At 66.6% G+C, this 53,441-nt stretch carries 62 protein-coding genes (1 of these 62 running past the window's edge); 26 read left to right on the forward strand and 36 right to left on the reverse strand.

Translation table 11 applies throughout. From position 1 onward, the window contains the following. Positions 1-132: 132 nt before the first annotated feature. The 19 genes from HNQ66_RS19595 to HNQ66_RS19685 form a co-directional block, all read right to left on the reverse strand. A complete protein-coding gene (locus HNQ66_RS19595; RefSeq protein WP_184145871.1) occupies positions 133-684 on the reverse strand; it encodes a phage tail tape measure protein in 552 nt (183 codons plus the stop codon). A 3-nt stretch (positions 685-687) separates the two neighbouring features. Then, positions 688-909, reverse strand: a complete 222-nt coding sequence (locus tag HNQ66_RS19600; protein WP_184145872.1) for a rcc01693 family protein — start codon at positions 907-909, stop codon at positions 688-690. Continuing rightward, positions 906-1,250 (reverse strand): gene transfer agent family protein, encoded by a 345-nt coding sequence (locus HNQ66_RS19605; protein ID WP_184145873.1) that lies wholly within the window; start codon positions 1,248-1,250, stop codon positions 906-908. Before HNQ66_RS19605 ends, HNQ66_RS19600 begins: the two co-directional genes overlap by 4 nt. Next, positions 1,250-1,657 carry a phage major tail protein, TP901-1 family gene (locus HNQ66_RS19610; RefSeq protein ID WP_184145874.1) on the reverse strand — a complete coding sequence of 136 codons (408 nt, stop codon included), beginning with the start codon at positions 1,655-1,657 and terminating at the stop codon, positions 1,250-1,252. The genes HNQ66_RS19605 and HNQ66_RS19610 overlap by 1 nt, the downstream gene beginning before the upstream one ends. A 29-nt stretch (positions 1,658-1,686) precedes the next feature. Further along, positions 1,687-2,094 (reverse strand): DUF3168 domain-containing protein, encoded by a 408-nt coding sequence (locus tag HNQ66_RS19615; protein WP_184145875.1) that lies wholly within the window; start codon positions 2,092-2,094, stop codon positions 1,687-1,689. Then, positions 2,091-2,420: a phage head closure protein gene (locus HNQ66_RS19620; RefSeq protein WP_184145876.1), complete on the reverse strand. Its 330-nt coding sequence runs from the start codon at positions 2,418-2,420 to the stop codon at positions 2,091-2,093. Before HNQ66_RS19620 ends, HNQ66_RS19615 begins: the two co-directional genes overlap by 4 nt. Then, positions 2,420-2,989 carry a head-tail connector protein gene (locus tag HNQ66_RS19625; protein WP_184145877.1) on the reverse strand — a complete coding sequence of 190 codons (570 nt, stop codon included), beginning with the start codon at positions 2,987-2,989 and terminating at the stop codon, positions 2,420-2,422. Before HNQ66_RS19625 ends, HNQ66_RS19620 begins: the two co-directional genes overlap by 1 nt. A 253-nt stretch (positions 2,990-3,242) precedes the next feature. Beyond that, positions 3,243-4,487, reverse strand: a complete 1,245-nt coding sequence (locus tag HNQ66_RS19630) for a phage major capsid protein (RefSeq protein WP_184145878.1) — start codon at positions 4,485-4,487, stop codon at positions 3,243-3,245. Positions 4,488-4,499: 12 nt separating this feature from the next. Beyond that, on the reverse strand, positions 4,500-5,057 hold the full coding sequence (locus tag HNQ66_RS19635; protein WP_184145879.1) for an HK97 family phage prohead protease: 558 nt from the start codon (positions 5,055-5,057) through the stop codon (positions 4,500-4,502). Positions 5,058-5,100: 43 nt separating this feature from the next. Next, positions 5,101-5,409: a DUF6107 family protein gene (locus HNQ66_RS19640; protein ID WP_184145880.1), complete on the reverse strand. Its 309-nt coding sequence runs from the start codon at positions 5,407-5,409 to the stop codon at positions 5,101-5,103. 542 nt (positions 5,410-5,951) lie between these two features. Continuing rightward, positions 5,952-7,085 carry a phage portal protein gene (locus tag HNQ66_RS19645; RefSeq protein ID WP_184145881.1) on the reverse strand — a complete coding sequence of 378 codons (1,134 nt, stop codon included), beginning with the start codon at positions 7,083-7,085 and terminating at the stop codon, positions 5,952-5,954. Positions 7,086-7,291: 206 nt separating this feature from the next. Next, positions 7,292-7,903 (reverse strand): glycoside hydrolase family 19 protein, encoded by a 612-nt coding sequence (locus HNQ66_RS19650; protein WP_184145882.1) that lies wholly within the window; start codon positions 7,901-7,903, stop codon positions 7,292-7,294. A gap of 2 nt (positions 7,904-7,905) precedes the next feature. Then, the gene (locus tag HNQ66_RS19655; RefSeq protein ID WP_380780583.1) at positions 7,906-9,108 is read right to left on the reverse strand and encodes a DNA-packaging protein; all 1,203 of its coding nucleotides are present in this window, start codon (positions 9,106-9,108) and stop codon (positions 7,906-7,908) included. Between the two features lie 397 nt (positions 9,109-9,505). Beyond that, entirely contained in the window at positions 9,506-10,042 is a 537-nt protein-coding gene (locus HNQ66_RS19660; RefSeq protein ID WP_184145883.1) for a hypothetical protein, read from the reverse strand. Between the two features lie 315 nt (positions 10,043-10,357). Then, positions 10,358-11,119: a hypothetical protein gene (locus HNQ66_RS19665; RefSeq protein ID WP_184145884.1), complete on the reverse strand. Its 762-nt coding sequence runs from the start codon at positions 11,117-11,119 to the stop codon at positions 10,358-10,360. Between the two features lie 418 nt (positions 11,120-11,537). Then, positions 11,538-12,521 carry an IS1595 family transposase gene (locus HNQ66_RS19670; protein WP_184145885.1) on the reverse strand — a complete coding sequence of 328 codons (984 nt, stop codon included), beginning with the start codon at positions 12,519-12,521 and terminating at the stop codon, positions 11,538-11,540. Positions 12,522-12,602: 81 nt separating this feature from the next. Continuing rightward, on the reverse strand, positions 12,603-12,923 hold the full coding sequence (locus tag HNQ66_RS19675) for a BrnA antitoxin family protein (protein ID WP_184145886.1): 321 nt from the start codon (positions 12,921-12,923) through the stop codon (positions 12,603-12,605). Then, entirely contained in the window at positions 12,895-13,164 is a 270-nt protein-coding gene (locus HNQ66_RS19680) for a BrnT family toxin (protein ID WP_184145887.1), read from the reverse strand. The genes HNQ66_RS19675 and HNQ66_RS19680 overlap by 29 nt, the downstream gene beginning before the upstream one ends. 52 nt (positions 13,165-13,216) lie before the next feature. Beyond that, entirely contained in the window at positions 13,217-13,702 is a 486-nt protein-coding gene (locus HNQ66_RS19685; protein ID WP_184145888.1) for a YcgN family cysteine cluster protein, read from the reverse strand. Positions 13,703-13,887: 185 nt separating this feature from the next. Here HNQ66_RS19685 and HNQ66_RS19690 point away from each other — a divergent pair, with 185 nt between their 5' ends. The 3 genes from HNQ66_RS19690 to HNQ66_RS19700 are packed head-to-tail and all read left to right on the forward strand — an operon-like array spanning position 13,888 to position 17,235. Beyond that, positions 13,888-16,068, forward strand: a complete 2,181-nt coding sequence (locus tag HNQ66_RS19690; protein WP_184145889.1) for a PBP1A family penicillin-binding protein — start codon at positions 13,888-13,890, stop codon at positions 16,066-16,068. 29 nt (positions 16,069-16,097) lie between these two features. Then, positions 16,098-16,691, forward strand: a complete 594-nt coding sequence (locus HNQ66_RS19695; RefSeq protein WP_184145890.1) for a DUF1214 domain-containing protein — start codon at positions 16,098-16,100, stop codon at positions 16,689-16,691. Further along, positions 16,684-17,235, forward strand: a complete 552-nt coding sequence (locus tag HNQ66_RS19700; RefSeq protein ID WP_184145891.1) for a DUF1254 domain-containing protein — start codon at positions 16,684-16,686, stop codon at positions 17,233-17,235. The genes HNQ66_RS19695 and HNQ66_RS19700 overlap by 8 nt, the downstream gene beginning before the upstream one ends. Positions 17,236-17,250: 15 nt before the next feature. On the opposite strand, the gene HNQ66_RS19705 is transcribed toward HNQ66_RS19700, so the two are convergent. Continuing rightward, on the reverse strand, positions 17,251-17,439 hold the full coding sequence (locus HNQ66_RS19705; protein ID WP_184145976.1) for a hypothetical protein: 189 nt from the start codon (positions 17,437-17,439) through the stop codon (positions 17,251-17,253). Between the two features lie 476 nt (positions 17,440-17,915). Between HNQ66_RS19705 and HNQ66_RS19710 the strand changes: the two genes are divergently transcribed. From HNQ66_RS19710 to HNQ66_RS19720, 3 genes are all read left to right on the forward strand, one after another. After that, complete coding sequence (locus HNQ66_RS19710) at positions 17,916-18,155, forward strand: ribbon-helix-helix protein, CopG family (protein WP_184145892.1); 240 nt, start codon at positions 17,916-17,918, stop codon at positions 18,153-18,155. Next, positions 18,148-18,489, forward strand: coding sequence for a type II toxin-antitoxin system PemK/MazF family toxin (locus HNQ66_RS19715; protein ID WP_184145893.1), 342 nt, complete (start codon positions 18,148-18,150; stop codon positions 18,487-18,489). Before HNQ66_RS19710 ends, HNQ66_RS19715 begins: the two co-directional genes overlap by 8 nt. Before the next feature lie 225 nt (positions 18,490-18,714). Beyond that, the gene (locus HNQ66_RS19720; protein WP_343059571.1) at positions 18,715-19,659 is read left to right on the forward strand and encodes a hypothetical protein; all 945 of its coding nucleotides are present in this window, start codon (positions 18,715-18,717) and stop codon (positions 19,657-19,659) included. A gap of 195 nt (positions 19,660-19,854) precedes the next feature. Here the strand turns inward: HNQ66_RS19720 and HNQ66_RS19725 are convergent, their stop codons facing one another. The 4 genes from HNQ66_RS19725 to HNQ66_RS19740 all read right to left on the reverse strand — a co-directional run bounded on the left by HNQ66_RS19725 (position 19,855) and on the right by HNQ66_RS19740 (position 24,049). Beyond that, complete coding sequence (locus tag HNQ66_RS19725; protein ID WP_184145894.1) at positions 19,855-20,226, reverse strand: DUF1491 family protein; 372 nt, start codon at positions 20,224-20,226, stop codon at positions 19,855-19,857. Positions 20,227-20,269: 43 nt separating this feature from the next. Next, complete coding sequence (locus HNQ66_RS19730; RefSeq protein WP_184145895.1) at positions 20,270-21,712, reverse strand: methyl-accepting chemotaxis protein; 1,443 nt, start codon at positions 21,710-21,712, stop codon at positions 20,270-20,272. 116 nt (positions 21,713-21,828) lie between these two features. Continuing rightward, positions 21,829-22,548, reverse strand: a complete 720-nt coding sequence (locus tag HNQ66_RS19735) for a peptidoglycan-binding domain-containing protein (protein WP_184145896.1) — start codon at positions 22,546-22,548, stop codon at positions 21,829-21,831. After that, entirely contained in the window at positions 22,520-24,049 is a 1,530-nt protein-coding gene (locus HNQ66_RS19740; RefSeq protein ID WP_184145897.1) for a sensor histidine kinase, read from the reverse strand. Before HNQ66_RS19740 ends, HNQ66_RS19735 begins: the two co-directional genes overlap by 29 nt. Before the next feature lie 502 nt (positions 24,050-24,551). Between HNQ66_RS19740 and HNQ66_RS19745 the strand changes: the two genes are divergently transcribed. Together HNQ66_RS19745 and HNQ66_RS19750 are read left to right on the forward strand one after the other, a co-directional pair. Then, positions 24,552-24,971, forward strand: a complete 420-nt coding sequence (locus HNQ66_RS19745) for a DUF5330 domain-containing protein (RefSeq protein ID WP_184145898.1) — start codon at positions 24,552-24,554, stop codon at positions 24,969-24,971. Between the two features lie 158 nt (positions 24,972-25,129). Then, entirely contained in the window at positions 25,130-25,549 is a 420-nt protein-coding gene (locus HNQ66_RS19750) for a SufE family protein (RefSeq protein WP_184145899.1), read from the forward strand. 143 nt (positions 25,550-25,692) lie between these two features. Here HNQ66_RS19750 and HNQ66_RS19755 read toward each other — a convergent pair whose 3' ends face one another. The 5 genes from HNQ66_RS19755 to HNQ66_RS19775 form a co-directional block, all read right to left on the reverse strand. Next, positions 25,693-26,478: a DUF6456 domain-containing protein gene (locus HNQ66_RS19755; RefSeq protein WP_184145900.1), complete on the reverse strand. Its 786-nt coding sequence runs from the start codon at positions 26,476-26,478 to the stop codon at positions 25,693-25,695. Then, positions 26,471-26,938, reverse strand: coding sequence for a helix-turn-helix domain-containing protein (locus HNQ66_RS23625; protein WP_246434360.1), 468 nt, complete (start codon positions 26,936-26,938; stop codon positions 26,471-26,473). The genes HNQ66_RS19755 and HNQ66_RS23625 overlap by 8 nt, the downstream gene beginning before the upstream one ends. A gap of 228 nt (positions 26,939-27,166) precedes the next feature. Continuing rightward, positions 27,167-27,604 (reverse strand): Ros/MucR family transcriptional regulator, encoded by a 438-nt coding sequence (locus tag HNQ66_RS19765; protein WP_184145901.1) that lies wholly within the window; start codon positions 27,602-27,604, stop codon positions 27,167-27,169. A 513-nt stretch (positions 27,605-28,117) separates the two neighbouring features. Next, on the reverse strand, positions 28,118-28,513 hold the full coding sequence (locus HNQ66_RS19770) for a type II toxin-antitoxin system VapC family toxin (protein WP_210308834.1): 396 nt from the start codon (positions 28,511-28,513) through the stop codon (positions 28,118-28,120). Beyond that, a complete protein-coding gene (locus tag HNQ66_RS19775; protein ID WP_184145902.1) occupies positions 28,510-28,758 on the reverse strand; it encodes a type II toxin-antitoxin system VapB family antitoxin in 249 nt (82 codons plus the stop codon). Before HNQ66_RS19775 ends, HNQ66_RS19770 begins: the two co-directional genes overlap by 4 nt. A gap of 118 nt (positions 28,759-28,876) precedes the next feature. Here HNQ66_RS19775 and msrB point away from each other — a divergent pair, with 118 nt between their 5' ends. Then, positions 28,877-29,284 (forward strand): peptide-methionine (R)-S-oxide reductase MsrB, encoded by a 408-nt coding sequence (gene msrB / locus HNQ66_RS19780; protein ID WP_184145903.1) that lies wholly within the window; start codon positions 28,877-28,879, stop codon positions 29,282-29,284. Here the strand turns inward: msrB and HNQ66_RS19785 are convergent, their stop codons facing one another. Further along, positions 29,285-29,788, reverse strand: a complete 504-nt coding sequence (locus HNQ66_RS19785; protein WP_184145904.1) for a GNAT family N-acetyltransferase — start codon at positions 29,786-29,788, stop codon at positions 29,285-29,287. 68 nt (positions 29,789-29,856) lie between these two features. After that, a complete protein-coding gene (gene trhA / locus HNQ66_RS19790) occupies positions 29,857-30,513 on the reverse strand; it encodes a PAQR family membrane homeostasis protein TrhA (RefSeq protein WP_184145905.1) in 657 nt (218 codons plus the stop codon). Positions 30,514-30,875: 362 nt separating this feature from the next. Here trhA and HNQ66_RS19795 point away from each other — a divergent pair, with 362 nt between their 5' ends. Continuing rightward, positions 30,876-31,745 carry a VOC family protein gene (locus tag HNQ66_RS19795; protein WP_246434362.1) on the forward strand — a complete coding sequence of 290 codons (870 nt, stop codon included), beginning with the start codon at positions 30,876-30,878 and terminating at the stop codon, positions 31,743-31,745. A gap of 6 nt (positions 31,746-31,751) precedes the next feature. Here HNQ66_RS19795 and HNQ66_RS19800 read toward each other — a convergent pair whose 3' ends face one another. Next, the gene (locus HNQ66_RS19800) at positions 31,752-32,162 is read right to left on the reverse strand and encodes a DUF930 domain-containing protein (protein ID WP_380780563.1); all 411 of its coding nucleotides are present in this window, start codon (positions 32,160-32,162) and stop codon (positions 31,752-31,754) included. A gap of 174 nt (positions 32,163-32,336) precedes the next feature. Between HNQ66_RS19800 and HNQ66_RS19805 the strand changes: the two genes are divergently transcribed. Together HNQ66_RS19805 and HNQ66_RS19810 are read left to right on the forward strand one after the other, a co-directional pair. Further along, complete coding sequence (locus HNQ66_RS19805) at positions 32,337-33,464, forward strand: AI-2E family transporter (protein ID WP_184145908.1); 1,128 nt, start codon at positions 32,337-32,339, stop codon at positions 33,462-33,464. 239 nt (positions 33,465-33,703) lie between these two features. Beyond that, complete coding sequence (locus HNQ66_RS19810; protein ID WP_184145909.1) at positions 33,704-35,797, forward strand: S9 family peptidase; 2,094 nt, start codon at positions 33,704-33,706, stop codon at positions 35,795-35,797. 163 nt (positions 35,798-35,960) lie between these two features. Here HNQ66_RS19810 and HNQ66_RS19815 read toward each other — a convergent pair whose 3' ends face one another. Beyond that, positions 35,961-37,979 carry a caspase family protein gene (locus HNQ66_RS19815; protein ID WP_184145910.1) on the reverse strand — a complete coding sequence of 673 codons (2,019 nt, stop codon included), beginning with the start codon at positions 37,977-37,979 and terminating at the stop codon, positions 35,961-35,963. Positions 37,980-38,349: 370 nt separating this feature from the next. Between HNQ66_RS19815 and HNQ66_RS19820 the strand changes: the two genes are divergently transcribed. The 5 genes from HNQ66_RS19820 (at position 38,350) to HNQ66_RS19840 (ending at position 44,481) form a co-directional block, all read left to right on the forward strand. Then, entirely contained in the window at positions 38,350-39,855 is a 1,506-nt protein-coding gene (locus tag HNQ66_RS19820) for a protein adenylyltransferase SelO (RefSeq protein WP_184145911.1), read from the forward strand. 285 nt (positions 39,856-40,140) lie between these two features. Beyond that, positions 40,141-42,474, forward strand: coding sequence for a glucose/quinate/shikimate family membrane-bound PQQ-dependent dehydrogenase (locus HNQ66_RS19825; RefSeq protein ID WP_184145912.1), 2,334 nt, complete (start codon positions 40,141-40,143; stop codon positions 42,472-42,474). 73 nt (positions 42,475-42,547) lie between these two features. Continuing rightward, positions 42,548-43,009: a hypothetical protein gene (locus HNQ66_RS19830; RefSeq protein WP_184145913.1), complete on the forward strand. Its 462-nt coding sequence runs from the start codon at positions 42,548-42,550 to the stop codon at positions 43,007-43,009. Between the two features lie 364 nt (positions 43,010-43,373). Continuing rightward, entirely contained in the window at positions 43,374-43,874 is a 501-nt protein-coding gene (locus HNQ66_RS19835; protein ID WP_184145914.1) for a GNAT family N-acetyltransferase, read from the forward strand. 22 nt (positions 43,875-43,896) lie between these two features. After that, the gene (locus HNQ66_RS19840) at positions 43,897-44,481 is read left to right on the forward strand and encodes a DJ-1/PfpI family protein (RefSeq protein ID WP_184145915.1); all 585 of its coding nucleotides are present in this window, start codon (positions 43,897-43,899) and stop codon (positions 44,479-44,481) included. Positions 44,482-44,489: 8 nt separating this feature from the next. Here HNQ66_RS19840 and HNQ66_RS19845 read toward each other — a convergent pair whose 3' ends face one another. Further along, positions 44,490-44,882 carry a hypothetical protein gene (locus tag HNQ66_RS19845; RefSeq protein WP_184145916.1) on the reverse strand — a complete coding sequence of 131 codons (393 nt, stop codon included), beginning with the start codon at positions 44,880-44,882 and terminating at the stop codon, positions 44,490-44,492. Positions 44,883-45,092: 210 nt separating this feature from the next. On the opposite strand from HNQ66_RS19845, the gene HNQ66_RS19850 reads away from it, so the two are divergent. The 3 genes from HNQ66_RS19850 (at position 45,093) to HNQ66_RS19860 (ending at position 46,768) form a co-directional block, all read left to right on the forward strand. After that, on the forward strand, positions 45,093-45,695 hold the full coding sequence (locus tag HNQ66_RS19850) for a superoxide dismutase (RefSeq protein WP_184145917.1): 603 nt from the start codon (positions 45,093-45,095) through the stop codon (positions 45,693-45,695). Positions 45,696-46,117: 422 nt separating this feature from the next. Then, a complete protein-coding gene (locus HNQ66_RS19855; RefSeq protein WP_184145918.1) occupies positions 46,118-46,399 on the forward strand; it encodes a toxin-antitoxin system TumE family protein in 282 nt (93 codons plus the stop codon). Continuing rightward, positions 46,400-46,768: an HVO_A0114 family putative DNA-binding protein gene (locus HNQ66_RS19860; protein WP_184145919.1), complete on the forward strand. Its 369-nt coding sequence runs from the start codon at positions 46,400-46,402 to the stop codon at positions 46,766-46,768. It begins immediately after the preceding gene. Here HNQ66_RS19860 and HNQ66_RS19865 read toward each other — a convergent pair whose 3' ends face one another. Next, positions 46,769-47,467, reverse strand: a complete 699-nt coding sequence (locus HNQ66_RS19865; RefSeq protein ID WP_184145920.1) for a helix-turn-helix transcriptional regulator — start codon at positions 47,465-47,467, stop codon at positions 46,769-46,771. 118 nt (positions 47,468-47,585) lie between these two features. Here HNQ66_RS19865 and HNQ66_RS19870 point away from each other — a divergent pair, with 118 nt between their 5' ends. From HNQ66_RS19870 to HNQ66_RS19880, 3 genes are all read left to right on the forward strand, one after another. Then, positions 47,586-48,221: a LysE family translocator gene (locus tag HNQ66_RS19870; protein ID WP_184145921.1), complete on the forward strand. Its 636-nt coding sequence runs from the start codon at positions 47,586-47,588 to the stop codon at positions 48,219-48,221. Between the two features lie 128 nt (positions 48,222-48,349). Further along, complete coding sequence (locus HNQ66_RS19875) at positions 48,350-48,793, forward strand: c-type cytochrome (protein ID WP_184145922.1); 444 nt, start codon at positions 48,350-48,352, stop codon at positions 48,791-48,793. A 91-nt stretch (positions 48,794-48,884) separates the two neighbouring features. Then, entirely contained in the window at positions 48,885-49,793 is a 909-nt protein-coding gene (locus tag HNQ66_RS19880) for a cytochrome c (RefSeq protein WP_184145923.1), read from the forward strand. Positions 49,794-49,946: 153 nt separating this feature from the next. Here HNQ66_RS19880 and HNQ66_RS19885 read toward each other — a convergent pair whose 3' ends face one another. Next, complete coding sequence (locus HNQ66_RS19885; protein WP_184145924.1) at positions 49,947-50,828, reverse strand: branched-chain amino acid aminotransferase; 882 nt, start codon at positions 50,826-50,828, stop codon at positions 49,947-49,949. Between the two features lie 180 nt (positions 50,829-51,008). On the opposite strand from HNQ66_RS19885, the gene HNQ66_RS19890 reads away from it, so the two are divergent. The 3 genes from HNQ66_RS19890 to tam all read left to right on the forward strand — a co-directional run. Continuing rightward, on the forward strand, positions 51,009-52,049 hold the full coding sequence (locus tag HNQ66_RS19890; RefSeq protein WP_184145925.1) for a zinc-dependent alcohol dehydrogenase family protein: 1,041 nt from the start codon (positions 51,009-51,011) through the stop codon (positions 52,047-52,049). 228 nt (positions 52,050-52,277) lie between these two features. Continuing rightward, positions 52,278-52,928 (forward strand): haloacid dehalogenase type II, encoded by a 651-nt coding sequence (locus HNQ66_RS19895; RefSeq protein ID WP_184145926.1) that lies wholly within the window; start codon positions 52,278-52,280, stop codon positions 52,926-52,928. After that, a protein-coding gene (tam, locus tag HNQ66_RS19900) for a trans-aconitate 2-methyltransferase (RefSeq protein WP_184145927.1) crosses the window boundary here: on the forward strand, positions 52,929-53,441 show its 5' portion. 261 nt of this gene lie beyond the right edge of the window; 513 of the gene's 774 nt are visible here — the first part of the coding sequence; it begins with the start codon at positions 52,929-52,931; its stop codon lies beyond the right edge, outside the window. It begins immediately after the preceding gene.

Genomic DNA, 53,441 nt, shown 5'->3' on the forward strand with positions numbered 1-53,441 from the left:
ACGGGCTTGGTGTCCCAAAGGTGCTGCGGTCTCTCATCCGCCACCGCAATCGGCAATACAGCGCCAATCCCGGGCAAAGGGAAGTTACAAAGGTGCCGGCAGGCGGATGAGGGGCAATCACCACACGGCCCCTCACAAACTCCGCTGCCCACGCCCCACCGCGCGGGTCAGCATGGCGGCGATCTGGCCTTCCGACTTGCGGAAGCTCGCCGCGTCCTGCGCCGTCACGTTGAAGACGATCTGCGCCCCGCCGCCGCTGCCGCCCGCCGCGACGCCCAACGCCCCGTCCGGCCCGCGCTTCAGCGGCAGGATCGCCTCCGCCCCCGCCTCGCCCATCAGGCCGAGCCCGCCGGCGCTGCCGAAATAGGTCGGCGCGGAGACCACCCCGCCCTTGGCAAACGGCGTCACGCCGCCGAGAACGCTGGAAATGCCGGAGGAAAGCAGCCCCTCCAGCGGCTTCAGCCCGGCGGAGAGCGCGATGTCGCTCATGCGCAGCGCAAGCCCGCGCAGCACGCTTTCCAGCCCCTTGCCGTCCACCACCGCGCCCTTCAGCGCGCCGGTCAGCGCATGGCCGAAGGAGCGCGAGCTCGCCTCAAGGTCGTCGAAGACGTCCGAAAGCGCCTCCGCCTCCTCCCGCGCCCCGGCAAGGGCGCCCGGGGAGGTCTCGTCATCGGAATTCGCCATGGTTCACTCCGTCCCGTCGGGAAAGGCCAGCATCAGCGCGGCAAGCGCCGCCCGCCCCGGCACCGCCGGCGAGGGCCGCAGCAGCCCGAGCGCAAAGCCGAGCTCGCGCGGCGTCATCGCCCAGAAATCCTTCGCGGAAAGCCGCATGCGGCAGAGCCCGGCATGAAGCGCCGCCTCCCAGGGGAAGGCCGGCGCCTCATCGGGCGTGCCGGATGCGGCGCTCAAGGGCGCGGCGAAGCCGCCTCCCCGCCCGGCCCGAAGGTCGCGTGCAGCAGTTCGGCGGCGATGCGCGCGAAGCCCGCGAGCCCGTCCGCCACCGCCATGCCCGCCACGTCCTCGTCGGAGAAAAGGTTGCCCGCCCCGCGCAGCCCCGCGCCGATGATGCGGATGAGGTCGTCCGCCCTCAGCCTGCCGGAGGAAAACCTCTCCGCCAGCCCCGTCAGGCTGTCGACCGCGAAAGCCGTCTCCAGCTCGGCGAGCGCGCCGAGCGTCAGGCACAGCACTCTCATTTGTCCGTCGAGATGGGCCTCGATCTCGCCGCGATGGCGGTTCGCCCGCGCGCCCATCACAGCGCCTCGAAGGAGAGAGCCCCGGCCGATTCCAGCGCGATCTCGAAGGCCACCTCGCCGTCATGCGCGCCGGAATATTCGAGCGCGGCGATCTGGAAAGGGCCGGCGACCGTGCCGAAATCCGGGATGACGACCTGCCAGCCGGCAATGGTGCCGGCGAAGAACAGCGAGCGCACCAGCGCGTCGGACGCCTGGTCCTTGAAGATGCCGCTGCCGGAGACGCTGGCGCGCTGCACGCCGGCCCCGCCGAGCAATTCGCGCCAGCGCCCGGCCGATTCCGCATCCGTCACGTCGACGAGCTGGGCATTGAAGGCGAGGCGCTTGGAGCGCAGCCCCGCCGCGGTGACGAAGCCCGCGCCGTTGTCGATCTTGAGCAGGAGGTCCCGCCCCTTCTGTGCCGTCATTGCCAGGGTCCTTTCCTAAAAACCGTGGTTCAGCTTTCCGGTTCCGTCACCGCGCGCAAACGCATTTCCGCCCGGTGGAAGCGAGATTTTTCCGCGCGCCGCAGCCGCGTGTCGCGGTGGAGGAGCAGCACGAGAGAATGTCCGTCGAGAATGAGCGGCGCGTCGTGCAGTGCGTCCCGCACCAGGGCGGCGATCGCCTGCGCCTCGCGGTGCCCGCCCGCGCCGGACCAGACCTCCAGCGTCACGGAATGCGCCTCGCCCGCCTCGCTGGCGGTCGAATGGTCGGTGCTGTCGATGCCGGCGATCACCACCAGCGGCGAAGCCGGTGCGTCGATCCGCCGGTCCGTGATCCCGTTCGCGCCGACGAGGGCCGCCAGCGCCGCGTCGCCCGAAAGCCGGGCGAAGATCGCCTTCTGCAGGGCCGATGCCGCGCTCATGGCTTTGCCTCCTCGCAGTCGCAGACGAGGTAACGCCCCGTCTCGTCCGGGTCGCGAAAGGTAAGAACTGTGAAAATCCGCGCGCCCTTGCGAAAGCGCATGCCGCCCGCAAGGTCGGCGCGATGGCGCAGCCAGATGCGGTGCGTCACCGTCACCGGCAGCGTTCCCGCCACCTCTGCGGCACGCGCCGAAACCGGCTCGATGCGTCCCCAGACCGTCGCGAGCGCGGCAAAGCTCCGCTCCACCCCGCCCTGCCCGTCCGGCGTCTCCTCCGGCCGCTCCAGCACCAGCCGCGCGGCAAGCGCGCCGGGATCGATCACCCGCATCACAGCCTCCGCATCCGGTAGGGTGCGACCAGCCGGTCGTAGCCGGCGGGCACCGCCCCCGGCTGGTCGCCGGGCGCGACCGCGCCGCGCAGCTCGAACATGGCAGCGACATGCAGCAGCAGCGCCCGTTTCAGCATGTCCGGCACCTCCGCGCCCGTCTCGCCGAAACCGGCGGTGAAATCGATCTCGACGCCGTTCAGCGCCCGTTCGGTCGCAGGCTTTTCCGCAAGGACCAGCCGGGCCGGCCGCGCCGCCCCGTCGAGCACATGGCCGCTGGCATCCACCTCGACCGGCGCGCCCTCGGCGTCGTAAACCGTCACCAGATCAATGGTTTGCACCGGCCCTCTTACGATCTGAATCACCCGCCCCTCCGGCCAGTCGTCGAGATAGAGGCGCAGCGGCCGCGCAATGAGGCAGAGCCCCGTCGTGGCCTCCAGGTACTCGCGCGCGGCGCGGATAAGCGCTGAGACCAGCGCATCCTCCTCGTCCGTATCGAGGCGCAGATGCGCCTTCGCCTCGGCAAGCGTGATCGGCTCCGCCGCGGGCGGCAACAGTTCGGCAATGGTCATGATCGGCCTTTTCGCTGAAGAAGGGATGCGGGCGCGGCCGGGAGGCAAACCGCGCCCGCGGCACCGGCCGCAGGGAGCCGCCGGTGCGTAGGGGAATCCGAAGGAGGAAAACAGAGCCGCGCAGTCCCTTCGCCCCGCTTGCGGGGAGAAGATGCCGGCAGGCGGATGAGGGGCAACCGGCACGGCCGACGCCGCAGGATAACCCCTCACCCCGGCCCTCTCCCCGCAAGCGGGGAGAGGGAGAAGATCGGCATCAGCTCGCGGCGAACTTCACCAGCTTGATCGCCTCGAAATTCTGCACCCCGCCGCCGACGCGCTTGGTGGTGTAGAACAGCACATAGGGCTTGGCGGAATAGGGATCGCGCAGCACGCGCACGCCCGTGCGGTCGACGACGAGATAGCCGGCGCGAAAATCGCCGAAGGCGATGGAGAAGCTGTCGGCGGCGATGTCCGGCATGTCCTCCGCCTCCGCGATGGCAAAGCCCATCAGCGAGGCGGCCTGCCCGGCGGCAGCCGGCGGGCGCCAGAGATAGTTGCCGTCCGCATCCTTGAACTTGCGGATCGCTCCTTGCGTCTTGCGGTTCATCACGAAGGTGGCGTTCTGCCGGTGCCCGGCCTTCAGCGCGTAGATCGTGTCGATCAGCGCGTCGGAGGGGTTGGAGGCCTTGAAGCCGCCCGCCGCGCCGGTGGCGACATAGCCGAGATTGCCCCAGCTCCAGCTCGCATCGGCGACGGCCGTGTAGCTGAGGAAGCCCGCCGGCTTGTTGGTGCCGTCGCCGGAGACGAAGGCAGTCCCCTCCTGCTCGGCGAAGACCATGTCGACCTCCGAGGCGATCCAGCTTTCCACGTCCACCGCCGCGTCGTCGAGCAGCGCCGGCGTCGCCGCCGGCATGGCGTAGAGCTCCATGGTCGGGAAGGAGAGTTCGGCAAGCTGAGCATTGCCGGTCTGCGGGCGGGATGCCGTCTCCGCCACCCAGCCGGCAGCCATGCCGGAGGTCGCGAAGGGCTTCTTCAGCACCGCGCCGGAGACCTGGCGCACGGTCGCCAGCGCACGGATCGGCGAGGCGGCGGAAAGCCTGCGGCCGATATCGGTATCCGTCCCGGGCGGCACGAGATAGCCGCCGTCCGCCGCCGATCCGACGGACATCGCCTTCTCCTCCAGCGCCCGCAGCGCGCTGTCGTCGCCGCGGCGCATATAGGCGGAGAAGGCCGCCTTGTGCTCGGCCGTCTCGAAGCTCGTCTCGCCGCCGAGTGCCGGGCGCGCCCTCTTCAGCGCGAGCTGGTCGAGCGCGCGCTTGTGCTCGTCCATGGCGCGGTTGATGCGGTCCACCTTCTCGCGCGTCACGACGTCGGCCGTCAGCTTCTGCTCGATCTCGCCGAGCCGCCGGTCGTTCGTCTCCTTGAAGGCCTCGAAGGCCTCCATGAAATCGTCGAAGGCGGCGGTCATGGTTTCCGGCACGGCCTTGGTCTCCGGCGCGGTCTTCTGCAAATCGCTCATGCGTTCTCTCCGTTAGCGTTTCATCATCCGGGCCGCCCGGCGCATGGTGCGCACGAGCTCCGTTTCCCTGTCGCGGAACCACCGCGCATTCTTCACGTTCGACACCCGCGCCGAAGGCAGCATCGGGAAGGTGACGATCGAGATCTCCCAGAGGTCGGCCTCGAGAATCCGGCGCACGCCGCTTGCCCGCTCCGTCCGCGAACGCACCGTCTGGAAGCCGATGGAAAGCCCGTCGAGCGCGCCGGATTTCATGAGGCTCAGCACCTCGCGCGCCCGCGCCACGCCCGGCGACAGCACGCCCTCGACATAGAGCCCGCGCGCATCCTCGCGGATCGTCCGCCAGCGCCCGATGGGCTCGGCCGGATCGTGCTGGAAGAGCATGCGCACGCCGGAGGGTCCGCGCTTTTCCAGCGAGCGCACGAAGGCCCCGGGCGCAATCGCGTCCTTGCCGAGGTCCACCTCGCCGAAGAGGCTCGCATAGCCGGAAAACACCCCGTCGCCGGAAACGCCCGCAAGCGTCAGATCGGCATATTTCTTCGTCCGCCAGACCGGCAGGTCGTCGGTTGTCATTGGTCTCTCCGATGATGTGATTGAAAGCGCGCGGAAGCGGCTGCTATTCCCGCAGCCGTTCGGCAAGCCGCGCCAGCACGCCGAGCCCCCACCAGGCCGAAAGGCTCGCCGCCGCCGATCCCGCCAGCAGCATTTCCGAGGGCCCGAGATAGGCGGCGATGCCGAGCCTGACGCCGATCCACAGCCCCGCCGGCCCGCCGAAGACGAGCCCGCAGGCCAGCCCCGTGAAGAACCGGCACCCCGCCTCGCGGCGCGTCTTGGGCAGAAGATAGATGAGCGAGACCGCCGCCCCCGCGGACGCCCCGATGAACCGGGCCGTCCAAAGCCCGCCGTCATTGCCGAAGTCAGCCATTGTTAAGCCTTTCGGATTATTATGAAAAACAGCAAGAAGCGGCCGCACGGACCGCAAACCTGCCCCCTCACGCGGAGTCGGGCAGCGAAAATTCACGAGTCTTCCGAATCCCTTGCGAAGATTTCCTCGAATTTCGATTCAACGCGTTCAGGCGAAGAGTCCGCGGGACGGCAAAGTGATTCAGGTGGCAGAGCCAATCGCCTGATTTCCTACAGAAATCGCCCCTCACCCTAACCCTCTCCCCGCAAGCGGGGGGAGAGGGGACCTGCCCCACCAAAGTTCATTGTTTGAGGAAACCAGCCCGGCATACCCCTTCGCCCCGCCTGGAGAAGGTCGCGGCAGCGGGATGAGGGGCAGCGCCCCAACGACACCCCCCTCTGCCCTGCCGGGCATCTCCCCCACAAGGAGGGAGATTGGATGGAGAGCTGGCTTCCTTCCCATCAAAAGAGGAACAAAGAGCAGGCGTCTTGCCAATCTCCCCCCTTGTGGGGGAGATGCCCGGCAGGGCAGAGGGGGGTGAAAGCCACACCCGCCCCACTCCCTCAATACCCCACCGCCCGCCGCTTTTCCTCGTCCGTCAAAAACCCCGCCGCCGCCACCCGCGTCCAGAGCTCCGAGCGCTCGGCGACAAGCCCGCTCACCTGGTCGAGGTCCGGCACCAGCCGCAGCCCCGCGCCCTCCCCGTCCAGCCATGCCGCGAAAGACGCCGCCGTGCGCTGCACCAGCGGCAGCACCGTCAGCCGCCAGAACGCCCGGTTGGCCTCCTGGTAATTGGCATAGGTCGCGTCCCCCGGAATGCCGATCAGCATGGGCGGCACGCCGAAAGCGAGCGCGATGTCGCGCGCCGCGCCGTTCTTCGCTTCCACGAAATCCATCTCGCGGGGCGAAAGCCCCATCGCCTTCCAGTCGAGCCCGCCTTCCAGCAGCATCGGTCTTCCGGCACGCGCGGCGCCCGAATAGCCCTCCTCCAGCTCGCCCTTCAGCCGGTCGTACTGGTCGGGCGAAAGGTTACCGCCCTCCTTCGGCTGGTAGACCAGCGCGCCGGAAGGCCGCGCCGAATTGTCGAGCAGCGCCTTGTTCCAGACGGCCGCGGCATTGGAGAGGTCGAGCGCCATGGAGGCCGCCTCCAGCGGCGCGAAGCCCATCTGGTCGTCGAGCGGATGGAAGAGCCGCAGATGCAGGATCGCCTCCCCCTCGCCCGCCGCATGCCGGCGCACATTCGTGCCCGTGCGGTATTCATAGGCGACCGGCCACCCGTCCCGCCCCTCGACGATCTGCACCCGGTCGGGCCGCAGGAGGTGCAGCTCGCGGAGCTCCCCACCGAGCCGCACGCCCTCGACGAAGGCGTTGCCGGAAAGAAGCAGGTGCCCGTAGAGCGTCTCGAAGAAATCCGTGCCCGCCATGCGCCCGTTCGGGCGGGCAAGCAGTGCAAGGCGCGGATCCTCCGGCCGCTCCGCCTCGCCCTCATAGGCAAGCCAGGGCACCGAGGCCGCCGCCTCCGCGATCATCCGCACCGCCCGGTGCGCGACCGGGTTCTTCATGAACCCCTCGCGCGACAGCGAGGCATAGGACCGGCTCGACCAGTGCGCCCGCCCCTCGCCCGTCAGCGTGAAGAAGCCCGACGCTTTGGTCTCCGCCGCCCTGCGGCGGCGCGTGAGGAAGGAAGGTAGCTTCATGATAGTCCTCGATCGTGTGAATTGATTGAAGCGTCGTGCCGGGTGGGTGGATCCTCGGGTCAAGCCCGAGGATGACGGAGGGGAGGAAAGATCACCCGTCCATCGAGCGGCACGGCATCATGCGGAACCGTTGTGACTATCCGCCATCCTTCTCGTCTTCCGTCATCCTCGGGCTTGACCCGAGGATCCACCAACACGGCACGCCCCTACCCGCCGAGCGCCACAAAAAACGCCCGCCCGTATCCCGCGACCAGCTTCGCCCGGTCCAGCCCGTTGACGATCCGCCGCGCGCCGACCCAGTCGGCCTCGCCTACAAAAAAATGTTCCGCCAGCCGCCGCCCGGTAAAGGCCCCCGCCAGCATTCCGGCGAACAGGATCTCCACCGCCGGCCCCGTCTCCATCGCCAGCTCCGGCCGCGCGACGAGGTCGAGCCCCGTCAGCGCCGCCAGCTTTTCATAATTCCGCCGATGCGTGATCTGCACCAGCCCGCGCCCGAGCCAGCTATGGCCCGTCTCGTCGCGCCGCCAGTAGGGCGCGGAGACCTGCGGCAGGCGCCCCGCCGCAAAGGCCGCGTCGAGCCGCGCGATGGCCGCATCGTCGGTGGCGGCAAAGGTCTCGCGCACCGGCCGCATCCGCCCGCCCGTCTCGTGGTGGGCCGTCGCCAGCATATAGGCGAGGAAGCGCCGGTCGGCCGTCCTCCCGTCCCGCTCGAAGCGGTCGAGGAGCGCCGTCATGCCGGCCACCTGCCCGCGCGACAGACGCCCGCCGTAGAGCGGCCCGCGCACGGCGCCGAAGAAGGCCCTGCGGTCGATGCCCATCGTCAGATCCCCCGCACCCGCGGCTCGCCCAGCCGGTCGAGCACCAGCGCCGTCAGCGCCCAGACGAGCGCGTCGAGCCGGTCCGGCGAGCGGCCGGCGGAAAGCCCGTCCGGGCCGAAATCGCACATCTGGTCCTCCAGCTCGGCGAAGGCGCCGGCATGGGCGACGCGCCCCTGCTCGTAGAGCGCGGCCACCGGCTCGGCGCGCAGGAATTTTCCGCGCGTCGCCCGCACGGTCGAGACCGGCAGGCCCGCGTCCACGCTTTTCAGCATCGCCGTCACCATGTCGCCGCCTTGGTTCACCTCGGCCACAACCCGGTCGGCGTCGAACCGCCGGAAGGCGCGCACCACCGCGCCCGCCCAGCCGGCGGGGCTCGCCCCCGTCACCGAGCAGTCGGCCAGCACCACCGCACGCCCCGCGCCGTCCAGCCCCGCGACGACGATGCCGCAGACGGAAGCAGCGGATGCCGTCGCCGGCGGATCGACCGCCACGACGATGCGCGAGAGCGGCCCCGGCGCCTTCAGGCGGATCGCCTCCAGTCGCGGCCGGCTCCACAGCGCGTCCTCACGGTCGGCGATCAGCTCGCCGTCCAGCTCCTGCCGTCCCAGCCGCGAGCCGCCGTAGCGGTCTGCCATCGCAGCGATAAAGCCGGGCGAAAGATTGCTGGCATTGTCGGAGGTCGCGATGCGCCGCACCGCCGTCCGCGCATCGCCGGCCAGCGCCCGCAAAAGCGGCACCGGCCGCGGCGTCGTCGTCACCAGCACGCGCGGGTCCTCGCCGAGGCGCAGGCCGAATTGCAGCATGTCCCAGGTCTCCTGCGCGTGTTTCCATTTCCCGAGCTCGTCGCACCAGGCGAAGTGAAACTGCGGCCCGCGCAGGCTTTCGGGGTCTTCCGACGAGAAAATCTGTGCGATGGAGCCGTTCGGCCAGACGAGCCGGCGGCGCGAGGCCTCGAATTCCGGCCGCGCCCGCCCGGCGATGCGGCAGATGCCGGAAACGCCGTCGATCATCACCTCGCGCGCATCGCCCAGCGTCTCGGCGACGAGCGCGATGCGCAGCTCCGGTCGCGACAGCGCCAGCGCCTGCACCCATTCCGCCCCCGCCCGCGTCTTGCCCGACCCGCGCCCGCCCATCAAAAGCCACACCCGCCAGTCGCCGGGCGGCGGCATCTGCGCGAGCCGGCGGGTGAAATGCCACCGCCGCAACTGCCGCGCATCACGAAGCCGAGCCGCCGCAACGGAGCCACAAGGAGCATGGGCGGGAAACCCTCGCCCCCCGCCGATCTCCCCCCTTGAGGGGGAGATGCCCGGCAGGGCAGAGGGGGGTATCCCACCCACCTGCCCTCCCGAAAGAACCGCGCCGGCCGCGCCGTCGCCACCCCCCTCTGTCGGCTTCGCCGACATCTCCCCCTCAAGGGGGGAGATCGGGGGCGTCCGTGGCAACGTATCCGGTTCCCTGCCGCGCCGCGAAAGTCCGCCCTCCAGCGCATCCGCCCGTTCCAGCAAATCGGCCCGCCGGCCTTCGATTTTGCTCAAGCCCGCCGCCATCTTGTCCATCTGCTTGTCGAATGCCTTGCGAACCGCCTGCAAGCCCCGCCGCCCCTTACGGTCCGGCGCGCGCACCGGCGGCAGCATCGCCGCCAGCCCCGTCTTCCCGCAGCCACTCTTCCTTCGCCGCATTCAGCCGCTCCTTCACCCGCGCCTCGACGAGCCGGTCGAACTCCTCGGCCAGCGCCGCCTCGTCCTCCGGCAGGCCGGCGGCTGCTTCCGCCTCCACCCGCTCGGCGATCAGCGTGCGCTGCAGGCTGTCGATCTTCTCCAGCGTGCGCACGATCAGCGAGACGGCCTCGATGGCGGCCTTGGCGTCGGTCTGCGCCAGCTTGCGGGCGGCCTCGTCCTCGGCCGCGCCGACATCCCGCTCGGCCAGCGCCTTCTGGCTCTGGAAGCGCTGGAAGCGCTCGCGCAGTTCCTTGGTCATCTCCAGCAGCATGGCCTGCATGTCGAGGAAGGGATCGCAGGGCGCCTCGGCCTTGGTATCGAGCAGCAGCGCCGCCCCGCCCGCAAGGTCCGCCCCGCAACCGCGAAACCCGTCATAATCCGCTTGCGGCTCCACACCGAACAGCGCCAGATCCTCATCCATCGCAAAGCCCCAAACGAAAAAGCGCCCGGACCCAATGGGCCGAGCGCCTGTCAAAACCTATCTCAAAGCTGGCCGCGGGCGGAAACCGCCAACCCCTTCCAGCCTCCGGAAAGCCCGGCGATCCCTTTCGCCCGCACCTTTCCGACTATGCCATAACCCTACCAGACGACCGTGACGCCGTCAAGGACTATTTTCCTAATTATATACTTGACGTACCAAGGTGCAAAATGGATAATGAGTCGCGACAGGCCGGCACTAGCAACGCGGTTGAACTAACGAAGGAAACAGTTGCCTCCGCAGTTGCAACGGAGATCATCAGCTTTTTTGACGGGCATTCCGTAGACGGGTCAGCGCTTCAGAAAACAGACGTAGACTGGATAGTGTCTGGCGTGCTGTCGAGGCTCCGCTTTCATGATCAGGAAAAGCCTCTCTAAGTCGCTCGTCCAAATTCGCGACAGACGGATCTAAGATAAATCCGATCAGATTTATCATCTGGATCGTCTCGTCTAGATCCCTCAGTACGTTGTCGAAATCAGCTTTCCGGTAGACGTAGATTTTGTCGAAGTCATAGCTCATCGCCGCCATACGTCGTTCATGGCGCTCTGCTGCTGCAACGCTCAAATCTTCGTCCGAATTCCAAACCTGCTGATGGTTGCGCCTGTGCTTGAGCATGTATCGTGGGTCAACCAAGACGAGGGCGTCGTCTACTTGGTCGCAACTTCCCCAAAGCCAATGGGCAAATTTGTTTCTAACGTCCATTTGCGTCCTGTACGCAGACGAAATTGCCTCGAACGCCTCAAAGTCTTCCGCCGGCAGTGCAGCTCTAGCCGCTGCTAAAATCATAGACCTCTTGTTGCCGGCATCCATTACCTCGCTGAACATAGCGAACGCAGGTTCTGGGCTGGCATGCAAGAGATGAACGAGTATCATAGCCATACCGTGTTCCATGGCTGACGCTTTGGCTACGGTTTCAGCTATGAGTACGGCGAGCGCTGGCTTTTTCGGGATTTCCTCCGCGTCAATAGCCATGGCCCAAGGCTCACCGGGCTTTATGAACTTGCTAAGAGGTTGAGGCATGCCAAACTCCGAAAAGCAGATTGACGAGAAGAAGGGCGATGAGGTCTTGCGGCGTATGCTGAAAACCACGCCTGGACCGCATGTTAAGCCCCGCGAAAGCAATCGCGGTGTAGAAACGAAACCGAGCGGCACTCCTGCGAAGAAACACCGCCCGGAAGAAGACAGCTAGGCTGGCTTACTTTTTACGGGTTTCCACGATGTGGGTACGGGGATGCCTCACTGCGGTTTTCACCGTTGTGAAGCGCCCCGTAACCGCGCTTCGCCCGATTTTGGTTGCCTTGGACATTCGCTCTCACCTCCTTTCTCGGGCAGTGGCCCGGCTTAAGGCATAACCCTGAGAGGTGTGGCTGAGGCGAATCGACAACCGCAAATAAGCTAGCGCTTTTTACGTTTTCTGAGAATAGCTCGCGCTTTCTGCTTAGGCGTGAGCGGCTTCACCAATCCGCCGATAGGTGAGACGCTTGTCGCGGGCACCAGCCAGAAGCTGTTCGGCGCGTTCGGCATCGGAAATTTTCAGAGCCGCACGGCGGTTATGGCGGAAATCAAATTCTGCGAGGTAGCGGTGAAGATGGGCTTCGCCGCAATGCTGGTAGACGCCGATCATGCCGCGCTTGAATACCGAGAAAACGGCTTCAATCGTGTTTGAGTGAATGACCACGTCGCCTTCACGACGGGCATATTCCTTGGCGGAATGCTTAGTCGTCTTGTGCGTTTCGAACTCTTTGCCGACGACCGTATAGAGACGGCTTTCATCGGTGTAGAGATTGCTATCGCGAGACACGTTGCGAACGAGGACTTCGCGGACGGTATCGCGCGTGGCTTCGTTCAGATGGAACATGCGGGACTTGCCGCCGCGCTCTACGAGGCCGACGACAATGCGCTTGTCGGCGCCGCCAGACTTGCCGCCCTTTGTGGGCTTGGCGATGCGGCCACGAGCGAGTTTGCGGGGCGTCTCGCGCTTGCCGATATAGGTTTCGTCGGCTTCAACGGTCTTGCCACCACCACCGAGCGGGCCGGAGGACTTAACGTCCTCCTTCATCGCCTCGCGGATGCGGTGCGCCATGAACCATGCGGTCTTGTAGGTAACGCCAAGCATGCGGTGTAGCTGATGAGCCGAAATGCCCTTCTTCGATGCGGCCATGAGGTGAGCAGCGAGAACCCACTTGTTCAAGGCGATTTTGGAGCGCTCGAACACGGTGCCAACGGTCACGGTAAAGGGATCACGGCAGGCGTTGCACTTGTAGACGCCGGGGCGGGTAGACTTGCCAGCAAGCTTTGTAATGGCTGTCTGGTCGCAGTTGCCGCAATGAGGGCAGATAGGACCGTTCGGCCAGTGGATAGCCTCCAGATGTTCGCGGGCCTTGTTGGCGTCGTGGTAGATTTCGTGATCGAGTGCGTACATTGGCTATCTCCTTGGATTCTTGTACCAAAGAGCGATGTGGTACGTCAAGTATATAATTAGGACTATTTTCCTATATTTTTATCAGAGGCCCGCCGCCTTGCGCAGATCGTCGTTCATGCGCGCCTGCCAGCCTTTGCCGGTCGCCTTGTAGTGCCTGATGATATCGGGGTCGAGGCGAACCGAGATTTGCTGCTTCGGGTTATCCATTGCCGGGCGTCCGCGCTTGGCCTTCGCGCGATCGATCGCCGCGGCAAGCTCCGGCAATGCCTCGCGGAAGGGCCTTGCCTTGCGAAAATCGTCTTCGGTCCATTCGGGACTGTCCGGATCCTCGGCAATGCCCTTGCGGATATGATCTTCCTCCGCATCGGAAATGTCATGGGGACGTTTTGCGATAGTGCTCATAGAGCCTCCTCTCGTTCCGGCTTGCCGCCCGCATGGAGATCAGCGAAACGGCCTCATGGCCGAGCGTGGCGAAGACGACGACAAGCGTGCCGTCGCGAAAGAAGCCGATCGCCTTCCACCGTCCCGAATGGGCGGGAACGATCAGCGCATCCTCGAAGAAATCCATCTCCAGCACGGCGAAGTCGTGGCCGTGCTTTTCAATATTGCCGAGCCGCTTCACGTCGTCATAGAGGATTTCCATGGATTTCCTGTATCACATTTAATCCTCACATGGAAGATATAGGATGAAAATCCTATTTCCCCTCGCCCACTTCCAGCGGCCAGGTCACGAGGTAATCCTCGTAGTCCTCGATATCGATGCCCTCTTCGCTCACCGTGCGGCCGCGGGCGGAGATGCCGGCCTGGTGCACGGTGTCGGGATCGCCCGAGACGAGCGGGTGCCACCAGTAGAGGTCGTGGCCGTCGCGGATGAGGCGGTAGCCGCAGGTCGGCGGCAGCCAGGAGATCTCCGCGACGCTCTCCACGGTGAGGCGGATGCAGTCCGGCACCGTCGCCTGCCGGTTCTCGTAGTCCTTGCAGCGACAGCTTTCCCCGTCGAGCAGCACGCAGCGGATGGAGGTCCAGGCGATCTCGCCGGTCTCCCAGTCCTCCAGCTTGTTGAGGCAACAGAGCCCGCAGCCGTCGCACAGGCTCTCCCACTCGCCGTCGGTCATCTCGGCAAGCGTCTTGGTCTTCCAGAACGGCAGGTCGTCCGTCTTTGCGGCATCGTTCGTCGTCATGCCCGACCCCTGGACCCCTCGGGCGCAAAGGTCAAGAGCGGCGGGCGGTAACCCTTCCCCGCAAAATCCGTTCTGCTGCCGTCAAAAGCCTGATATCGTACTAGAATAAACCGATGGTGACAGGACGTTAACCGGCAGGCCGTCAGTGTCACGGCGCGAGGGACGAGAAGCAAGAGACCGCGATCGTGGAAGACGACGACCAGGAGAAGACGAAACCGCGCCGCCGCCGGCGGCACATCTTCCTGCGCATCGATTCCTGGATCGATTCGGCGGTGTGGAACGCCGGTTTCCGCGCGGGCGAGATCTGGGAGGAGATCACCATCTTCTCCCGCCGCTTCCATGCCAAGGGCTGGAAGAAGGCGGTGTTCGAGGTCGCCGGCGAGGCGATGAACCTCGGCACCGCCGGCTTCATCCTCCTGCTCGCGCTCGCTCTTCCCGCCTTCGAGGAAACCAAGGGCGACTGGCGCGCCCAGAGCGATTTCGCCGTCACCTTCCTCGATCGCTACGGCAACGAGATCGGCCACCGCGGCATCATCCACGAGGATTCCGTGCCGATCGACGAGTTGCCCGATAGCCTCATCAAGGCGGTGCTGGCGACGGAGGACCGCCGTTTCTTCAGCCATTTCGGCATCGATTTCCTCGGCCTTGCCCGCGCCATGAACGAGAACGCGCGGGCCGGCGGCGTCGTGCAGGGCGGCTCCACGCTCACCCAGCAGCTCGCCAAGAACCTGTTCCTGTCCAACGAGCGCACCATCGAGCGCAAGATCAAGGAAGCCTTCCTCGCCCTCTGGCTGGAGGCGAACCTTTCCAAGAAGGAGATCCTGCGCCTCTATCTCGACCGCGCCTATATGGGCGGCGGCACCTTCGGCGTGGCGGCGGCCGCGCAGTTCTATTTCGGCAAGAACGTGACGGACGTGAACCTTGCCGAATCCGCCATGCTCGCCGGCCTCTTCAAGGCCCCGGCGCGCTACGCCCCGCATGTCAACCTGCCGGCCGCGCGCGCCCGCGCCAACGAGGTTCTGACCAACCTCGTGCAGGGCGGGCTGATGACGGAAGGCCAGGTCATCGCCGCGCGGCGCAACCCCGCCAGCGTCGTCGACCGGGCGGAAAAGACCGCGCCCGACTTCTTCCTCGACTGGGCCTTCGACGAGGTGCAGCGCATCGCCAAGCCCTTCCACCAGCATTCGCTCATCGTGCGCACCACCATCGACATGGGCCTGCAGGCCGCCGCCGAGGAGGCCATCGAGACCGGCCTTCGCCAGTACGGCGAGAGCTACCGCGTCAAGCAGGGCGCGCTGGTGATGATGGAGAACGGCGGGGCCGTGCGCGCCATGGTCGGCGGACGCGATTACGGCGAGAGCCAGTTCAACCGCGCCACGCGCGCGCTTCGCCAGCCGGGCTCCTCCTTCAAGGCCTATACCTATGCCGCCGCGATGGAGGCCGGCATGAAGCCCGAGACCACCATCGTCGACGCGCCGATCAGTTGGGGCGGCTGGTCGCCGCAGAACTACGGCCGCAGCTATGCCGGCCGCATCACGCTGATGACGGCGATGGCGAAATCGATCAACACCGTGCCGGTGCGCCTTGCCAAGGAGAAGCTCGGCACCAAGCCCATCGCCGCGCTCGCGAAAGCCATGGGCGTCGAAACGCCGATCCGCACCGACAAGACCATGCCGCTCGGCACCTCGGAGGTGACGGTGCTCGACCAGGCGACGGCCTACGGCGTCTTCCCGGCGGACGGCTTGCAGTCGCGCCGCCACGGCATCAGCCAGATCATCGACTACGACGGCGACATCCTCTACGATTTTTCCCGCGACGAGCCGCCGGCAAAGCGGGTCCTCTCCGAGGAGGCGACCTCGTCGATGAACCACATCTTCGTCACCATCCCCGTGAACGGCACGGCGCGGCGCGGCGCGCTCGACCACGGCATCGTCTCGGGCGGCAAGACGGGCACGACGCAGGCCTACCGCGACGCCTGGTATGTCGGCTTCACCGGCAACTACACGACCGCCGTCTGGTACGGCAACGACGACTACACCTCGACCAACAACATGACCGGCGGGTCTCTCCCCGCCATGACCTTCAAGCGCCTGATGGACTATGCCCACCAGGGCATCGAGCTTCGCCCCATCCCCGGCATCGAGAACCCGCTGCCCGACGGATCGAAGGCCAAGGAGGTCGCCAGGGCGACCGACGAGAACGCCCTGCCGGCGCTCGTGCGCCCGCGCTCGCTCTCGTCCGACGTCACGAAGCTGCTGAAGGATATCGCCCGCCATTTCCAGGAGGCGGCGCCCCTCAAGGCCGATGGCCGCGTGGCCGCGCTCGACGGGGCGCTTGACCTTGCTCCGGCGAACCGGACAGAGTGACGCAACGCTGATTCCAACGGTCGACCGCCTTGTTCCGAACCCCTCTCGTCATCGCCACCGCGCTCGCCGTCGCCTTCGGCCTCGGCATCCTGAGCTCGATCTATGCGCTGAGGGCGACGGTCGGCTTCGGCGCCATCGCGCTCGGGCCGTGGACGGCCTTTCCCGCCGCCCAGACGGTGGATGCGGACCCTTACGCCAAGGCCCACCGCGCGCGTGACGGCAAGCTCCTGCTCGGCGGGGCCGAGGGCCTTGCCTTCACCGCCGCCAGCGACAGCGAGGGCCGCACGCTGGTGGAAAACTGCCGCTACAGCATTTCCGGCATCACGCCGCCCGCGCGCCTGTGGACGCTGCATGCGGCAGACCGCAGCGGCAATCCGCTCGGCGGCATCCGCAAGGGGCTTCCTTCCGGCCTCAACGCCTGGTCCGTGCTGCGCGCGGCCGACAGCAGCTTTACCATCCGCATCTCCGCCGCCGCGTCTGCGGGCAACTGGCTGGCGGTGCCGGAGGGCAAGGCGCCCTTCCTCCTCGTCATGACCCTCCTCGACACGCCGACCGCCGGCAGCTCCGGCGTTATCGACCTTGCCATGCCCGGCATCGAGCGGCTGGATTGCGCCGATGCGTAGCTTCCTCTACGCCATCGCGATCGGCCTCATCGGCGCGGCGCTCCTGCACATCGTCATCATCCTCTCGCTGCCGAGCTTCACCGGACGCGACGCCTATACGCGCGTTTCCAGCCTCGGCGAGGCGAACCGCTTCTTTGCGCTCGGTAATACCGGCGATACGCTCGCCCCCGTCAACGACGATCCGGCGATGAAGACCGCCGTATGCACCTTCTCCGTGGAAGACGGCCCCGTGCGCCTCTTTGCCGAGGGCGACGTGCCCTTCTGGTCGCTCGCCGTCTACGACAGCGCCTCCAACGAGGTCTTCAGCATGAACGACCGCACCTCCGTCACCGGCGCGCTCGATACGCTGGTGGCGACGCCCATCCAGCTCATCGCCATCCGCAAGCAGGTGCCGCAGGAGCTGGAACAGTCGATCCTCGTGGAAATGCGGGGGGATGAGGGCTATGCGGTGCTGCGCACCTTCGTGCCGACGGAAAGCCGGCTGCCGGCCGCGACAGCGTTCCTCGCCAATGCCGGCTGCGAGCCCTTCGCGCCGGATCAGTGACAAAAGCGTCGCCCGTCAGGGCCGGCGGGCGGTGTCCGGCGCGCCGTGCTTTGCCGCCTTGCCGCGCGAGGCGAGCATGGCGGGGGTCAGGCGCTCGTAGCGCACGCCCGTGAAAAGAAGGATCCGGGCCGGGCTTTCCGGCCGTGCCGTCCCGCGCCGCGGCATCCGCTCGCGCCATTCCGTCAATCGTACCACGTCTGCCATTCTCGCCTCCAAAAGAAGAATCGAGACGGATGAAGCACCTTTACAATCTCACCCTGCCCGTCTCAACGGGCCGGTGCATCCGGTTCCGTCCACCGGATGCGGCATCGGGTATCCTCGTCAACCCTGCCGCATACGGGCGGAAACGGCGATACGGGACCAGAAGTTTCCCTTTCACGGGAATGTGTCTGGTGACCGCCCGGCATCCGGAACATCGCACCTTTCCCCTGCGAGGCGACGGCGCCCGAAAGCGAACCGCCGCGTCCATGGTGGAATCATAACACGTCCGTCGCAACAGACGAGCCGATCCATGTCCCTAAAACTAGCGACCACCGGGTTAACAGGCTGTTAATCTAACCCGAGAGTGCGAAACGGGCCGTTTCCTGCGGAACAGGCGAGCGCACCGCCGGCCCCCGTCCCAGACTTGCTACGCTATCGGAAAGGCGTAATATATTTTGTATTACACAATGGAGGCGCGGATGGCATCGCTCATGAATTTCCGGGTCGATGACGACCTGAAGGATCGTTTCACCCAAGCGGCCGAAACAAGGCAGCAGACGCAAAGCGAGGCCATGCGGGAAGCGCTGCTGCTCTATGTCAAGCGGGTACGAAACGAGCAATTGCGCGATGCCGCTGAACGCATCCGGCGCCACCGCGAGGATGAAGAGGACATCATGCGCTGGATCGAGGCTCATGGCGTAGGGATCGCGGATGATTGAGCGCGGCGCGATATACAGGATGACCGAGCGGGGCGCCTACACGGGCAAGCCCCGTCCGGTGGTCATCATGCAGAACCCCAATATTCGAATGGACAGCATCATCGTGGTTCCGCTGACCTCGAACGACTCGCATGGTGCGCCGATCAGGATCGGGATCGACCCGAACGCAGAAAACGGCCTCAGGCGGCATTCATTTGCGATGTGCGACAAGGTGCAGGCGATCCGCAGGGACAGCCTCGTCGAGCCTCCGGTCGGCAAGTTGTCCGATGCCCTGCTCAGGCAGATACGGGACACGGTCTATGACCTGATCGACGAAGGTGTCGCACTGGATTGAATCCGCACATCCCCGGTGAACCCTTTACCCGCCGTTAATCATAAACGCCCTAAGATCGAAACCGGCGGCATGCAATGTGCCGACGCATCGAAATTTAGAGAAAACCCTTTGTTCCAAGGCACTTGCAAAGAGTGCGCGGCACAACGACAGACAAGCGTTTCCTCTGATTTTCATGAATGACAACAGGATCGCCAAGGGGCCGGCGGTCGGGACGACAGGTGTTTCGTGGCGGACAGGTTTCGCGAACTGGAGAGACCGCAAGCCGGGCGGCCGAAGGACATCGTGCTGATGGCCACGGTCTCCAGCTTCGAGAGCCTGCGTTTTCCAAGGAAATCCGACCTCTACCAGTTCGGCGAGCTCTTCGAGCCGCTCTATGCTGCTTCCAGCGACGAGGCGCGCCGGCAGGCCGTCGCCGCGCTCTCGCGGTGCCCGCAGGTGCCGGAGGAGACGGCCTTCTTCATCGCCTGCCAGCCGATCGATATCGCCGCCATCTTCCTCATGGGCTCGAAAGCCATCGCCGACCGGACGCTGCTGCGCGTCCTGCGCGCGGCCGGACCCGACCACGCCCGCGCCATCGGCCGGCGAGAGGATCTTTCCCCCGTCGTCGTCGAGGCGCTGGTCGGCACGCATCAGGATCAGGCGAGCCGCCGCACCGGCGAGGAGCGCGAGGCCGCCATGCGGGAAGCCGCACGGCTGGAGCGGGAAGAGGCGATCCGCGACGAATTGCGCGCCCTCGTGCGCGCCGCAACGCCCCCGGTGGAGGCACCCGTCCGCCTGGAACCGGCGACGCCGACCCATCAGGCCCTCCTCGTGCGCTTCGCGCGCACCGGCGAGGTCGGCATGATCGCCGTCACGCTCGCCGACGCCCTCGCCTCCAGCCAATGGCTGTCCGAGCGCATCCTTCTCGATGTCTCGGGGCGGCAGCTTGCCGAGACGCTGCTGGCGCTCGCCATGCCGGAGGCCGACGGCCGCTTCCTGCTGGAATGCATCTATCCGCACCTTGCCGGCGGCGGCGCGGAGGCGCTGCTTGCGGAGCTCGACGCCGAAGACGCGATCCGCCGCGTCGAAAGCTGGCAGCGCGCCGACAGCTATACCAGCGGCGCGCCGAAGGCTGCCAATGGCGAGGAAACCGCGGCGCCGGGCGAGACCCGCCGCGCCGCCGCCGGCTGATCCGTCATCAGAGAACCTTCCGCTCCGCACGAAGCGCGGCCAGCATGGTCGCGACGAACATTCCCGAAATCAGCAGTGCAAGGGCAGGCAGCACGATAAACACGGGCGTTCCTCCAGGGTGAAGCACAGGCCGTTGCCTGTGTGTTCGCCTTCTCCCATGCTGCGCAGCACGGCGCTGTTTCCAGCGGAACAGCCCTACCGCCGGAAAAACCCGTCGTCCTGCGGCTTCGCCCCGGCGAAATCGATGAGCCCGGAGAGATCGTCCGCCTCGATGGAGACCACCCAGAGATCGCCGTCGAAGCGCCGCTCGCGGGCGATGGCCTCGGCGACCGCATCCGCATCCGCGCGCTCCAGCCGCGTCTCGAAAAGCCGCCTGCCGTCGTCGTCCTCCTCGAAGAAGCTCTGCGGGGCCGGCGCATGGAGGCTTTCCGTGCCGTTGCGGAACACCTGCCGCACGAACACCGCCCCCGCCTCCTCCGCCCCTTTCGCCTCCACGGCCGCGAAATCGCCGCGGGCGAACACGCGGCGCATCAGGGCGGAAACGAAGATATCGGTACGAAGGCGCATCACGGCGGCATACACGCCGGCGCGCAAGCCGGCAATGGGCGCGCTACACCCTGATCGCCAGCCTCAGCCCGCCCCAGTGCCGGCCGTCCACGACGATGGGGGCGGAGATGTCCTTCATCAGCACGAACTGCCCGCCGCCCATGTCGCGCCGATAGGTCTGGAGGAGGAAGGGCTCGGTGTTGCGGCCGGCCGCCAGCCCCACGCGGTCGTTGAAGATACGGCGGTTGCGGCAGTTGGCGGTGTTCCAGGCCGGATCGCCCGGGCGCTGCGGCTCGGAGAATTTGCGGTTGTGCGTGGGCAGGTAGCCGTTCTCGTCCACGGCGGCGCAGAAGGCGATGCGGTCGTCGGCGGCCACCGCCGGCTCCTGGATCGCCGGCAGCACGCGGTCGGTGAAATCGACAAAGCGCGTCGTCATCTGCACCGGGTCCGTGCCGGAAACCGGCCGGTACTGCCGGTCGAACAGCGCGTCGAGGCCGATCTCGCCGCTACGCACCGCCGCCGAAAACCGGCGGGAGACTTCTGCGGAAAGCTGCTGCACGAGGCGGATATAGGGCGTGTCCGGCGTCTCGATGCCGGCGCTCGCCGTCGCCTGGATGATGCGCTCGGAGATCGCCACCACCTCGCCGACCTTGCCGGAGGCGCCCTGCAGCACCTCGCTGGAACGGATGATCTCCGCCGAGGCCGCGCCGATGGAGCGGGCGAATTCGCTGCATTCGCGGTCCACCGCGCCGGTGGTCGCGGCCAGCGTCGAGGCGCTGTCGAGGATCTTCGACATCACCGCCTCCACGCCGGAAAACGAGCCCTGCACGCCGGAGGCCGTCGCCTTCACGCCCTCGGCCGAAACGCGCGCCCCCTCGCCCGCCGCCTCCAGCCGGTCGATGCGCGCACGCAGTTCCTGCAGCGTCTTCTGGATCGAGGCGGTCGTGTTGGAGGTCTCCAGCGAGAGCGCCCGCACCTCCGCCGCCACCACGGCAAAGCCCTTGCCCGCCTCGCCCGCCCGGGCGGCCTCGATGGCGGCGTTGAGCGCCAGGAGGTTCGTCTGGCGCGCGATGGTGCCGATGGCGTCCGCCAGCCGGCCGACATCGGCAAGCGCCCCGGAAAAGGCGGAGATCTCCGTGCCGATCTCGTTGGAGGCGGTCACCATGTGGTCGATGGCGGCGATGGAACCGTCGAGACGCGCCGCCTGCTCGCCCAGCACCGTGCGGGCGCTGGCGGCAAGCTGGTCGGTCTCGCCGAGGGCGCGGGCGATGTCGCCGTTCGCCCCGGCGATCGCCGTTGCCGATTGCGTCAGCCGCGTGAAGAGGCCGGCATGCTCGCGCGACTGCGCGGCCGTGTCCTGGATGGACCCGGCGATGTCGACGAGGTGCAGGCCGAGGTCGGAGGCCTCGGCGGCGAGCGCCGCGACGACCGCGCGCAACGCCCCGGCATCGGCCGGTTCGTCCTCCTCAAGCGTATCGGCAGTCTCATGCAGGGCAGCAGCGGGCATGGCTCGACGATCCTCCGGTCATCGAAGGATCATCCGGCAGACATGGTTAACGCTTCCTTTAAAAGGCCTGACGCTACGGAAGGTCGTAGGCGTACGACTTTCGTCGTATACAGGGTTTACAGTGCGCCGATGTCCTTGAGCTTGTCGAGGACGGCGACATTGGGCTCGCCGGTCACCGGCAGCCGGTAGTGCTTTTCGAAATGGCGGATCGCCGTGCGCGTCTTCTCGCCGATCAGGCCGTCCACCACGACATCCGCATAGGCGATGTTGCTGAGGCCCTTCTGGATCTTCATCACGAGCTCGCTCGGCGCGGGCTTCTCGACGGCGGCGGTGACGCCGGGATCGGTCTCGGCCGCAAGGATCGCCGCGGCGACGGGATCGCCCTCGTCCCCGGCGGCCTGCTTGGCCGCGGGGCGCTTCTCGATGCTCTGCGTCACCTCGTCGAAGGGGCGCTCGGCGGGCGTCACATCGGCGACGGCGGGAAGGTCGCCCTCCTCGTCCTGGCGCTCGATGAGGAAGGTCGTCACGTCCTTCGGCTCGGGCTTCGTGGCCGAGAAGCCGAGGGAGTTTCCGGCAGCGCGGGTGCGCAGGAACGGCGAGGGATGGCCGCCCGGCTGATACCAGAGCGCATTGGCCGCGACGAAGGAGAAGACGACGATGAAGGCGCAGGAGCCCCCCACCACGCTCGGATAGCGCGCGGCAAGCCCGCCGAGCGCGACAAGCCCGGCGATAACGACGTTCGGCCGGCGCTGCGGCTGTCCCCGCCCGCCGGAACGGCCCTTGCGGGCCGGGCCCTTCGGCCCCCGCTCAGGCTGTCTTCTGACGTGCGCGTTCATCTTTCGTGTCCTTGCCATCGTCCGACGGCTGGTAAACGGTCTGCGGGCCGCCCGCAAGGCGCGGCGGGAAATCGACGGTGGACGGCGCGGATGCCCGAAGGTCGCCGTCGCGGGCGATGCCCGAGCCGTCGGCCGGCACGCGCACGGTGATGACCGTGCCCTCGCCCGGCCGGCTTTCCACGGCGAAGCTGCCGCCGTGCAACGCCACGAGCCCCTTGACGAGCGAGAGACCGAGCCCGGTGCCCTCGTACTTGCGGGTATATTCGTTCTGCACCTGCATGAAGGGCTGGCCGATCAGCGCCAGCTTGTCGGCGGGAATGCCGATGCCGGTATCGCTGACGGTAAGCAGGAGGTCGCGCCCCTCGCGCGCCGCATCGATGGTGACGATGCCGCCGCGGTCGGTGAACTTGATGGCGTTGCCGACGAGATTGATGAGGACCTGCTGGATCGCCCGCTGGTCGGCCACCGCCTCGCCGATGGCGCGCGGCACGCGGCTCGTGAGCTGGATGCCCTTGTCGCGCGCCTGGAGCCCCAGCATCTGCTCGCAGGCCTTCACGCTGTCGGCGACGGCGAAAGGTTCCGGCAGGAGCTCGTAGCGGCCCGCCTCGATCTTCGAGACGTCCAGCATGGTGTTGACGACGGACAGGAGATGCGAGCCCGACTGGTGGATCAGGGCGACATATTCGCGCTGGCGGTCGTTCTCCAGCTTGCCGAAATACTCGCCGGACAGGATGTCCGAGAAGCCGAGGATGGCGTTGAGCGGCGTGCGCAGCTCGTGGCTGACGGCGGCCAGGAACCGCGTCTTGGCGTCGTTGGCGGTCTCCGCCTCCGCCGCCTTGCGGACGTTCTCGTTGCGGAGCTTGGCTTCTTCGGAAATGTCGCGCGACTGGGCGACGACCGCGGCCAGCGTGCCGTCCGGCCCGGCCAGCGCCGTCATCTCCACGCGCATGTGCACGAACTGCTCGACATCGCTTGCAAGGCGCGCCCGGTCGATGCGGATCTCTACGGTCTCGCTGGTCGCGCCCTGGCGCAGCCGGTCGATGGCGGCAAGGAAGCCGATCCGGTCGGAAACGTGGATCTGGTCGAGATAGCCGCGGCCCATCGGCGCGCGCATCCAGGCGAGCATGGCGCTCCTGTCGCGGCCGTGCACGGCGGTCACGAAGCCGCGCGCATCGTGCAGCGTCACGAGGCCGGCGAAGAGATCGTAGGGAGATGCGGCAGGCGGAGCGGCCTCGGCCAGCTCCTCGGCAAAGGTCTTTACCGGCTGCGGCTTCGGCCGGCGCACGCCCGTGGCGGCGGCCGCCAGCAGCGCACCTGCGCCGGCAAGCGCAACGCCCGCCGGAAGCGCCGCGGACGCGGGCATGACGGCGGAAAGGGCGAGCGGCAGGCCGGGAACGGCGGCAAGGAGCGCGAGCGTCGTCGCCCGCAGCGGAGCGGTAGGGCGCGCATCGGCAGCGCCCGCGCCAGCAACGCCGGTGGCCGCGCCCAGACGGGCCGCCATTCTGTCAGCGATGATGGTCAATTGGCGCAACGCGAAACCCTGCCGTTTTTTGTCTTTTCTGTGCGCTCAAAATCGCATCGGCGACTTAAGGAAACAATAAACGGCGGGGGTGGAAAGCGCGGCAAAAAGGGCCAAAAGTCCCATTTCGGGGCAATCCAAGGGTCATTCGTCCGGCGTGGTTAACGGGGCGTAAGCGCCTCATTTTGCGGCATTTTTCTGTTCGTATTAACTTGTGGGGCAAGGCGGCGCCGGCCCTCCTCCCGGCATTCCGGCGCCTTGGGCACGGTGGCCGCGCCATCATCCTTAACGCGAAACGCTAAAATCCGTCTCAAATGCCTGCAAAGCTGGGAATAGAGACAATTTTACTCAAAACTGGGCAAAACCCGAGCGATTCCAGCAAAAGGGAATTTCCTTCCGGCCCCTATTCTCGCATCAACGGTTCGCCAAGGACCAATCTGCCGAAGGCCGCAAAGAGCCGAGGCGCTAACGAGGATGGCAAGCGATGTGGTTTCTGATCAAGGGAACGTTCTGGTTCTCACTGGTTCTCGTCCTGCTCCCCTTCCTGAATGCGGAATCCTCCGCGAAGCTGGAAAAGGGGCCGACGGTGGCGATCGGCGATACGTTCAGCGCGGCAAGCGAGGCGATCGAGTATGTGAGCGCCATCTGCCTGCAGAAGCCGGACGTCTGCGAGAAGGGTGCCGAGACCTTCGTCGCCCTCGGCCACCGGGCCCGTGAAGGCGCCCGCGTCGCCTACCAGTTCCTCGACACGCAGTTCGCCGACGAAGAGGCCGCCAAGGCCGGCCCGGGCAAGAAGGAAGCGCTGACCCAGCCGCTTCCGGCCGTCGCCAGCGTCGACGCCGACGACGAGGTCATCACCGGCACCATCGCCGTGCCGACCCGCCGTCCCGACCGGAAGGGCTGACCCCTCCGGCATTCAAGTTTCTGCCTGCCTCACTCGTTGCCCCTGCAACCGCCGCACGGACCCGTTCCCTGCGGCGTTTCTTTTTGTCCGGGGCGCTTTTCGGTTCAAATCCCGCGGCCCCTCGCCTATATCAGGGCCAGAAACTTGGACGGACAGACATGGCCACGCTGCAGGACATCATCGACGACTTCGCCTTCCTCGAGGACTGGGAGGATCGCTACCGTTACGTCATCGAACTCGGCAAGGCGCTGCCGGACCTGCCGGAAGACAAGCGCACGGCGCAGAACAAGGTGCAGGGCTGCGCCAGCCAGGTCTGGCTCGTCAGCCATACCGAAGGCGGCGCCGACCCGGTGATGACCTTCGAGGGCGATTCGGACGCCCATATCGTGCGCGGCCTCGTCGCCATCGTACTCGCCATCTATTCCGGCCGCCATGCCTCGGACATCGCCGCGACCGACGCCATCGACACCTTCAACGAGATCGGCCTCGTCGAACACCTCTCCTCCCAGCGCGCCAACGGCCTGCGCTCGATGGTCAAGCGCATCCGCGAAGAAGCGGCGATGACGGTGGCGGCATAAGGCCCCTCCCCAACCCCTCCCCACAAGGGGGAGGGACTTAACGCGCGGCACGCTCGGCGTTCAAAAATCGAGGGAAAAGGGTGCTGCCAGCCTTTCTCCCCCCTTGTGGGGGAGATGCCGGCAGGCAGAGAGGGTCTTACCTCTCACCCGCCCAACTCCGGCCGATACCCCTCCGCCCCCCAGGCATGCGCCCGGCGGCCCTTCGGCGCCGGCGGGGCATAGTGCCTGGCGAGCGCCATCAGGGCGGCGCGGAGCATCAGCTTGGCGGAGCGGGCCGGCCACTGGCGTTCGCGCTCCACCGTCTCCAGCCCCTTGGCAAAGCAGCAGACGTCGAGGGCGACGCCGGAAAGCTCCGGGCCGATCGCCTCGATGGCGCGGGCGACGCGCAGGCGCGCGGCAAGCGCCGTGTCGGTGATCTCGCGCGCCGCACCCGCCTCACCCTTCTGGCGGCCGGCGATGCGCGGCTCCCAGGACATGGTCGTGCGCGGCTGGAGCCCGCCGCGGGTGAAATCCGCATGCAGCCGCTCGCCAGCGGCGATCGCGCTTTCCGGCAGGTATGCGCCGCCCGTCTTCTCCTTCAGCCGGGCAAGGGCGGCGAGCGGCGATTCGAGCCGGTTCGCCATTGCCGTCTCCCGCACCCCGTCGCGCAGGACCGTCACCGGCGCCATGTCGCGATGCTGGCCGGCAAAGGGTGTCTGCGCATCGCAGAGCCGGCGCTTCAGGAAGGCGCGCGCCTCCGCCGTGGCCGCAAGCCGGCCGTCCCCATGCCGGACGAGGCCGAGGCGCAGCGCCTCGGCCAGGACGCCTTCCGGCAGCGGCATCGTGCGGCCGCCGGCGGCGTGAAGGCCGTCCTCGCGGACAACGGCCTCGCCCGAGGCAAGGAGGAAGCGCAGGAGCCGCGCCAGCCCGTCCGCCAGCGCCCTATTCATGGCTGCCGATCCCCGCCGGGCCGAACACCGAGATCACGAGGCGCTCGATGGCCGAGACGAAGGCGTCGAAGGCCGCGTCGTCGCGCCGGTCCTCCACCACGTTGCAGGCATGGCCGACCGTCGTGCGGTCGCGCCCGAAGGCCGCCCCGATCTCCGACATCGACAGGCGCAGGACGACATGGCAGACATACATGGCGACCTGGCGCCCGTGGCAGGTGGCGCGGCGCCGGTCGCGCCGCCAGAGGGGCCTGTCCCCCGCCATCGCCGTCATTTCCAGGACGAGCTGGTGGACGATGCGGCAGGCGACGCCCGTGGGCACCGCCGGCATGGCAAGGCCGCTTTCCGCGGTGCGGGCGCCGCCATCCTCCGGGCGGCCCGCGCCCTTCGTTTCGGGAGCGGGACCGCCGGCGCGGCCGGGCGCCGTGCCGGCCCGCCCTTCGGATACGATGAACTGGTGCATGACTGGTCCCTCCATTGATAGGAATTTATTCATACACCCTAGAGGACGAGCGGGGATGAATGAAGCGACAAGCCACAATCATTCGTTGAATTTCCTCAGAAAATCACAATTCCCGTCCCCGATATAGGCTTTTATTCCTCAATTCCACTCTCAAAGCGCAAGGCCGCAACGCAAAAAGGCCGGAACCTTCCGGTCCCGGCCTTTCCATTCCTGCCGTGATGACGGCGCTTACTTGCCCTTGCGGCGCTGGCCGAGGCCCATTTCCTTGGCGAGGCGCGAGCGGGCCTCTGCATAGGCCGGAGCGACCATCGGGTAATCGGCCGGCAGGTCCCACTTCTCGCGGTACTCTTCCGGGGTCATGCCGTAGTGGGTCATCAGGTGGCGCTTCAGCGACTTGAACTTCTGGCCGTCCTCCAGGCAGATGATGTAGTCGTTCTGCACGGACTTCTTCACCGGCACCGGCGGCTTCGGCTTTTCGGCGGCGACGGGCGCCTCGACGGCGGCCGACGGCTGCGTCGTGTTGTTGAGCGCGGCATGCACATCGGCGATCAGGCCCGGCAGTTCGCCGACCGGCACCACATGGTTGCCGACATAGGCGGCAACGATATCGGCCGTCAGTTCGACAAGCAGGCTGGAGCTGGCGGCGCCAAGGGTTGTTTCAGACATATTCTTCTCCTGTCGGACAATAGGAAGACCGATGGCCCCATCCATCGGCCGGCATTCAATTCCGGTAAAGCGTCTTTTCAGCCGGGCTTGTGGCGAAACATTGCTTATGCGCGCACGAATTTCTAAACCCTGAGAACTCTGGTCAATATAACTTTTTACTACAACGGCCGCCGTTCCCGCCGCATCTTGGCGGGAACATATACCTGGTAATCGTGATCGAAGTGCTTATTCAACTTAAACAGGCAACTTGCAATCGAGCTAAATCAACCGGAATGCTTTACTTCGCCTGAAATATCATTCCGCTATTCAAAGTCCAGAATTATTTTGAAGAATAGTGAATATGCCCGCCGGCATCCGAAATGCTTCCGGCTCGACACCGTGGATACTGCCAACTTCCGCACCGGATTATAAACCGAATGTCAACGCTTCTTGTCGGCACACGCCTCAGCCGCGCCAAAGACCACCGCGCCGGTGCCGGATGGGCCGCGACGGGCACTGATGGCTACGGAACGATCAGAGCGCTTTTTCCAGGTCGGTATGTTCGAAATCGCCGCCCTTGAACAGCAAGGGCGCGGCATTCTCCCGCGCCAGCGCATAGGAGAAGCAATCGCCGTAGTTGAGATGCGCGGCGTGGCCGGTGCCGCGCCCGAAGCGGCGGAATGCCTCGAAGGCGACCTCCGCCTGCGCCGCCGTGACGGGCTCGATGCGGATATCCGCCTGCCGGAGGAAGGCATCGAGCGCATTGACGCCGGCGCCGCCATAGCGGGCGAAGAGGACCATCTTCGCTTCCAGAAGCGTCGCGGCGCTCATCAGGCAGCCCGGTGCATTCTCGATCGCCTCGTTGAAGGCCCGGCGCTCCGGTTCGTCGGTCAGGATGGCAACGAGCGCGGACGTATCGAGGACGATCATCGCGGCAGGCCGCTCTCGTCGTACCCGAGGATTTCCTCCGGCGTGCGCGGATCGAGCACCGGCAGGCTCGCGCAGTCGAGCGCGATGCGGTCGAGCCGGTCAGCAAGGCGGGGCCTGAGGTGGCGCACGCGTGCAAGCCGTTCCGCGATGGAGACCTTGACGGCACGCGTGAGGCTTTCGCCCGTCGCCTCGGCAAGCTCCCGGGCCAGCGCGTGCGCCTCCGCGTCCTTGATGTTCAGCGGCATCTTTTCCTCCATAAGGTTGAAGATGGAGGATAGGAGGAAGGATTCCGTTTTTCAAGGATGCTGCCGATTGTCTTGCCACAATCGGCGCCTTATCTAAGGGCTCGACAGGAGGACGCCCATGAGTGACGTAGCGACTTTGAAGGTCAACAAGACGAAGGACGAGTGGCGGCAGGTCCTGACGCCGGAGCAGTTCCGCATCACGCGCGAACACGGCACGGAGCGCGCCTTCTCCAGCCCCGATTTCGACCTTTCCAAGAAGGGCACCTACCGCTGCATCTGCTGCAACCGGCCGCTCTACCGGTCGGAGGCGAAGTACAATTCGGGCACCGGCTGGCCGAGCTTCACGCAGCCGATCGAGCCCGGCGCGGTGACGGACCACACGGACCATTCCTACGGCATGACGCGCACGGAGATCCGCTGCGCCGACTGCGACGCCCATCTCGGCCATGTCTTCCCCGACGGCCCGCCGCCGACGGGCCTGCGCTACTGCATGAACGGCGTCGCGCTCAGCTTCGATCCGGATTGATCAGCGCTTCGGCACCTTCAGTTCCATGCAGGTGAGGTCCAGCCAGCGGCCGAACTTGATGCCGACCTCGCTGAACCGCCCGACGATGCGGAAACCCAGCTTCTCGTGCAGCTTGATCGAGGCAAGGTTCTCCGCCTCGATGCCGGCGATCATGACATGGACGCCGTTGAAGCTCGCCCGGTCGATCAGCGCCGTCATCAGGCGCTTTCCCGTGCCCGTGCCGCGCGCGTCGCCCCGCACGTAGACGGAATGCTCCACCGTGTGGCGATAGCCGTCGAAGGCGCGCCAGTCGCCGTAGGAAGCGTAGCCGAGGACCTCCTTGCCGCGCAGGGCGGCAAGGACCGGGAAGCCGCGTTCGCGGCGCGCGGCAAGCCACGCCCTGCGGTTGTCGAGATCGACGACGGTGTCGTTCCAGATCGCCGTCATGTTGGCCACGGCATCGTTGTAGATGGCCATGATCGCCGGGAGGTCCGCCTCCACGGCATCGCGTATCGTCAGGTCCATTGTGCCCCCCGGTTTTCCTGATGGCATACAGGAGGAGCGGGAAGGCTGTCCAGCGTTCCCGCGAGGGGTCAGAGGCCCGAAACGACGCTCGTGACGACCGCCGAATAATGGACGGCCGCGGCGGCGACGACGAAGCCGTGCCAGATGGCGTTCTGGAAGCGCAGCCTCTCCCAGACATGGAAGACGACGCCGACCGAATAGAGGACGCCGCCGGCGACGATGAGGGCGAGCGTGGCGGTGGAAAGATGCGTCGCCAGCGGCCCGGCGGCAAAGACGCCGCTCCAGCCCATGGCGAGGTAGACGAGGATGGCGAGCCTGTCGTAGCGGCCGGGGAAGAGGAACTTCAGCGCCACGCCCGCCGCCGCCATCAGCCAGATGAAGACCAGCATGCCGGCAAGGAACGGATTCTCGATGCCGCGCTGCAGGAAGGGGGTGTAGGTGGCGGCGATCAGCACGAAGATCGCCGAATGGTCGAAGCGGCGCAGGTGCCACTTCACCACCGAGACCGGCCAGAGATTGTAGGCGAGGGAGGTGGAAAGCGCGAGGACCAGCCCGACGCCGTAGATCCAGGCGGCGGCGAGCTGCCCGCTCGTCGCCCACACGGTGGCGTAGAAGATGAGCGCCGTCACGCCGACGAGGGCCAGCACCACGCCGACACCGTGCACGATGCCGTCGGCGATCACCTCGTAGCGGTCATAGTTCCATTTGACGCCCTTGATTTCCATGGATGGCCCTGTTCTTCCTCCCGCCCCCATGGTGGCAAGTTCGGGCCGCGCGGGCAAGACCGCCCGCGCCCCGGGCGGATCACGAAAGTTTGCCGCCCGACATGTGCGGCCGACTGTTGAACGATAGCGGACGGAACCGGCATTTACCGCCTCACCGTCAACATTCCATTGACAGTAAATCGCCGATTTGCCGCCTTCCGTGAACAGCCGCACTCGGCCATATTTCCCGGCAGCAGAACGGTTCCGTGGGAACCGACGGGAAACCAACCATGACGGACCTAGACAGACGGACATTCGTCGGCGCCGCCGCCGCGGGTATCGCCGCAGGCAAGGCCGGCCCCATCCGCGCGGAGACCGCCCCCATGACCGAAGAGAGCGCCAACACCAACCATGCCGTCGAGATGCCGGCCTTCGTCGACCATGCCCGCCTCCGCGTGGTCGACCTGCCGATGGTCTCGGCCTTCTACCAGAAGGTCATGGGCCTTTCCGTGCTGGAACGCTCGGCCTTTGGCGAGACGCTCGGCGTTGCCGGCCGCCGCCTCCTCACGCTGACGACGGAGGGCGGAACCATCCGCGCGCCGCGCAATGCGCCAGGCCTCTTCCACACCGCCTTCCTCGTGCCGAACCGCGAGGAGCTCGGCCGCTGGCTCGTCCATGCCGCCCATAACGACGTGCCGCTCACCGGCGCTTCAGACCACCTCGTCAGCGAGGCGATCTATCTCGACGACCCGGAAGGCAACGGCATCGAGATCTACCGCGACCGCGACCGTTCCGAATGGACCTACGTGCCGGACGACACGGTGAAGATGGCGACGCACCGGCTCGACCTGCAGGCGCTCTACGACGAGGCCCCGAAGGGCGGATGGGACGGTCAGGAGGCCGGCACGGCGATCGGCCACATCCACCTCCAGGTCTCCGATATCCCGCAGGCCGACGCCTTCTTCCGCGACGTGCTGGGCCTCGACATCATGGCGCGCTATCCGGGGGCGAGCTTCTTCGCCACCGGCAAGTACCACCACCACGTCGCCGCCAATGTCTGGAATTCGGCCGGCCGGCCGAAGCGCGAGGCCGGCATGAGCGGGCTTGCGGACTATGCGATCCGCTTCAGGGATCCCGCACGGCTTGCCGCCGCGGCGGACCGGATCGAGGCGCTTTCCCTGCCCGCCGCCCGCTCGGGCGATGCGATCGCGCTGGTCGATCCGTGGGGCATCGGCCTCACGCTGTCCGCCTGAGGCGCCTCAATTGTAGAGGTAGTGCTCTTCCCAGTCCTCGTGCGGCACGACCTTGCCGATGCTGTACTTGAAGGCGTTGACCTCCAGGCGGTCGGGGCTCGCCTCGCATTTGTAGGACAGCCGGTACCATTCGCCGCGGCTGCGGAACACGGCCCCCTTCGTCTTGAAGGTCGTGCCATTGAGCTTGGGATCGCCGAAGGCGTAGGCGATCACCTTGTCGGGGCGGAAGCCGCCCTTGGCCTTGCTGATCTGGTCCATCGCCTCGATGTCGCAGCGCTGCTCCAGGCGTTCTTCGGGCGTCAGCTTCTGGAGCTGGGTGCGGATGCGTGCGTCTATGGCGAGCGCGGGGGACGCGACAAGCGGCACAAGGGCAAGGCCAAATAGGGCGTTCCGCAGCCCTTTCGGGTCGAGTTTCAACGGTTTGCCTCCTCTTCGCGGCGTCATTCATCCTGACGTCTAAATTCGGGGTTGGGTCGCAATATGTCGATTTGGCGGCGGCTGGCAACCCTTCGACGCTTTCGCGGGCATTTTCCGGGAACTTCCACCACGCCCGTGCGTTCATCGGCGCGAACGGGGCAGAGGGGAAAAACCATGCACGACGTGTCGGGACAACCCGCCGAACGGCGGCTTCTGAAAGGCAGCCTCGACCTGGAGGCGGACCCGGCCGAACCACGGCAGAAACGCTACGGCCTCGACATCGCCGCCGCCTGGGCGGCCATCGGCATCTTCGCCATCATGGCGATGGGCGTCGTCTATCTCATGGCGCCGATCCTCATCCCGCTCTCGCTCGCCATCGTCACCGGGCTCATCCTCGGAGTCGCCGCGGAAAAGCTGCACGAGCTCGGCATTCCCCCGCTGCCGACCGCGCTGCTGCTCGCCGGCGCCTTCGGCTTCGGCCTCTTCCTCGCCGCCGGCCTTCTCGCCGAGCCGATCACCCAGCTTGCGGCCAACGCGCCGGAGCTCGTGCGCGGGGCCTACGACCGCATCACGCCGCTCATTTCCCGCCTCGGCTGGCTGAACATCCGCCCGGAGACCTTCGAGACGGGGCAGATGTCGATGGAGAAGGTGCTGGAGAACACCGGCAGCATCCTCTCCATCCTCTCGGCGAGCCTGACACCGGCACTGCTGCAGGCGATGATCTTCTTCGCCGCGCTCGTCCTCTTCCTCTCGGCGCGGCTGAGATTGCGGCAGATGATCATCATGGCCTTTCCCCGCCGCGGCCAGCGCCTCGCCACCATCCGTATCATGAACGCCATCGACAGCGCGCTCGGCTATTATTTCGCCACCGCCGCGCTGGTCTACGGCGCGCTCGGCATCGTCACCACGCTCATCACCTGGGGCGGCGGGCTCGCCATGCCGGCGCTCTGGGGGCTCTTCGCCTTCCTCTCCAGCTTCGTGCCCTTTCTCGGCGTCACGCTGATGACCATCGCACTGACGGCGGCGGGGCTCCTGACGCACGACACGCTGCTGATGGGCCTCCTGCCGGCGCTCGCCTTCTTCCTCGTGCACCTGACGATGGAAAACCTCATCATGCCGGCGGTGATGGGCAAGCGGCTGGAGGTCGACGCCTTCATCATCTTCACCGCCATCCTCTTCTGGACCTGGATGTGGGGCGCCGCCGGCGCCATGCTGGCCCTCCCCCTCTCCATCATCGGCATGACCATCGCCGACGAACTGCGCCCCGCCAAGCGCAAGGCGAAGCGGAGCCTGCCGGGGTAGCAGAGCGTAGGGAACACCCCCCTCTGCCCTGCCGGGCATCTCCCCCACAAGGGGGGAGATCGACCTGGGGCAAGGCGGTGCCACGATCCAATCTCCCCACCTGTGGGGGAGATGCCCGGCAGGGCAGAGGGGGGTGAACCTCACCCGCAAACGCTCCCCACCCGAAAACCCCCGCTTGATGCAAGCGCCCCGGCTCTCTATCTCTCAGGTCCCGCCTGTCGATTTGCCGGAGTGAACCCTTGTCCGTCTTCAAAAACCTTCCCGCCGCCCCCGTCGCCGCCAAGGAGCCGGTGTCCGACACCCGCCACGGCATCACCCGCACCGACGACTATGCCTGGTTCCGCGACGAGAACTGGCAGGCGATGTTCAAGGATCCCTCCATCCTCAAGCCGGAGATCCGCAAGCATCTCGAAGCCGAGAACGCCTATATGGCGGCCGCCATGGCCGATACCGAGGCGCTGCAGAAGACGCTGTTTGCCGAGATGCGCGGGCGCATCAAGGAGGACGACAGCTCCGTGCCGGTCAAGGACGGCCCCTTCGCCTACGGCACGGCCTATGTCACCGGCGGCGAGCAGCCGCGCTATTTCCGCGAGAAGCGCGAAGGCGGCGAGCGCAAGCTGCTGCTCGACGGCGACAGCGAGGCCGCCGGCAAGGACTATTTCCGCCTTTCCGGCATCGACCATTCCACCGACCATTCGCTCGGCATCTGGGGCTATGACGACAAGGGCTCGGAATATTTCACGCTGAAGGTGCGCGACCTTGCGAGCGGCAAGGACCATGCCGACGAGATCGTCAATACGGGCGGCGGCGGGGTCTGGGCGCCCGATGCGAAGAGCTTCTTCTACACCGCGCTCGACGAGAACCACCGCCCCTCGAAGATCTTCCACCACATCCTCGGCGAGCGGCAGGAAAACGACCGGCTGGTCTACGAGGAGAAGGACCCCGGCTTCTTCATGTCGGTCGGCGGCTCGCTGATCGACGATTTCATCTACGTCGACATCCACGACCACGAGACGAGCGAATACCGCCTCATCCCGACGAAGGACCTTCTGGCCACCCCCGCCGTCGTCGCCCCGCGCCAGACGGGCCTCGAATATGCGATGACGGAGGGCGGCGACGTCTTCTACATCCTGACGAACGCCGACGGCGCCAAGGACTTCAAGATCATGGAGGCGCCGGTGACGGCGCCGGGCCGCGAGAACTGGACGGAGGTGGTGCCGCACCGCCCCGGCACGCTGATCCTCAGCCACATGGCGTTTGCCCGCCACCTCGTCTGGCTGGAGCGCCACGAGGGCCTGCCGCGCATCGTCGTGCGCGACCGCAGGAGCGGCGAGGAACACGCCATCGCCTTCGCCGAGGAGGCCTATTCGCTCGGCCTTTCGGGCGCGGCGGAATACGACACCGACGTCATCCGCTTCTCCTACTCGTCGATGACGACGCCCTCGCAGCTCTTCGACTACGACATGGCGAGCCGCGAGCGCACGCTTTTGAAGACACAGGAAGTGCCTTCCGGCCACAACCCGGACGACTACGTCACCCGCCGCGTCTTCGCCCCCGCATGGGACGGCGAGAGCGTGCCAGTCACCCTCCTCTACCGCAAGGATACGCCGCTTGACGGCTCCGCGCCGTGCCTCCTCTACGGCTACGGCGCCTACGGCATCACCATACCGGCGTCCTTCAACACCAACTGCCTGTCGCTCGTCGACCGCGGCTTCGTCTATGCCATCGCCCATATCCGCGGCGGCAAGGACAAGGGCTTTGCCTGGTACGAGAACGGCAAGATGGACAAGAAGACCAATACCTTCAAGGACTTCATCGCCGCGGCCGACTATCTGAATCAAGAGAAGTTCACGTCCTACGCGAAGATCGTCGCCGAGGGCGGATCGGCCGGCGGCATGCTGATGGGGGCGATCGCCAACATGGCGCCGGAAAAGTTCGGCGGCATCATCGCGGCCGTGCCCTTCGTCGACGTGCTCAACACCATGCTCGACGACACGCTGCCGCTCACCCCGCCGGAATGGCCCGAATGGGGCAACCCCATCGAGAGCAGGGATTTCTACCAGCTCATGGCAAGCTACTCGCCCTATGACAACGTGGCGGAAAAGCCCTACCCCGCCATCCTCGCCCTGTCCGGCCTCACCGACCCGCGCGTCACCTACTGGGAGCCGACCAAGTGGGTGGCGAAGCTGCGCGAGAAGACGACGGGGTCCGAACCCATCCTCCTCAAGACCAACATGGGCGCCGGCCACGGCGGCGCCTCGGGCCGCTTCCAGCGGCTGGAGGAAATCGCCTTCGAATATGCGTTCGCGATCAAGGTGGCGGGGAAGATGTAGGGGCAGAGCCTTCTACGCCGACGCCAGAATTGCCCCCCCTCTGGCCTGCCGGCCATCTCCCCCACAGGTGGGGAGATTGAATCGTGGCACCGCCTCGCTCCAAGCCAATCTCCCCCCTTGTGGGGGAGATGCCCGGCAGGGCAGAGGGGGGTGTCACCGCCCTCTACCGGAACGCCCCCACGCAGTCCTGCAAATCTCCCAGCATGGCGCTGGAGCCCTTGAGGCTGGTGCGAACGTCGCCGATGCGCAGGAACCGGCCGCGCTTCAGGGCGTCGACCACCGCACGGTCGCTGCCGAGGTCGTAGGCGATCTCCCGCCGGCCGTAGGCCCTGCCGGCCACGTCGTAGCCCCGGCCGTCGTCGATCCAGTAGGTGCCGTCCTTTGCATAGCCGTCGGCATAATCGTAGGCCGCGTCCCGGAAGCCGAAGGTCAGGTGGCCGTCGGCATACCAGCGGAAGGCGGCGGAGCGGCCGCCATCACGACGCACGGCGCTGCAGTTGAGGAAGCGCCGGCTGCCGTCGAAATCCGCGACCACGTCCCAGCCGCCGACCGTGCGCACCGCCCGGTAGGGATCGGCATCCGCGCCGTAGCCGTCATCCTCACGGCCGGACGCGCCGGCATCCGGATAGCTCTCCGTGGCCGCCGCCTGGACCGCATGGTCCTCCTCGGCCGGGAAGTCGCGCAGCGCGTCGCGGTAGCGGTCGAAATAGCCGAGGCGCCGCACGTCGACGAACGCGAACTCGTAGTCCTCCAGCGTGCGCACGGAATTGTCGCGGAAGCGCACGAGGCCGCGGAAGCGCAGGCACCCATCGCCGCAATCGACCGTATCGACATATTCGCGGGCATTGTCGTCCGGCGTCTTCACCGCGATGCCGAAGCCGTGGCGGCGCGCGTCGTCGATGGCGCGGAACATCAGCGATTGCGCATAGCCTCGACGGTCCTCGTCGAAATAATCGTAGATCGAGCGCTCCTCGCTGGGGCTGAGGTCGTCCTGGCCGGAGACGTAGATCCGCCGCTCGGGAATGCTCGCGGCGGTGATGACGTTGCGCAGCCGCTCGTGCGAATAGACGGTCGTGAAATAGGAGAGGTCCTCGCAGCTTTCCGGCGGCGCCCAGAAGCGGATGTCGATCAGAACGAGCTGGCCGTCCTTGTAGACGTCGGAGAGGCGCCGGTCGCGGTCGTTGCCGGAAAAGACCATGCGCCCGCAGGGATCGTGCCGGTCGTTGGAAAGCGTCAGGTACGGCAGGTTGCCGATGTCCTCGTGCGTATCCTCGAAGCGCTTGCCGAGCAGTTCCACCTTACGCTCGGCGACGGCGGAAAAGATGCCGTCCGGGTAGCGGCTGAGGTAGCGGTCGTAGGCCTCGCGGTTGTCGGAGAGCGAGGCGAAGTCGTAGAAGGCGATCTCAGCCGCGTCGACCTTGCCGTCCTTCGGGCTGAGGGCGAAGCCGCCGTAGTCGTCGTTGCTCTGCCAGATCGCCTGCCGGTCCTTGCTGCGTTCCTTGACGATGTCGCCGACCTTGCGGAACACCTCTTCCAGCGGCAGGCCCGGAATGCTCGCCGCATCGGCGAAGGCCGAGGCGAAGGGGCTGATCGGCGTGCCGTCATAGTCATAGGCCGTGCCGGGGGCCGCCGCATAGGCATAGTGGATGCCGCCGGCGTTCTTCGGCGCGGCGAGCCCGTCGCGGATATCGCGCAGCGTGAGGAAGGGGTTTTCGTGCGGGGCATCGAACAGCACGACCTTGAGGCCCGTGCCGAGCCTGCGCAGCGCATCGGCGACCTCCGAGACGGCGAGCGAGCGGTTGCGCAGGCCCGTCAGCGTGCGGCCGGACGCGTCCGTCGGCAGAAGGTAGTTCTCGCCGTCGATCTCCACCGCATAGCCGGAGAAATAGACGAAGAGCACCGGGTTTTCCGCCTTCTCCGCCGCGCGCGTGAAATTGTTGAGCGCGGAGAGCATGCCGAGCTGGTCGGCATCGGTGGCGCGCGTCACGTCGAAATCGGCCCGCTCCAGCACCTCGCCGACGAGGTCGACATCGTTCAGCGGGTTTTCCAGCGGCTCGGCATCCTCGTAGTCGCCGTTGCCGATGAGGAGCGCATAGCGCTCGGCGGCGAAGGCCGCGGGCGCTGCAAGCAAGAGAAGACAGGCGGCAAGCGCCCCGACCAGCCGATGGACATTGCGCTGCACGACACCCTCCAGAAAACGGCCGGCCGCACGGCCGGGACCCCGAAACGCAGCTTTCATGCTGCAAAAGGAAACGGCCCGCCCCCGCCGCTTATTCAGCAGGCGGTGAAATTCCATTGCGTCGTGCCGGCAAGGGCAGGGCAATCGCATGTGGAGCAAAGGCCCCTCCCCAACCCCTCCCCACAAGGGGGAGGGACTTAACGCGCGGCGTCCTTAGCGCGAAAAATGGAAAGAAGAGCAAGCGTCTAGCCTTTCTCCCCCCTTGTGGGGGAGATGCCGGCAGGCAGAGAGGGTCTTCCCGCCCGCACGGCAAGCCTTTCACTCGTCCGCCCAAGGCCCTATCTAGAATGCAGGCGACAGAAGGACGAAGACCATGAGCGGCGCAACGACGGCAGCAGCGGCGGAGACCTCCCCCGTCCTTCCCTTCGACAACAGCTATGCGCGCCTGCCGGAGGCCTTCTTCGCGCCGGTCGAGCCGACGCCGGTGGCAGCGCCCCGGCTCGTCAGGTTCAACCGGCCGCTCGCAGAAGAGCTCGGCCTCGACGCCGATGCGCTGGAGCGGCACGGCGCGGCCTATTTCTCCGGCAACGTGCCGCTGCCCGGCTCCCTGCCGCTCGCCATGGCCTATGCCGGCCACCAGTTCGGCCAGTTCGTGCCGCAACTCGGCGACGGGCGGGCGATCCTGCTCGGCGAGGTGATCGACCGCGAGGGCAGCCGCCGCGACATCCAGCTCAAGGGCGCCGGCCCGACCCCCTTTTCCCGGCGCGGCGACGGGCGGGCGGCGCTCGGCCCGGTGCTGCGCGAATATATTATCAGCGAGGCGATGCATGCGCTCGGCGTGCCGACGACGCGGGCGCTCGCGGCCGTTTCCACCGGCCAGCCGGTCTACCGCGAGCGGGCGCTGCCCGGCGCGGTCTTCACGCGCGTCGCGGCAAGCCATGTGCGTGTCGGCACCTTCCAGTTCTTCGCCGCGCGGGGCGACAAGGCGAACCTGCGCGTCCTCGCCGATCACGTCATCGGCCGGCACTATCCGGAGCTGGAGGGCGCTGAAAAACCCTATCTCGCCCTGCTCGACGCGGTGGCGGAGCGGCAGGCTGGGCTGATCGCGAAATGGCTCGGCGTCGGCTTCATCCACGGCGTCATGAACACCGACAACATGACGATCTCGGGCGAGACCATCGACTTCGGCCCCTGCGCCTTCATGGACCGCTACGACCCGCGCACCGTCTATTCCTCCATCGACCGCGGCGGGCGCTATGCCTTCGGCAACCAGCCGATGATCGGCCAGTGGAACATCGCGCGCCTTGCCGAGGCGATGCTGCCCATCCTCGACGACGACGAGGACAAGGCGGTGGAGGCGGCGAACGCCGCCGTCGCCCGCTTCATGGACCGCTTCCAGGAACACTGGAAGGCGACGATCCGAGCCAAGCTCGGCCTCGGAGACAAGGAGGAAGAAGCCGACCAGGAGCTGATCCGCGACCTCCTCGTGACGCTCTACGAAGGAAAGGCCGACTACACGCTCGCCTTCCGCCGGCTTGCCGACGCGGCCGAAAAGCCGAATGCCACGCTCGGTACGCTGCTGGAAAATCCGGACGCCCTCTCGCCATGGCTTGCCGCATGGCGCGCAAGGCTTTCCCGCGAGGAAACGCCACCGGCCGTCCGCGCGGCGGCGATGCGCCGCGTCAACCCGGCCTTCATCCCGCGCAACCACAAGGTCGAGGAGGCCCTGACGGCTGCCGCCGACCACGGCGACTTCTCGCTGTTTATGGCGCTGAACGACGTGCTGGCGAAACCCTACGAGGACCAGCCCCGCTTTGCCGCCTACGCCGAGCCGCCGAAACCGGGCGAGGAGATTACCGCGACGTTCTGCGGGACGTGAGGGCGAAAGAGAAGACCCCTCCCCAACCCTCCCCACAAGGGGGAGGGACTTAAACGGCCGCCCTACATCATTTTCCTTTCGACGCTTCTGCTAGTAGCAACGTTTTAAGAACGTACCGCGGGCGCGGCATCGTAAGTCCCTCCCCCTTGTGGGGAGGGGTTGGGGAGGGGTCTTTGCATCCCGGCATTGAAGCCGCCTCGCCCCTGCCCTAGTTTCCTCCACGTCCCTCCTTGAGCCGGACGTCATGTCGGCCCTTCCCGGCCTGCATCACCAACGGAGACCATCATGTTGCTCACGCTGACCGCCGCCCTCATCGCCATCATCGGACTGGTGCTGACGGGCGGAGGGGGATGGTTGCTGTCGCTGGGCGGCAGTCCCTATTACCTCGTCACGGGCATCGCCTTCCTCGCCACGGCCGTGCTGCTGTTCCGCCGCTCGGCGGCGGCCCTCTGGCTCTATGCGCTGATCGTCCTCGGCTCGCTTGCCTGGGCTATATGGGAAGTCGGCTTCGACTGGTGGCAGCTCGGCCCGCGCGGCGGGGTCATCGTGCTCCTCGGCCTGTGGCTGATGCTGCCGGCGATCCGCCGGCCGCTCGGCTTTGCCAGCCCCACCGGCACGGCCTATCCCGCCTCGGCCCTGCCGCTCGCCGTCGCGGTCGTCGTCGCCATCGCCGTTGCCGGCTATTCGATGACACAGGACCCGCACGACCTCGCCGGCACCCTGCCGACGAAGATCGCCAACGCCTCCCCCGCCCTCGGCGGCAACGTGCCGGCGGGCGAATGGCACCAGTACGGCCGCACGCCCTTCGGCCAGCGCTATTCGCCGCTCGACCAGATCAACACGGACAACGTTTCCACGCTCAAGGTCGCCTGGCAGTACCAGACGGGCGACGTGAAGAAACCCGACGACGTCGGCGAAACCACCTATCAGGTGACGCCGCTGAAGATCGGCGACACGCTCTACATGTGTACGCCGCACAACATCGCCATCGCGCTCGACGCGGCGAGCGGCAAGGAGAAATGGCGCTACGATTCCAATCCCGGCATGAACCCGGACCGCCAGCACCAGACCTGCCGGGGCGTCACCTACTACGCCGATGCGGCGGCAAGCGCCGGCACGACCTGCGCGGCCCGCGTCTACCTTCCGACCTCCGATGCCCGGCTGATCGCGCTCGACGCGGAAACCGGCGACGTCTGCACGAACTTTGCCGAGAACGGCGTGCTGCATCTCGAAAAGGGCATGCCCTACAACCCGGCCGGCTACTACTATTCCACCTCGCCGCCCGTCATCACCGACGGCAAGATCATCATCGGCGGGGCGGTGAACGACAACTATTCGACCAAGGAGCAGTCCGGCGTTATCCGCGCCTTCGACGTCAATTCCGGGGCCCTCATCTGGAACTGGGATTCGGGCAATCCGGACGTCACCACGCCGCTGCCGGAGGGCGAGGTCTACACCGTCAACTCGCCGAACTCCTGGTCGGTCTTCAGCTATGACGACGCCCTCGGCCTCGTCTATGTGCCGCTCGGCAACCAGGTGCCGGACCAGCTCGGCATGGGCCGCAGCGAGAATGTCGAGAAATATTCCTCCTCCATCGTCGCGCTCGACATCAGGACGGGCGCGGTGCGCTGGGTGCGCCAGACGGTCCACCACGACCTGTGGGACATGGACGTGCCGGCCCAGCCGGCGCTGATCGACATCACGAAGGACGGCAGCACCATTCCCGCCCTCGTCGGCCCCACCAAGCAGGGCGACATCTACGTGCTTGACCGGCGTACCGGCGAGCCGATCGTCCCGGTCAAGGAAGTGCCGGCCCCGACGGGCGCGATCCCGGAGGACTTCACCTCGCCGACACAGCCGCTCTCCGACCTCACCTTCACGCCGCCCCCGCTGACGGAGAAGAACATGTGGGGCATCACCATGTTCGACCAGCTCGCCTGCCGCATCGACTTCCGTTCGATGAAGTACGAGGGCCGCTACACGCCGCCCTCGCTTCAGGGCACCATCGTCTATCCCGGCAATTTCGGCACGTTCAACTGGGGCTCGGTGGCGGTCGATCCCGAGCGGCAGGTCATGTTCGGCATGCCGACCTATCTCGCCTTCACCTCCCGCCTCGTGCCGCGCGACCAGATCCCGCCGAAGGGGCAGGACGAAAAGGGCTCCGAACAGGGCCTCAACCGCAACGACGGCGCGCCCTACGGCGTCTATATGGGTCCGTTCCTCGGCCCCCTCGGCATTCCCTGCCAGGCCCCGCCATGGGGCTATGTCGCCGGCGCCGACCTTGCCACCGGCAAGATCGCCTGGAAGCACAAGAACGGCACGGTCAGGGACATGACCCCGCTGCCGCTGCCCTTCAAGGTGGGCGTGCCCGGCATCGGCGGGCCAATCGTCACCAAGGGCGGCGTCGCCTTCCTCGGCGCTGCGGTCGACGACTATATCCGCGCCTACGACGTGACGAGCGGGCGCCAGCTCTGGGAGGGCCGCCTTCCGGCCGGCGGGCAGGCAACGCCCATGACCTACACGGTCGGCGACAAGCAGTACGTGCTGATCGTCGCCGGCGGCCACGGCTCGGTCGGGACGAAGCCCGGCGACTACGTCATCGCCTATACGCTGCCGTAGCACGGCCGGATTCCAGTCTCGCAAAAGCCGCAACCGCTAATGGTTCCCTGAAGTCTTTCAGGGAGCCATTGTCATGAAGATCGACGGCAGCACGCTTTCCGCCTATGCGCTCTCCCGCCAGCGCACGGCGACGGCCGACAACAGCCTTTCCGGCGACACGGGCGGCGGCGGCGGTTCTTCATCGGGGCGCAACATCCCGACCGTCGAGCCCACCGCCGCGATGCCCTCCGGCCTTGCCAACGCGCTCTGGCTGACGACGGCGAAGCTGGAAAAATCCGGCACGGAAAGCGACGATCTTCTCTCCGAATTCATGGACCTTGCGAAGATGACGCCCATCGAGCGGCTGCGCAAGGAGCTCCTGGAGAAGATGGGCCTCACCGAGGACAGCCTCGCGCAGATGCCGGAGGAACAGCGCGCGGCCATCGAGGAAGAGATCCGCCGCGCCATCAAGGAACGTCTCGGCATCGACGACACGCAACACGCCGGCGCCATGGAAGGGCAATCCACCGCCGGCACGCCGGAAGCGGAGGCCTGACCAGCCTTCGCTTTCCTGCTTCGAGGTAAAGACCCTCTCTGCCTGCCGGCATCTCCCCCACAAGGGGGGAGAACGCTGACGGCTTGCTCTTCCTTCCCATTTTTCGCGCGAAGGAGCGGCACGTTAAGTCCCTCCCCCTTGTGGGGAGGGGTTGGGGAGGGGTCTTCATTTTTCCGCAACAGACCCGATTGACAATCACCGCGAAAGAGAGAATATCGCGTCCATGATCAAGAGCACGCACATCGCCGCAACGTATTTTTGGCTGTTCCGATAGGAGCGGCTGTTCGATCATGTCAACAAGCCGCCATCAGGCGGCTTTGTTGTTTTAAGGGCACCTGATGGCAGAAAAACCAAGGAGCCCGAAATGCAAAATACCGTCATCAAGCTCGAACCCCTGCCCGTCGAACGCCCGCCGGTGCTGACCATCCGCGCCGCCCGCCAGGGCGACCTGCAGCAGATCCTCGACATGATCGCGCTGCATGCCGAATGCCACGGCGACACGGCGAAACTCACGGCCGCCGACCTCGACCGCGACCTCTTCGGCGCCCATCCCTGGATCACCGCGCTGGTGGCCGAAGCCGGCGGGCGGCTGATCGGCTACGCCCTGCTCGTGCCGATGTACCGCGCCGCCGAAGGCCTGCGCGGCATGGAGCTGCACCAGATCTTCGTGCGCGCGGGCCATCGCGGCAACGGCATCGGCCACCATCTCGTCTCGCGCGCCCGCGAGCATGCCCGCATCGCCGGCTGCGGCTACCTCTCGGTGAGCGCGGCGACCGGCAACTTCAACGCCCACCGCTTCTACGAGCAGATGAATTTCCGCGCCGGCCCCGTCACCGGCATGCGCTACGTGCAGGCCCTCGGCTGACCGCCCCTTCAAGGAGACCACCATGGCAAAGCGTCTGGCAATCGTCCTCACCGAGGGCTACGCGGACTGGGAATGCGCGCTGCTGATGGCGACGGCGCGCGGAGACTGCGGGGCCGAGACCGTCGTCCTGACACCGGGCGGGGCCGACGTCACCTCGCTCGGCGGCCTCACCGCGCGCTCCGCCGGCCGGGCCGAGGAGGCCGCGCCCGGCGATTTCGACATCCTGGTGATCTGCGGCGGCACGATCTGGCAATCCGGCAAGGCGCCGGACCTTGCCGCGCCCGTCCGCCGCTTCCTGAATGCCGGAAAGCCGGTGGCGGGGATCTGCGACGCGACGCTGGAGCTCGGCCGCCTCGGCGTGCTCGACGAACGGGCGCATACCGGCAACTACCGCAGCCAGCTTGCGGACAAGGTGCCAGCCTATCGCGGCGGCGCGCTCTACCGCGACCAGCCGCAGGCGGTGAACGACCGCAGCGTCATCACGGCCTCGGGCGCCGCGCCCGTCACCTTCGCGAAGGAAGTGCTGGAGGCCATCGGCCTCGGCTCGCCCGAGCTTCTCGACTATCTGCGCCTTTACGGCGACGAGCACCGCCCGGCTTCCGCCTGACGCTGCACCTATTCCTGTCCGGCGTCGTCCACCGTCTTGTCGTCGCCCGTTTCGGCGCGCTTTGCGGCGGCGGCCGCGCGCTCGCTCTCGCGCACCACATGCAGGAACTCCGCGGCGATCGGCGGGGAGACTTCTACCGTCTTCTTCTCTTTGTCGTAGATGCAGACATAGGTGATCTGGCTCTTGGCCTCCGGCGAAAGCCCCTCGACGGCGGCGATGCCGAAGGATTGGGTCCCCGTCGGCTCGACGAAGACGGTGGGCGTTCCGAGCGCCTCGGGAAGGCTTGCAAGGCAGCTCTTCTCCACGTCCGCGCGGAATTCCTCCCAGGCATCGGGCGAGGAGGCATGCGCCGCCGGGGCGGCAAGGGCGAGGGAAAGGACGGCAAGGGGATGAACGCGCATCGAAAGGCTCCGTGTTGCATGGACTTCGGGCGAAATGTCCTTGATCGGATCTCGTTCCGCCCGCCCTTGATCTGACAGGGGAAACGGGAATGATTTTGTCGCCTGTCAGGAAAATTTGGAAGCCGGGCGGTTGCCTCTTCCGGTTGCCGCTCCTATGTTCCGATCACGGATTTCATTCATAAAATCCCGTCGCCAAGAGGAGACACCACCATGGCTTTCGAACTTCCGCCGCTTCCCTACGATTACGACGCGCTTTCGCCCTTCATGTCGCGCGAAACGCTCGAATATCACCACGACAAGCACCACAAGGCCTATGTCGACAACGGCAACAAGCTGGCGGAGGAAGCCGGCCTTGCGAACCTCTCGCTCGAGGAGATCGTCAAGAAGTCCTACGGCACCAACCAGGGCCTCTTCAACAATGCGGGCCAGCACTACAACCACCTGCATTTCTGGAACTGGATGAAGAAGGGCGGCGGCGGCAAGAGCCTGCCGGGCGCGCTCCAGAAGGCCATCGACAGCGACCTCGGCGGCTATGACAAGTTCAAGGCCGATTTCGTCGCCGCCGGCACCACGCAGTTCGGCTCCGGCTGGGCCTGGCTCTCCGTCAAGGACGGCAAGCTCGCCATCTCCAAGACCCCGAACGGCGAGAACCCGCTGGTCCACGGCGCTCAGCCGATCCTCGGCGTCGACGTGTGGGAACACTCCTACTACATCGACTACCGCAACGCCCGCCCGAAGTACCTCGAAGCCTTCGTCGACAGCCTGATCAACTGGGACTATGTCCTCGAACGCTACGAAGCCGCCACGAAGTAGTCCTTTCGCGGGTTTAGCGCTTTACGGAACCCCGGCTGGAAACGGCCGGGGTTTTTCCTTGGCCGGCACCCTCGCCTCACGCACTCCGTCATCCTCGGGCTCGACCCGAGGATCCAAGCAACACCCGGGGCATGGATAGTCGGGTCAAGCCCGACCATGACGGAGGAGAGGTTCGGCAAATTGCAACACAGTGCTCTGGCTAGAAATGGCCCGAGTTTTCTTTTGTAGGCAACATCACCCCCACACTCCGTCATCCTCAGGCTTGCCCCGAGGATCCAGTCGGCACCGGGGCATGGATGGTCGGGGCAAGCCCGACCATGACGGAGGAGAGGCCAGTGGAGTTGCCGGCAATCTGACCGGGTCGTCTCCGGTCGGTGTTTCTTTGGTCGACAAACCGCCGTGTTGATGGCATAAATGCCAACATGGATGCCGTTCTTCTCGAGCGCTCGAAGACGGTCCTGCCGGACGGTTCGATCGTCGAGATCGTGCTCTGGCAGGTTCCCGAACCCGTTCCCGGAAGCACGCATCTTTTCAAATACCGCCTGTTCTACGGGCGGGACGGCCGGCGGATCGTCGGCTTCGATAATGAGCGCGGCAAGGGCGACCATTGCCATCTCGACGGGCGCGAGCGGCCCTATGCGTTCTCGACCGTCGCCGCGCTGCTCGAAGATTTCCGGGCCGAGATCGCCAAAAGGAGACGTTGAATGAAGCGCGCCTGCATCCAGATCCGCAGCGATTCCGAGGCTCTCCTCGCAGAAAGCCTGGCACGGGCGGCCGAAGCGGCACGCACGGGCGTGCCTTCCGATCCTGTCGCGACCTTCACTTTCAGCTCCCCCGCGCAGCTCTTTTCCGTCATCAGCCCCAAGCGCTGGGAATTGATCGAACATTTGCAGAAGATCGGCCCGAGCAGCATCCGGGCGCTCGCCCGTTCGCTCGGACGGGATGTGAAACGGGTGCATGAGGACGTGGTCGCTCTCGCAGACTGGGGGATCGTCGAGCGCACCGATACCGGCAAAGTGGTAGTGCCTTTCGACGTCATCCATGCCGACTTCGATTTGCGGGCCGTCGCGTAGTCACACCGCACCGGCCGGCCTTTCCGCCCACCCCGAAATCCACAATTGCCGCAACCCATTCCCCTCGCCGCGGAAATGACTGCCGGTCGCTTCACAGGCTTCCACGCGGTCGGCGCGGAAGTTGCGGAGGGCGCGGCGCAGCTCGCACCAGGCGACGATATTGGCGTTTTCCGAATAATAGATCAGGGCGATGGGGCGGATGGTGCGCTCGGTGGGGCGGGCCTGTTCGTCGCGGTAGCGGATCGACAGCGTCTCCTCGTCGCGGATCGCCCGGCGCACGCCCGCAAGGTCGATGCCCTCCGGCTGGCGTGGCGCCGAGCCCCAAGCGTGCAGCGCTCGGGCCGAAAGCGTCTGGCGCAGCGGCGGCGGTACGGCGCCGGCGATCTTCTCGCCGACGCGGCGGGCGGCGGCCTTGAGTTCGGCATCGCCTGTGCGCTCCAGCAGCGCGAGCGCCAGCACCACCGCCTCTGTCTCCTCGATGGAGAACATCAGCGGCGGCAGGTCGAAGCCGGGCCGCAGGATATAGCCGATGCCGCGCTCGCCCTCGACCGGCACGCGCATGGCCTGGAGAGCCGCGATGTCGCGGTAGATCGAGCGCACCGTCACCTCCAGCCGCAAGGCGATCTCCGCCGCCGTTATCGGGTGGCGGGCGAGCCGCAGGATCTGGATGATCTCGAAAAGCCGTGATGCCTTGCGCATGTCCCCCATCACAACTGACACATCCCTGTCAGTTGCCTTTCGCTATAGCACGCCCCAAACGCTTGAAACTGAACGCATCATAGGCCCTTCGCGCGGGGCCCGGCAATGGACAACTGACATGACCTACAGCGAAAACCTCTGGCTCTTCTTCCTCCTCGTCGCCGGCATCATCGTCGTGCCGGGCATGGACATGGTGTTCGTGCTGGCAAGTTCGCTTTCGGGCGGGCGCAGGGCCGGCCTCTCGGCGACCCTTGGCATCATGGCGGGCGGGCTCGTGCACACGCTCTACGGCGCGCTCGGCGTCGGCCTGCTTCTCCATTTCGCGCCGAAACTCTTCGAGGTGCTGCTGGTCGCGGGTGCGGCCTATGTCGCCTATATCGGCTGGCAGCTCTTCCGAAGCTCCATCGTGATCGAGGCGGTGGACGGGCTCGACCGGCGCGGCCTCCTCACCCGCTTCCGCCAGGGCGCGCTGACGAGCCTCATGAACCCCAAGGCCTATCTCTTCATGCTCGCCGTCTTCCCGCAGTTCCTGAGGCCCGAGTTCGGCCCGGTCTGGCGGCAGGCGGCGGTGATGGTGCTGGTGATCTGGGCAACCCAGCTTGCCGTCTACGGCGGCCTTGCGCTCGCCGCCAGCCGCAGCCGCTCCGCGCTCCTCGCCAGCCCCGCCGCCACCCGCTTCATCGGCCGCGCCGCCGGCGTGCTGCTGATCGCGATCGCGGCGTTTACGGTGTGGCGGGGCTGGGGAAGCCTGTGAGGGCGCAAACAGGTTCCCGCCCGCGGCATCAAAAAGATTTTACTGTCCGGATTCGTTCAAAATGCAATCATGCGGTCGCATCGTAAACCGGCGGCGCGTGGAGCGGCTGCCAGAATCGGGAGACCTCGATGAAGTTCAGGACTTTGGCGGTCGCGGCCGCGCTTGCGGTCATCGGCGCGGGCGTCGTCGCAGCGGCGGACGAGCCGCAGGTCGTGCGTCAGGGCATGATGAAGAAGATGGGCGGCGCCGCCGGGGCGCTTGCCGGCATCGCGAAGGGCGAGAAGCCCTATGACGCGGAGATCGTCAAGGCATCGCTTTCCACCATGGTGGAGGTGGCCAAGACCTTCCCCGACCAGTTCCCCGCCGGCTCGGAGACCGGCCACGAGACCGAGGCGAGCCCGAAGATCTGGGAAGCCATGGACGACTTCAAGGCGCATGCCGCCAAGCTCGGCGCGGACGCCGAGGCCGCCCTTGCCAACCTTCCGGCGGACCAGGCGGCGGTCGGCGCAGCGCTCAAGACCATCGGCGCCGATTGCGGCAGCTGTCACGAGGTCTACCGCATCAAGAAATAAGCGGTAGACCGGCCTTCCCGAAGCTGCGCGCCGCCCGGCCCTTCCTGCCGGGCCGGCGCCTTTCGGTCCGGATGCGTCACAGGAGGCCCGCATGGCACTTCGCAAATTCCTCGGCGGCATCGTCCTCCTCGCGGCGGCGGGCGCGGGGGCATTCTATTTCATCACCGCGCCGCAGCGCCTTCCCGCGCAGACCTGGGCCTCGGCCGGCGAACCGGACCTTGCCAACGGCGAGCGCCTCTTCAATGCCGGCGGCTGCGCAAGCTGTCATGCCGCGCCGGGCGCTACGGATGCAGACCGGCTGGTGCTTGCCGGCGGCCTTGCGCTGAAGAGCCCGTTCGGCACCTTCCATGCGCCGAACATCTCGCCGGACGAGACGGCGGGCATCGGCGGCTGGACATTGGCCGAGTTCGGCGATGCGATGAAGCGCGGCACGGGGCGACGGGGCGAGCATCTCTACCCCGCCTTCCCCTACGCCTCCTATGCGCGCATGACCGTCAAGGATATCGGCGATCTCTACGGCTACCTGAAGACGCTGCCGAAGAGCGCCAGCGTGCCGCCGGGGCACGACCTGCCCTTCCCCTTCAACATGCGCCTGCTGCTCGGCGGCTGGAAGTTCCTCTATCTCAACGAGGCGCCGCGCGTGGTGCTCGCCGATGCTAGCGAGACGGTGAAGCACGGCCAGTACCTCGTGGAAGGCCCCGGCCATTGCGGCGAATGCCACACGCCGCGCGACGTGCTGGGCGGACTGAAGACGGACGAATGGCTTGCCGGCGGGCCGAACCCGGAGGGCGAAGGCCGCATCCCGGACATCACGCCGGTCGAGGGCAAGTTCGGCGACTGGAGCGCGGGGGATATCGCCGGCTATCTCGAAACCGGCTTCACGCCGGACTTCGACAGCGTCGGCGGGGCGATGGTCGCCGTGCAGAAGAACATGGCGCGCCTGCCGAAGGAGGACCGCGAGGCGATCGCGGCGTATCTCAAGGCGGTGCCGGCGCGGTGAAGTGGAGGTGGTAAAGACCCCTCCCTAAATCCCTCCCCACAAGGGGGAGGGACTTACCGTGCGGCACGCCCGGCATTCAAGAATTGCGGGAAAAGCGGGCTTCCAGCCTTTCTCCCCCCTTGTGGGGGAGATGCCGGCAGGCAGAGAGGGCCTTTACGCATCCCCGCCCGAATGGGCCCAGTCGAAATAGAGGTCCCGCGCCTTGGCGGTGACGGGGCCGGCTTGCAGGTCGCGGTCGTCGAGGCGGGTGACGGGGACGACCTTGGAATAGTTGCCGGAGGTGAAGATCTCGTCGGCGCCGGCGAAATCGGCGACCGTCAGCGTCGTTTCGACCACCTCGAAGCCGGCCTCGCGCAGGAGGCCGATGACGCGGCTGCGGGTGATGCCGGCAAGGAAGGTGCGGTTGGCGGCGGGCGTGAAGACGACGCCGTCCTTCACCATGAAGACGTTGGACGAGGCCGTCTCGGCGACGTTGCCCAGCATGTCGCGCACCAGCGCGTTGTCGAAGCCGCGCTTCCTCGCCTCCACCAGCATGCGGGCGTTGTTGGGGTAGAGGCAACCGGCCTTGGCGTCCGTCGGCATGCATTCCACCGTCGGGCGGCGGAAGGGCGAAAGGGTGAGCGAGGAGCCGGCCTTGGCGTCGCCCATCGAGGCCTCGAAGAGGCAGAGCGCGAAGCGGGTCGATTCCGGGTCGGGCGCGACGACGCTGAACGAGCCGTGCTCGGCCCAGTACATCGGCTTGATGTAGATCGCCGTCTTTCCGTCGAACTTCTTCACGCCCTCCCAGGCGAGCGCCTCGATCTCCTCGGCCGCCATCGTCGCCTTGAGGCCGAGCGCCTCGGCGGAGCGGTTGACGCGCCGGCAATGAAGGTCGAGGTCCGGCGAAATGCCGTCGAACCAGCGCCCGCCGTCGAACACGGTCGAGCCCAGCCACATGGCATGGGAGGTGGGGCCGATGAGCGGCGGATTGCCCGAAATCCATTCGCCGTCCACGAAGGTAAAGGTCGCGGAACGCGGTGCGGTATCGACTGGCATCTTGAAAACTCCTTTCACCGTTCTGGCCGGGCCGGCGGGCCGGTCCGTTCGCAAATGCCTTCCGCCAGCAGGGCCGGCTTGTCCATTCAAGATGTTGAATGGGTGCATCAGGTCTTATCATGAATGGCGTTCTGGCGGGTCCCCATCCGCCATGCGATAGAAGGGCAAAGGGAGGCCAGCATGCGCGCGATGTATTACGAAGCCTTCGGGGCGGTGCCGGAAATCCGCACCCTGCCCGATCCGACGCCGGGCGAGGACGGCGTCGTCATCAAGGTGGAGGCGACGGGGCTCTGCCGCAGCGACTGGCACGGCTGGATGGGGCACGACCCGGATATCCGCCTGCCGCATGTGCCGGGGCACGAGCTTGCCGGCCGCGTGGTGGCGAAGGGCAAGGCGGTGCGGCGCTTTTACGAGGGCGAGCGGGTGACGGTGCCTTTCGTCTCGGGCTGCGGCCATTGCAGCGAGTGCCGCTCGGGCAACCAACAGGTCTGCGAGGCGCAGTTCCAGCCGGGCTTTACCCATTGGGGCTCGTTTGCCGAATATGTCGCCATCGACCATGCCGATCACAATCTCGTGCATCTGCCCGAGGCGATCGATTTTCCCACCGCCGCCAGCCTCGGCTGCCGTTTCGCCACCTCGTTCCGCGCGGTGGTCGACCAGGCGCGGGTGACGGGCGGGGAATGGGTGGCGGTGCATGGCTGCGGCGGCGTCGGCCTTTCCGCCATCATGATCGCCGCCGCGCTCGGGGCCAATCCGATCGCCATCGATATTTCGGCCGAGAAGCTGGATTTGGCCCGGAAGATGGGCGCCGTCGCGACGGTCGACGCGCGCGCCGTGGCGGATGTCGCGGAGGCCGTGCGCGAAATCACGGGCGGCGGGGCACATGCCTCCATCGATGCGCTCGGCTCGCCCGTCACCTGCTTCAACTCGATCAGGAATTTGCGCCGGCGCGGGCGGCATGTGCAGGTCGGGCTGATGCTGGCGGACCACGCGACGCCGCAAATCCCCATGGCCCAGGTCATCGGCCACGAACTGGAGATCTACGGCAGCCACGGCATGCAGGCCTGGCGCTACGACGCGATGCTTTCGATGATGGAAAGCGGCAGGCTCGCGCCGCAGAAGCTGATCGGGCGGCATATCGGGCTGGAGGAAGCCGTGCCGGCGCTGATGGCGATGGACCGGGCGACGGATCTGGGGATCAGCGTGATTACGCGGTTTTGAGAACGTAGCGGGCTTGCCTTCGGCATACCCCCCTCTGCCCTGCCGGGCATCTCCCCCACAAGGGGGGAGATTGAATCGTGGCACTGCTTTGCCCCAAGCTGATCTCCCCCCTTGTGGGGGAGATGCCCGGCAGGGCAGAGGGGGGTGCCATCGCACGCCCTAGCCGATTGACATTCCCGCCCCGATATCCGCCAATCGCGGGCGCCACCAGAGGAGAATACCCCCGCCATGTCCCACGCCGCCTATGTCTTCGACGCCTACGGCACGCTGTTCGACGTGCATGCGGCCGTGCGCCGCCATGCGGGGGATGTGGGGCCGAACTACCAGATCTTCTCCGAGATGTGGCGCGCCAAGCAGCTCGAATATTCCTGGACACGGGCGCTGATGGGGGCCTATGCGGATTTCTGGCAGCTTACCGAACAGGCGCTCGACTATACGTTCCAGCATGTCGGCGGCGTCGATCCGGCGCTGAGGCAAAAACTGCTTGATGCCTACTGGAAGCTCGACTGCTACCCGGAGGTGCCAGCCGTGCTGAAGGCGCTGAAGAGCCGCGGCGCGCATATCGCGATCCTCTCCAACGGCTCGCCCGCCATGCTCGCCTCGGCGGTGAGGAACGCCGCGCTCGACACGGTCATCGACGACATCTTCTCCGTCGACGCGGTGAAGACCTACAAGACCGCCCCCGCCGTCTACGACCTCGTGACGACGAGTTACCGGCTCTATCCGAATGCCGTGTCCTTCCAGTCCTCCAACCGCTGGGACGTGGCGGGTGCGACGAAGTTCGGCTTCCGCACCGTCTGGATCAACCGCGGCAACATGCCGGATGAATATTTCGATCTCGGGCCGGCGCTGATCCTGCCCTCGCTGGAGAGTCTGTAAATGGCCTGGTCTGCCGCGCAATACCTGAAATTCGAAGACGAACGCACGCGGCCGGCCCGCGACCTCCTCGCGCAGGTGCCGGACGACCTCGTCGCCGGCACGGTCTACGACCTCGGCTGCGGGCCGGGCAATTCGACGGAGCTGCTGGTCAGGCGCTTTCCCGGCCGGGGCGTGCGCGGTGTCGACAGCGCGGCCGACATGCTGCGCGCCGCCCGCGAGCGGCTGCCGGGCGTCGATTTCGTCGAATGCGACCTTGCCCGCTGGAACCCGCCGGAGCCCGCCGCCCTGCTCTTCGCCAACGCCGTCTTCCAGTGGCTGCCGGACCATGTGGCGTTGCTCGCGCGGCTGATGGACGGCCTTCGCCCCGGCGGCGTGCTCGCCGTGCAGATGCCGGACAATCTGAACGAGCCCTCCCACCTCATGATGGAGGAAAGCGCGCTCGCCGGAAATTGGCGCGGGGCCTTTTCCGAGGGGACGCCGCGGCGCAAGACCCTCCCCGCCCCCGCCGCCTAT

Source organism: Shinella fusca, assembly GCF_014203155.1.
Lineage (GTDB): Bacteria > Pseudomonadota > Alphaproteobacteria > Rhizobiales > Rhizobiaceae > Shinella > Shinella fusca.

Bases quoted from the DNA above. Each gene is read 5' to 3' on its own strand.
- HNQ66_RS19595 (WP_184145871.1), bottom strand. From the start codon at position 684: ATGGCGAATTCCGATGACGAGACCTCCCCGGGCGCCCTTGCCGGGGCG.
- HNQ66_RS19605 (WP_184145873.1), bottom strand. From the start codon at position 1,250: ATGGGCGCGCGGGCGAACCGCCATCGCGGCGAGATCGAGGCCCATCTC.
- HNQ66_RS19610 (WP_184145874.1), bottom strand. From the start codon at position 1,657: ATGACGGCACAGAAGGGGCGGGACCTCCTGCTCAAGATCGACAACGGC.
- HNQ66_RS19615 (WP_184145875.1), bottom strand. From the start codon at position 2,094: ATGAGCGCGGCATCGGCCCTGCAGAAGGCGATCTTCGCCCGGCTTTCG.
- HNQ66_RS19620 (WP_184145876.1), bottom strand. From the start codon at position 2,420: ATGCGGGTGATCGATCCCGGCGCGCTTGCCGCGCGGCTGGTGCTGGAG.
- HNQ66_RS19625 (WP_184145877.1), bottom strand. From the start codon at position 2,989: ATGACCATTGCCGAACTGTTGCCGCCCGCGGCGGAGCCGATCACGCTT.
- HNQ66_RS19630 (WP_184145878.1), bottom strand. From the start codon at position 4,487: ATGAGCGATTTGCAGAAGACCGCGCCGGAGACCAAGGCCGTGCCGGAA.
- HNQ66_RS19635 (WP_184145879.1), bottom strand. From the start codon at position 5,057: ATGACAACCGACGACCTGCCGGTCTGGCGGACGAAGAAATATGCCGAT.
- HNQ66_RS19640 (WP_184145880.1), bottom strand. From the start codon at position 5,409: ATGGCTGACTTCGGCAATGACGGCGGGCTTTGGACGGCCCGGTTCATC.
- HNQ66_RS19645 (WP_184145881.1), bottom strand. From the start codon at position 7,085: ATGAAGCTACCTTCCTTCCTCACGCGCCGCCGCAGGGCGGCGGAGACC.
- HNQ66_RS19650 (WP_184145882.1), bottom strand. From the start codon at position 7,903: ATGGGCATCGACCGCAGGGCCTTCTTCGGCGCCGTGCGCGGGCCGCTC.
- HNQ66_RS19660 (WP_184145883.1), bottom strand. From the start codon at position 10,042: ATGGATGAGGATCTGGCGCTGTTCGGTGTGGAGCCGCAAGCGGATTAT.
- HNQ66_RS19665 (WP_184145884.1), bottom strand. From the start codon at position 11,119: ATGCCTCAACCTCTTAGCAAGTTCATAAAGCCCGGTGAGCCTTGGGCC.
- HNQ66_RS19670 (WP_184145885.1), bottom strand. From the start codon at position 12,521: ATGTACGCACTCGATCACGAAATCTACCACGACGCCAACAAGGCCCGC.
- HNQ66_RS19675 (WP_184145886.1), bottom strand. From the start codon at position 12,923: ATGAGCACTATCGCAAAACGTCCCCATGACATTTCCGATGCGGAGGAA.
- HNQ66_RS19680 (WP_184145887.1), bottom strand. From the start codon at position 13,164: ATGGAAATCCTCTATGACGACGTGAAGCGGCTCGGCAATATTGAAAAG.
- HNQ66_RS19685 (WP_184145888.1), bottom strand. From the start codon at position 13,702: ATGACGACGAACGATGCCGCAAAGACGGACGACCTGCCGTTCTGGAAG.
- HNQ66_RS19700 (WP_184145891.1), top strand. From the start codon at position 16,684: ATGCGTAGCTTCCTCTACGCCATCGCGATCGGCCTCATCGGCGCGGCG.
- HNQ66_RS19705 (WP_184145976.1), bottom strand. From the start codon at position 17,439: ATGGCAGACGTGGTACGATTGACGGAATGGCGCGAGCGGATGCCGCGG.
- HNQ66_RS19710 (WP_184145892.1), top strand. From the start codon at position 17,916: ATGGCATCGCTCATGAATTTCCGGGTCGATGACGACCTGAAGGATCGT.
- HNQ66_RS19715 (WP_184145893.1), top strand. From the start codon at position 18,148: ATGATTGAGCGCGGCGCGATATACAGGATGACCGAGCGGGGCGCCTAC.
- HNQ66_RS19725 (WP_184145894.1), bottom strand. From the start codon at position 20,226: ATGCGCCTTCGTACCGATATCTTCGTTTCCGCCCTGATGCGCCGCGTG.
- HNQ66_RS19730 (WP_184145895.1), bottom strand. From the start codon at position 21,712: ATGCCCGCTGCTGCCCTGCATGAGACTGCCGATACGCTTGAGGAGGAC.
- HNQ66_RS19735 (WP_184145896.1), bottom strand. From the start codon at position 22,548: ATGAACGCGCACGTCAGAAGACAGCCTGAGCGGGGGCCGAAGGGCCCG.
- HNQ66_RS19740 (WP_184145897.1), bottom strand. From the start codon at position 24,049: ATGGCGGCCCGTCTGGGCGCGGCCACCGGCGTTGCTGGCGCGGGCGCT.
- HNQ66_RS19745 (WP_184145898.1), top strand. From the start codon at position 24,552: ATGTGGTTTCTGATCAAGGGAACGTTCTGGTTCTCACTGGTTCTCGTC.
- HNQ66_RS19750 (WP_184145899.1), top strand. From the start codon at position 25,130: ATGGCCACGCTGCAGGACATCATCGACGACTTCGCCTTCCTCGAGGAC.
- HNQ66_RS19755 (WP_184145900.1), bottom strand. From the start codon at position 26,478: ATGAATAGGGCGCTGGCGGACGGGCTGGCGCGGCTCCTGCGCTTCCTC.
- HNQ66_RS23625 (WP_246434360.1), bottom strand. From the start codon at position 26,938: ATGCACCAGTTCATCGTATCCGAAGGGCGGGCCGGCACGGCGCCCGGC.
- HNQ66_RS19765 (WP_184145901.1), bottom strand. From the start codon at position 27,604: ATGTCTGAAACAACCCTTGGCGCCGCCAGCTCCAGCCTGCTTGTCGAA.
- HNQ66_RS19770 (WP_210308834.1), bottom strand. From the start codon at position 28,513: ATGATCGTCCTCGATACGTCCGCGCTCGTTGCCATCCTGACCGACGAA.
- HNQ66_RS19775 (WP_184145902.1), bottom strand. From the start codon at position 28,758: ATGCCGCTGAACATCAAGGACGCGGAGGCGCACGCGCTGGCCCGGGAG.
- msrB (WP_184145903.1), top strand. From the start codon at position 28,877: ATGAGTGACGTAGCGACTTTGAAGGTCAACAAGACGAAGGACGAGTGG.
- HNQ66_RS19785 (WP_184145904.1), bottom strand. From the start codon at position 29,788: ATGGACCTGACGATACGCGATGCCGTGGAGGCGGACCTCCCGGCGATC.
- trhA (WP_184145905.1), bottom strand. From the start codon at position 30,513: ATGGAAATCAAGGGCGTCAAATGGAACTATGACCGCTACGAGGTGATC.
- HNQ66_RS19795 (WP_246434362.1), top strand. From the start codon at position 30,876: ATGACCGAAGAGAGCGCCAACACCAACCATGCCGTCGAGATGCCGGCC.
- HNQ66_RS19805 (WP_184145908.1), top strand. From the start codon at position 32,337: ATGCACGACGTGTCGGGACAACCCGCCGAACGGCGGCTTCTGAAAGGC.
- HNQ66_RS19820 (WP_184145911.1), top strand. From the start codon at position 38,350: ATGAGCGGCGCAACGACGGCAGCAGCGGCGGAGACCTCCCCCGTCCTT.
- HNQ66_RS19825 (WP_184145912.1), top strand. From the start codon at position 40,141: ATGTTGCTCACGCTGACCGCCGCCCTCATCGCCATCATCGGACTGGTG.
- HNQ66_RS19830 (WP_184145913.1), top strand. From the start codon at position 42,548: ATGAAGATCGACGGCAGCACGCTTTCCGCCTATGCGCTCTCCCGCCAG.
- HNQ66_RS19835 (WP_184145914.1), top strand. From the start codon at position 43,374: ATGCAAAATACCGTCATCAAGCTCGAACCCCTGCCCGTCGAACGCCCG.
- HNQ66_RS19840 (WP_184145915.1), top strand. From the start codon at position 43,897: ATGGCAAAGCGTCTGGCAATCGTCCTCACCGAGGGCTACGCGGACTGG.
- HNQ66_RS19845 (WP_184145916.1), bottom strand. From the start codon at position 44,882: ATGCGCGTTCATCCCCTTGCCGTCCTTTCCCTCGCCCTTGCCGCCCCG.
- HNQ66_RS19850 (WP_184145917.1), top strand. From the start codon at position 45,093: ATGGCTTTCGAACTTCCGCCGCTTCCCTACGATTACGACGCGCTTTCG.
- HNQ66_RS19855 (WP_184145918.1), top strand. From the start codon at position 46,118: ATGGATGCCGTTCTTCTCGAGCGCTCGAAGACGGTCCTGCCGGACGGT.
- HNQ66_RS19860 (WP_184145919.1), top strand. From the start codon at position 46,400: ATGAAGCGCGCCTGCATCCAGATCCGCAGCGATTCCGAGGCTCTCCTC.
- HNQ66_RS19865 (WP_184145920.1), bottom strand. From the start codon at position 47,467: ATGCGCAAGGCATCACGGCTTTTCGAGATCATCCAGATCCTGCGGCTC.
- HNQ66_RS19870 (WP_184145921.1), top strand. From the start codon at position 47,586: ATGACCTACAGCGAAAACCTCTGGCTCTTCTTCCTCCTCGTCGCCGGC.
- HNQ66_RS19875 (WP_184145922.1), top strand. From the start codon at position 48,350: ATGAAGTTCAGGACTTTGGCGGTCGCGGCCGCGCTTGCGGTCATCGGC.
- HNQ66_RS19880 (WP_184145923.1), top strand. From the start codon at position 48,885: ATGGCACTTCGCAAATTCCTCGGCGGCATCGTCCTCCTCGCGGCGGCG.
- HNQ66_RS19885 (WP_184145924.1), bottom strand. From the start codon at position 50,828: ATGCCAGTCGATACCGCACCGCGTTCCGCGACCTTTACCTTCGTGGAC.
- HNQ66_RS19890 (WP_184145925.1), top strand. From the start codon at position 51,009: ATGCGCGCGATGTATTACGAAGCCTTCGGGGCGGTGCCGGAAATCCGC.
- HNQ66_RS19895 (WP_184145926.1), top strand. From the start codon at position 52,278: ATGTCCCACGCCGCCTATGTCTTCGACGCCTACGGCACGCTGTTCGAC.